Source organism: Microbacterium azadirachtae (assembly GCF_025583665.1).
Taxonomy (GTDB): domain Bacteria; phylum Actinomycetota; class Actinomycetes; order Actinomycetales; family Microbacteriaceae; genus Microbacterium; species Microbacterium azadirachtae.
The window spans coordinates 2257338-2313775 of sequence record NZ_CP099706.1; the positions used below are offsets into that span (position 1 = coordinate 2257338).

General features: G+C 70.5%; 51 protein-coding genes, 1 tRNA gene and 1 pseudogene (2 of these 53 cut by a window edge). 14 read left to right on the top strand and 39 right to left on the bottom strand.

The window, feature by feature from the left end; all coding sequences use genetic code 11:
- From NFX31_RS10780 to prmC, 17 genes are all read right to left on the bottom strand, one after another.
- Nucleotides 1-2392, bottom strand: partial view of an FtsK/SpoIIIE domain-containing protein gene (locus NFX31_RS10780; protein WP_262955694.1) — the 5' portion only. 428 nt of this gene lie to the left of the window's left edge; 2392 of the gene's 2820 nt are visible here — the first part of the coding sequence; the start codon lies at nt 2390-2392; the stop codon falls past the left edge of the window.
- 57 nt (nt 2393-2449) lie between these two features.
- A complete protein-coding gene (locus tag NFX31_RS10785) occupies nt 2450-3268 on the bottom strand; it encodes a PP2C family protein-serine/threonine phosphatase (protein ID WP_045251720.1) in 819 nt (272 codons plus the stop codon).
- Between the two features lie 83 nt (nt 3269-3351).
- Entirely contained in the window at nt 3352-4323 is a 972-nt protein-coding gene (locus NFX31_RS10790) for an aldo/keto reductase (RefSeq protein WP_045251719.1), read from the bottom strand.
- A 93-nt stretch (nt 4324-4416) separates the two neighbouring features.
- Nucleotides 4417-5172: a large exoprotein gene (locus NFX31_RS10795; RefSeq protein ID WP_220387416.1), complete on the bottom strand. Its 756-nt coding sequence runs from the start codon at nt 5170-5172 to the stop codon at nt 4417-4419.
- 113 nt (nt 5173-5285) lie between these two features.
- The gene (locus NFX31_RS10800) at nt 5286-6050 is read right to left on the bottom strand and encodes a YaaA family protein (RefSeq protein WP_045251717.1); all 765 of its coding nucleotides are present in this window, start codon (nt 6048-6050) and stop codon (nt 5286-5288) included.
- Nucleotides 6051-6132: 82 nt separating this feature from the next.
- Nucleotides 6133-6408: a F0F1 ATP synthase subunit epsilon gene (locus NFX31_RS10805; RefSeq protein ID WP_045251716.1), complete on the bottom strand. Its 276-nt coding sequence runs from the start codon at nt 6406-6408 to the stop codon at nt 6133-6135.
- Nucleotides 6409-6410: 2 nt separating this feature from the next.
- Complete coding sequence (gene atpD / locus NFX31_RS10810) at nt 6411-7847, bottom strand: F0F1 ATP synthase subunit beta (RefSeq protein WP_045251715.1); 1437 nt, start codon at nt 7845-7847, stop codon at nt 6411-6413.
- Between the two features lie 23 nt (nt 7848-7870).
- Nucleotides 7871-8770, bottom strand: a complete 900-nt coding sequence (locus NFX31_RS10815) for a F0F1 ATP synthase subunit gamma (protein WP_045251714.1) — start codon at nt 8768-8770, stop codon at nt 7871-7873.
- A gap of 20 nt (nt 8771-8790) precedes the next feature.
- Nucleotides 8791-10434, bottom strand: coding sequence for a F0F1 ATP synthase subunit alpha (atpA, locus tag NFX31_RS10820; protein ID WP_045251713.1), 1644 nt, complete (start codon nt 10432-10434; stop codon nt 8791-8793).
- Between the two features lie 51 nt (nt 10435-10485).
- Entirely contained in the window at nt 10486-11274 is a 789-nt protein-coding gene (locus NFX31_RS10825; RefSeq protein ID WP_045251712.1) for a F0F1 ATP synthase subunit delta, read from the bottom strand.
- Entirely contained in the window at nt 11274-11825 is a 552-nt protein-coding gene (locus tag NFX31_RS10830) for a F0F1 ATP synthase subunit B (RefSeq protein ID WP_045251711.1), read from the bottom strand. Before NFX31_RS10830 ends, NFX31_RS10825 begins: the two co-directional genes overlap by 1 nt.
- Before the next feature lie 28 nt (nt 11826-11853).
- On the bottom strand, nt 11854-12090 hold the full coding sequence (gene atpE / locus NFX31_RS10835) for an ATP synthase F0 subunit C (RefSeq protein WP_045251710.1): 237 nt from the start codon (nt 12088-12090) through the stop codon (nt 11854-11856).
- Between the two features lie 49 nt (nt 12091-12139).
- Nucleotides 12140-12925, bottom strand: coding sequence for a F0F1 ATP synthase subunit A (gene atpB / locus NFX31_RS10840; RefSeq protein ID WP_045251709.1), 786 nt, complete (start codon nt 12923-12925; stop codon nt 12140-12142).
- Nucleotides 12926-13046: 121 nt separating this feature from the next.
- Nucleotides 13047-13580, bottom strand: coding sequence for a Cg1360 family ATP-synthase-associated protein (locus tag NFX31_RS10845; protein WP_045251708.1), 534 nt, complete (start codon nt 13578-13580; stop codon nt 13047-13049).
- On the bottom strand, nt 13577-14722 hold the full coding sequence (locus tag NFX31_RS10850) for an MraY family glycosyltransferase (RefSeq protein WP_045251707.1): 1146 nt from the start codon (nt 14720-14722) through the stop codon (nt 13577-13579). Before NFX31_RS10850 ends, NFX31_RS10845 begins: the two co-directional genes overlap by 4 nt.
- Before the next feature lie 24 nt (nt 14723-14746).
- Complete coding sequence (locus NFX31_RS10855) at nt 14747-15421, bottom strand: L-threonylcarbamoyladenylate synthase (protein ID WP_262955696.1); 675 nt, start codon at nt 15419-15421, stop codon at nt 14747-14749.
- An 80-nt stretch (nt 15422-15501) separates the two neighbouring features.
- Nucleotides 15502-16359, bottom strand: coding sequence for a peptide chain release factor N(5)-glutamine methyltransferase (gene prmC, locus NFX31_RS10860; RefSeq protein WP_262955697.1), 858 nt, complete (start codon nt 16357-16359; stop codon nt 15502-15504).
- 140 nt (nt 16360-16499) lie between these two features.
- Between prmC and cysK the strand changes: the two genes are divergently transcribed.
- Together cysK and epsC are read left to right on the top strand one after the other, a co-directional pair.
- On the top strand, nt 16500-17438 hold the full coding sequence (gene cysK, locus NFX31_RS10865; protein ID WP_045251704.1) for a cysteine synthase A: 939 nt from the start codon (nt 16500-16502) through the stop codon (nt 17436-17438).
- Nucleotides 17438-18022, top strand: coding sequence for a serine O-acetyltransferase EpsC (epsC, locus tag NFX31_RS10870; protein ID WP_045251703.1), 585 nt, complete (start codon nt 17438-17440; stop codon nt 18020-18022). The genes cysK and epsC overlap by 1 nt, the downstream gene beginning before the upstream one ends.
- Before the next feature lie 91 nt (nt 18023-18113).
- Here epsC and NFX31_RS10875 read toward each other — a convergent pair whose 3' ends face one another.
- Both NFX31_RS10875 and NFX31_RS10880 read right to left on the bottom strand, forming a co-directional pair.
- Nucleotides 18114-19073 carry a PDDEXK family nuclease gene (locus NFX31_RS10875; RefSeq protein ID WP_262955698.1) on the bottom strand — a complete coding sequence of 320 codons (960 nt, stop codon included), beginning with the start codon at nt 19071-19073 and terminating at the stop codon, nt 18114-18116.
- Nucleotides 19074-19253: 180 nt separating this feature from the next.
- Complete coding sequence (locus NFX31_RS10880; RefSeq protein ID WP_045251702.1) at nt 19254-19676, bottom strand: membrane protein; 423 nt, start codon at nt 19674-19676, stop codon at nt 19254-19256.
- 60 nt (nt 19677-19736) lie between these two features.
- Between NFX31_RS10880 and NFX31_RS10885 the strand changes: the two genes are divergently transcribed.
- Nucleotides 19737-20801 (top strand): DNA polymerase IV, encoded by a 1065-nt coding sequence (locus NFX31_RS10885; RefSeq protein ID WP_262955699.1) that lies wholly within the window; start codon nt 19737-19739, stop codon nt 20799-20801.
- A 12-nt stretch (nt 20802-20813) separates the two neighbouring features.
- Here NFX31_RS10885 and NFX31_RS10890 read toward each other — a convergent pair whose 3' ends face one another.
- Complete coding sequence (locus NFX31_RS10890) at nt 20814-21830, bottom strand: NAD(P)-dependent alcohol dehydrogenase (RefSeq protein ID WP_045251701.1); 1017 nt, start codon at nt 21828-21830, stop codon at nt 20814-20816.
- 87 nt (nt 21831-21917) lie between these two features.
- On the opposite strand from NFX31_RS10890, the gene NFX31_RS10895 reads away from it, so the two are divergent.
- The gene (locus NFX31_RS10895; protein ID WP_262955701.1) at nt 21918-22583 is read left to right on the top strand and encodes a TetR/AcrR family transcriptional regulator; all 666 of its coding nucleotides are present in this window, start codon (nt 21918-21920) and stop codon (nt 22581-22583) included.
- Between the two features lie 12 nt (nt 22584-22595).
- Here NFX31_RS10895 and prfA read toward each other — a convergent pair whose 3' ends face one another.
- From prfA to lysA, 5 genes are all read right to left on the bottom strand, one after another.
- Nucleotides 22596-23675 (bottom strand): peptide chain release factor 1, encoded by a 1080-nt coding sequence (gene prfA / locus NFX31_RS10900; protein ID WP_045251699.1) that lies wholly within the window; start codon nt 23673-23675, stop codon nt 22596-22598.
- A gap of 41 nt (nt 23676-23716) precedes the next feature.
- The gene (gene rho / locus NFX31_RS10905) at nt 23717-25651 is read right to left on the bottom strand and encodes a transcription termination factor Rho (RefSeq protein WP_045251698.1); all 1935 of its coding nucleotides are present in this window, start codon (nt 25649-25651) and stop codon (nt 23717-23719) included.
- Nucleotides 25652-25848: 197 nt separating this feature from the next.
- On the bottom strand, nt 25849-26784 hold the full coding sequence (thrB, locus tag NFX31_RS10910; RefSeq protein WP_045251697.1) for a homoserine kinase: 936 nt from the start codon (nt 26782-26784) through the stop codon (nt 25849-25851).
- Nucleotides 26785-26803: 19 nt separating this feature from the next.
- Nucleotides 26804-28123, bottom strand: a complete 1320-nt coding sequence (locus NFX31_RS10915) for a homoserine dehydrogenase (protein WP_045251696.1) — start codon at nt 28121-28123, stop codon at nt 26804-26806.
- A complete protein-coding gene (gene lysA, locus NFX31_RS10920; protein WP_045251695.1) occupies nt 28120-29568 on the bottom strand; it encodes a diaminopimelate decarboxylase in 1449 nt (482 codons plus the stop codon). The genes NFX31_RS10915 and lysA overlap by 4 nt, the downstream gene beginning before the upstream one ends.
- A 139-nt stretch (nt 29569-29707) precedes the next feature.
- On the opposite strand from lysA, the pseudogene NFX31_RS10925 reads away from it, so the two are divergent.
- Nucleotides 29708-30101 (top strand): annotated as a pseudogene (locus NFX31_RS10925) (VOC family protein).
- Nucleotides 30102-30175: 74 nt separating this feature from the next.
- Here the strand turns inward: NFX31_RS10925 and NFX31_RS10930 are convergent.
- Nucleotides 30176-31528 carry an HNH endonuclease signature motif containing protein gene (locus tag NFX31_RS10930; protein WP_262955703.1) on the bottom strand — a complete coding sequence of 451 codons (1353 nt, stop codon included), beginning with the start codon at nt 31526-31528 and terminating at the stop codon, nt 30176-30178.
- A 205-nt stretch (nt 31529-31733) separates the two neighbouring features.
- On the opposite strand from NFX31_RS10930, the gene NFX31_RS10935 reads away from it, so the two are divergent.
- On the top strand, nt 31734-32777 hold the full coding sequence (locus NFX31_RS10935; protein WP_082072437.1) for a YhjD/YihY/BrkB family envelope integrity protein: 1044 nt from the start codon (nt 31734-31736) through the stop codon (nt 32775-32777).
- A 1-nt stretch (nt 32778) separates the two neighbouring features.
- Here NFX31_RS10935 and NFX31_RS10940 read toward each other — a convergent pair whose 3' ends face one another.
- Genes NFX31_RS10940 through NFX31_RS10950 form a run of 3 tightly spaced genes read right to left on the bottom strand, consistent with a single transcriptional unit; the run spans nt 32779 to nt 36385 of the window.
- Entirely contained in the window at nt 32779-33696 is a 918-nt protein-coding gene (locus NFX31_RS10940; RefSeq protein ID WP_091481829.1) for an LmeA family phospholipid-binding protein, read from the bottom strand.
- Between the two features lies 1 nt (nt 33697).
- Nucleotides 33698-35365: an arginine--tRNA ligase gene (argS, locus tag NFX31_RS10945; RefSeq protein ID WP_091481833.1), complete on the bottom strand. Its 1668-nt coding sequence runs from the start codon at nt 35363-35365 to the stop codon at nt 33698-33700.
- 42 nt (nt 35366-35407) lie between these two features.
- The gene (locus tag NFX31_RS10950) at nt 35408-36385 is read right to left on the bottom strand and encodes an N-acetylglucosamine kinase (protein WP_052674115.1); all 978 of its coding nucleotides are present in this window, start codon (nt 36383-36385) and stop codon (nt 35408-35410) included.
- A gap of 120 nt (nt 36386-36505) precedes the next feature.
- On the opposite strand from NFX31_RS10950, the gene NFX31_RS10955 reads away from it, so the two are divergent.
- Genes NFX31_RS10955 through NFX31_RS10975 form a run of 5 tightly spaced genes read left to right on the top strand, consistent with a single transcriptional unit; the run spans nt 36506 to nt 41584 of the window.
- Nucleotides 36506-37441, top strand: a complete 936-nt coding sequence (locus NFX31_RS10955; RefSeq protein ID WP_169748192.1) for a MurR/RpiR family transcriptional regulator — start codon at nt 36506-36508, stop codon at nt 37439-37441.
- On the top strand, nt 37438-38190 hold the full coding sequence (locus NFX31_RS10960) for a sugar isomerase domain-containing protein (protein WP_045249081.1): 753 nt from the start codon (nt 37438-37440) through the stop codon (nt 38188-38190). Before NFX31_RS10955 ends, NFX31_RS10960 begins: the two co-directional genes overlap by 4 nt.
- A 57-nt stretch (nt 38191-38247) precedes the next feature.
- Nucleotides 38248-39666 (top strand): N-acetylglucosamine/diacetylchitobiose ABC transporter substrate-binding protein, encoded by a 1419-nt coding sequence (gene ngcE / locus NFX31_RS10965; protein ID WP_045249082.1) that lies wholly within the window; start codon nt 38248-38250, stop codon nt 39664-39666.
- Nucleotides 39663-40685, top strand: a complete 1023-nt coding sequence (locus NFX31_RS10970) for a carbohydrate ABC transporter permease (RefSeq protein ID WP_052674116.1) — start codon at nt 39663-39665, stop codon at nt 40683-40685. The genes ngcE and NFX31_RS10970 overlap by 4 nt, the downstream gene beginning before the upstream one ends.
- Nucleotides 40682-41584 (top strand): carbohydrate ABC transporter permease, encoded by a 903-nt coding sequence (locus tag NFX31_RS10975; protein ID WP_045249083.1) that lies wholly within the window; start codon nt 40682-40684, stop codon nt 41582-41584. Before NFX31_RS10970 ends, NFX31_RS10975 begins: the two co-directional genes overlap by 4 nt.
- A 66-nt stretch (nt 41585-41650) precedes the next feature.
- Here NFX31_RS10975 and NFX31_RS10980 read toward each other — a convergent pair whose 3' ends face one another.
- The 7 genes from NFX31_RS10980 to NFX31_RS11010 form a co-directional block, all read right to left on the bottom strand.
- The gene (locus tag NFX31_RS10980) at nt 41651-42856 is read right to left on the bottom strand and encodes a Gfo/Idh/MocA family protein (RefSeq protein ID WP_262955710.1); all 1206 of its coding nucleotides are present in this window, start codon (nt 42854-42856) and stop codon (nt 41651-41653) included.
- Between the two features lie 67 nt (nt 42857-42923).
- Nucleotides 42924-45086, bottom strand: a complete 2163-nt coding sequence (locus NFX31_RS10985) for a hypothetical protein (RefSeq protein ID WP_262955711.1) — start codon at nt 45084-45086, stop codon at nt 42924-42926.
- Nucleotides 45087-45188: 102 nt separating this feature from the next.
- Nucleotides 45189-46598, bottom strand: a complete 1410-nt coding sequence (locus NFX31_RS10990) for an alpha-L-fucosidase (RefSeq protein WP_262955712.1) — start codon at nt 46596-46598, stop codon at nt 45189-45191.
- Entirely contained in the window at nt 46595-48613 is a 2019-nt protein-coding gene (locus NFX31_RS10995) for a DUF2264 domain-containing protein (protein ID WP_262955713.1), read from the bottom strand. The genes NFX31_RS10990 and NFX31_RS10995 overlap by 4 nt, the downstream gene beginning before the upstream one ends.
- 14 nt (nt 48614-48627) lie before the next feature.
- The gene (locus tag NFX31_RS11000; RefSeq protein WP_169748193.1) at nt 48628-50289 is read right to left on the bottom strand and encodes an extracellular solute-binding protein; all 1662 of its coding nucleotides are present in this window, start codon (nt 50287-50289) and stop codon (nt 48628-48630) included.
- 49 nt (nt 50290-50338) lie between these two features.
- Nucleotides 50339-51289 (bottom strand): carbohydrate ABC transporter permease, encoded by a 951-nt coding sequence (locus tag NFX31_RS11005; protein ID WP_248700335.1) that lies wholly within the window; start codon nt 51287-51289, stop codon nt 50339-50341.
- Nucleotides 51279-52328, bottom strand: a complete 1050-nt coding sequence (locus tag NFX31_RS11010) for an ABC transporter permease (protein ID WP_220387474.1) — start codon at nt 52326-52328, stop codon at nt 51279-51281. Before NFX31_RS11010 ends, NFX31_RS11005 begins: the two co-directional genes overlap by 11 nt.
- Nucleotides 52329-52552: 224 nt before the next feature.
- Here NFX31_RS11010 and NFX31_RS11015 point away from each other — a divergent pair, with 224 nt between their 5' ends.
- Both NFX31_RS11015 and NFX31_RS11020 read left to right on the top strand, forming a co-directional pair.
- Nucleotides 52553-53575 carry a hydroxyacid dehydrogenase gene (locus tag NFX31_RS11015; RefSeq protein ID WP_248700336.1) on the top strand — a complete coding sequence of 341 codons (1023 nt, stop codon included), beginning with the start codon at nt 52553-52555 and terminating at the stop codon, nt 53573-53575.
- Nucleotides 53576-53631: 56 nt separating this feature from the next.
- Complete coding sequence (locus tag NFX31_RS11020; RefSeq protein ID WP_045249090.1) at nt 53632-54735, top strand: LacI family DNA-binding transcriptional regulator; 1104 nt, start codon at nt 53632-53634, stop codon at nt 54733-54735.
- 69 nt (nt 54736-54804) lie between these two features.
- On the opposite strand, the gene NFX31_RS11025 is transcribed toward NFX31_RS11020, so the two are convergent.
- A tRNA-Arg gene (locus tag NFX31_RS11025) sits at nt 54805-54877 on the bottom strand.
- Nucleotides 54878-54970: 93 nt separating this feature from the next.
- Here NFX31_RS11025 and NFX31_RS11030 point away from each other — a divergent pair.
- Nucleotides 54971-55564 carry a hypothetical protein gene (locus NFX31_RS11030; protein ID WP_262955715.1) on the top strand — a complete coding sequence of 198 codons (594 nt, stop codon included), beginning with the start codon at nt 54971-54973 and terminating at the stop codon, nt 55562-55564.
- Between the two features lies 1 nt (nt 55565).
- Here NFX31_RS11030 and NFX31_RS11035 read toward each other — a convergent pair whose 3' ends face one another.
- Both NFX31_RS11035 and NFX31_RS11040 read right to left on the bottom strand, forming a co-directional pair.
- On the bottom strand, nt 55566-55952 hold the full coding sequence (locus tag NFX31_RS11035) for a DUF1304 domain-containing protein (RefSeq protein ID WP_262955716.1): 387 nt from the start codon (nt 55950-55952) through the stop codon (nt 55566-55568).
- A gap of 45 nt (nt 55953-55997) precedes the next feature.
- Nucleotides 55998-56438: the 3' portion of a helix-turn-helix transcriptional regulator gene (locus NFX31_RS11040; RefSeq protein ID WP_262955717.1), read on the bottom strand. The gene runs 258 nt beyond the window's last position; only the last 441 of its 699 coding nucleotides appear in the window; its start codon lies beyond the right edge, outside the window — the gene reads right to left on this strand; it ends in the stop codon at nt 55998-56000.

The following is a 56438-nucleotide window of genomic DNA, read 5'->3' on the forward strand; positions in this document are numbered from 1 at the left end:
CCGCGTGTGCACGACCGTCCGCGTCGGCTCGATCCGGCACGGCGACCTGCACCTCGACGCCGTCGAGCACACCCCGTCCCGGCGTGCGGCCGGGATCGTAGGTGCGCGGATCGCCTCCGGCGGTGAGGTGCTCGGTGCGGCTCGCGGCGCGCAGCAGCATCCGCGCCGGCAGCAGATCGGCCGCGGACGAGACCTGCGCCGAGCACCGGGACGCGCTGAGCAGCACCGTGCCTCCGCATTCCGCGGCGATCCGCAGCACGCGCTGCAGCTTCTCCGCCCAGGCCGCCGCGTACTCGTGCGGGAACGCCGCGAGGTGCCGGTCCAGGTCGTCGACCGCCAGCAGCGCGGGCAGGGGACGTCGTCCGTCCGACAGCTCGTCGAGAAGCGCCCACGCGCGTTCCGGATCCCCCGGCAGCAGCAGGGAGTCCGTCACCTGCTCGACGGCGTTCCGCAGCGCAGTGCTCTTGCCGGAGCCCGGACCGCCGAACACCGTGAGACCGCGATCGTGACCGATCCGCAGGGTGCGCGGTTCCTGGCGCTGTCGATCCGGCTCGTCCGCGAGGCCGATCACGAGCTCCCCGGCCGGACATCCGGGCAGGTCCGCGCGGCGCAGCCGCGTCGGCAGGGCCGGCAGCCAGGGACTGCGCGCACGGAGCGCCCCCGGCCATCGCACGGCGATCTCCGCGATCTCCTCCGGACCGGTGCGTGCGACGCGGAACGCCGCCGGGGCGGTGTCCTGGGCGCGCCGGATGCAGGCGAGCCCGCGCCCGGCCAGATCGCCCGGCAGTCCCGCCGCCTGGTCGGTGCCGATCATCACCCGGCTGTCGGCGGCGTCCGTCACCCGCAGGGCGATCCTCAACGGGCAGTTGGCCGCCAGGGCGTCGCGGATCACCCCGGTCGCGCGCTGCGTGCCGAGGACGAGGTGCATGCCCAGAGCGCGTCCGCGTGCGGCGATGTCGGTGAACACCGCCGCGAGATCCGGATGCTCCTGCAGCAGCGCGGCGAACTCGTCGACGACGATCACGAGCCTTCCGAGGTCTCCGCGTGCCTCGGCGATGCTCCTCACGCCGCTTGCGGCCAGGAGCGCCTCCCTGCGGCGCAGCTCGGCGCGGAGGCTGCGGACTCCGCGCGCGGCGCCGTCGGCATCGAGGTCGGTGATGATCGCCGCGACGTGGGGCAGCGACCGCAGCGGCTCGAACGCGGCGCCGCCCTTGAAGTCGGCGAGCACGAACGACACCCGCTCGACGGGGTGCGCTGCGGCCAGCGCCGCCACCCAGCTCACCAGCAGCTCGCTCTTGCCTGCGCCCGTGACGCCCGTCACGAGGGCGTGCGGTCCGTCGGCGACGAGGTCGACGACCACTGCGGCGTCCGCGTCCCTCCCCAGTACGGCCGGGAGCCCGTGCGGACCGCCCGGCGTGCCCCCGGCGTCGCCGTGGCCGTCCGCTGATGCCAGCACCTCCCGCAGGGCGACCGCACCCGGGATGCCCGCCGCCGCACCGCGCTCCCGGACCAGGTCGCGGACGATCACCTCCGCCTGCTCGCGCGAGACCCCCTCGGCCGCGCACACCCGGGCACCCTCGGCGATGCGCAGGCACGCGAGGCCGGGGTCGGCCACGTCGAGCACCGCGTGGTAGCCCGCGGGCGGCGGATCCCCCGGTGCGACCACGCAGATGCGGGGGCCGGAGGATGCAGTCCGACGTCTGCCGACGTGCACCCCCGCCGCGACGGCGGGCAGCCCTCCGTGGCCCGCCAGGTCGTCCATTCCGAGCCACGCGACGCCGTCTCCCTCGAGACGGATCGCACCGGCGGCGTGCCGCAGGCACAGCTGCAGCAGCAGGGCGCGTGCGACCGCGGCGGCCACCGGCGCAGGGCCGCGTACGCACAGCCCTTCCGCGAGCGGCGCGGTCACGGGCACGCCGGACACGTTCCGATGCTGCGCACGGAAGTCCTCGGCCCGCTCCCCCGTCCCGCTGAACCGCAGCGGTGAAGGGCCGTCGCCACGGCCGACGGACACCTCGATTCCCGGTGCCAGAGCGACGGCCCGGGTCGGCGGTTCCTCGAGGCAGCCGGCGAGATCGGGAGCCATGCGCACGCGTCGCCCTCGCTCCTCCGTCTCGCGCCTGGCCACCGTCTCCTCCACGCGCTCCCACGACTGCGCCTCCTCGCCGCGAGCAGCGCGGAGGGCGCGCCTGCGCTGACGCACGCCGTCCAGGAAGGACCCCAGGATCATGACGGGGCCCAGCGCGGCGAAGCACAGCGTGAGCGGCGACCCGGTCACGGCGAACAGCACGGCCCCTGACACGACGGGGACGATCGCCGCGATCAGCGGCAGAGCACCCCGCGCAGGCGGGGTGGGTGCGGCGGGAAGGACGATCGTGTCGACGGGCTCCATGCCGTCATCCCATCGCGTGCGACGGGTCAGCGGGGCTCCGCCCGCGCGACCGGTGCGCTACTCGACCGGGATCGGCGCTGTGGAGGACGAGTCGGAGCTGGCCGGAAGCCGCCGCGCGTCCACCACGATGACGGTGACGTTGTCACGGCCGCCGTTCTCCAGCGCAGCGCTGAGCATCGCGTCCACCGCGGCGTCCGGCGTCGGGTTGAGCCCGAGGAAGTGCTGGATGCCGTAGTCCGTGAGCTCCTTCGTCAGGCCGTCGGAGCAGATCACGAACCGATCACCGTCCTGCACGGCGAACTCGCGGTAGTCCGGCGGCAGGGCTTCGCTGACGCCGACCGCACGGGTGATCACGTTGCTGTACGGATGTCCCTCGGCCTCCTCCGGGCTGAGGCGCCCGGCCGTGATGAGCTCCTGCACGACGGAATGGTCCGTCGTCACCTGGCTGAGCGCACCGTCGCGCAGCAGATACACCCGGGAGTCGCCGATATTGAGGGAGACCCAGTGCGCATCGCCGTCGATCAGGGTGAAGAAGACACCCGTGAGAGTGGTCCCCGTGCCCTCATCGGTGGTGTCGGGATGCGCCGTGATGTCCTGCACGGCGGCGATCAGCGCCGTCTCGATGGTCGCCGCCGAGACCTCTCCTGCACCGACCGCCTCCTGCAAGCGCGCGACCGTGCGCTGGCTCGCGATCTCTCCCCCGGCGTGCCCGCCCATGCCGTCGGCGACGACGAAGAGCGGGAACTCGGCGAGCAGCGAATCCTGGTTGCTCTCGCGTCGGCGACCGGTGTCGGTCGCCCCCGCCCAGCTCAGGACGACCGTGTCGCCGGAGGCCAGTGCGATCTCGCGGGTGTGCGCTGTGGAACCCTGGCTCATCGCGATCCTCCCTCGGCTCGGGCGATCGGAACGACCGCTGAAATCTCACACATCGTAATGGATCCCCACCGTCGACACGCGGCTCAGGCCGCCGGATCCGCGGGCAGCGGAAGAAGCGCGTCGATCGCAGCGACCTCGTCGGCGCTCGGCGTCCACGCTCCGCCGGCGCGCGCGTTCGCCTCGATCTGCGCCGCGGACGTCGCACCGGCGATCACGGAGGCCACGCCCGGCTGCGCCAGCAGCCATCCGAAGGTCGCCTCCAGCATCGTGATACCCCGCTCGTCGCAGAACGCCCGGTAGGCGTCGAGCGCATCCCAGGGCGCGTCCTCCCAGAGGTGAGCCCTGGTGCGCATGATGCGGCTCTGCGCCGGTCCGCCCTCGCGCGTGAACTTGCCCGTGAGCAGGCCGTTGTGCAGCGGGAAGAAGGGGAAGAACCCGAGCCCGAAACGGTTCACCGCGGGCAGGACCTCGCGCTCCGAGGCGCGCGACAGCAGGGAGTACTGATTCTGCGACGAGATGAAGCGGGCGCTGCGCGCAGCACGCAGCTCCGCTTCGGCGATCTGCCAGCCGGCGAAGTTGGAGTGGCCGAAGTAGCGGATCTTCCCCTCGCGCACGAGCTCGTCGAGCGCGTCGAGGGTCTCCTCGATCGGTGTGAGCGGATCGGGCCAGTGCAGCTGGTACAGGTCGATCCAGTCGGTCCGCAGACGGCGCAGCGACTCCGTCACCGCTTTGCGGATGTAGCGCCGGGAGCCTCGCGCGGCCGGGAAGTCGTAGCCCATGTCGACGCCGGGGTAGCCGAACTTGGTGGCGAGCACCACCCGGTCGCGGCGACCGTCGAGAGCCTCGCCCATCAAGGTCTCGCTGAGCCCGGGGTCCTTGCCGTAGATGTCCGCCGTGTCGAGGAACGTCACGCCGTGGTCGATCGCAGCATCCAGGACTTCGCGCGTCCCCTGCAGCGTCTCCGTCGCGGTTCCCGCCCGTCCGAAGTTGTTGCATCCGAGCCCCACGGCGGAGACCAGGAGCCCGGACGATCCGACACGACGTTCAGCGCTCATGCCTTCCAAACTACAGGTCGTGATCGACGGCCGCGGTCCGCCGTGGGAACGACGAAGGCCCCGGTCCGAGGACCGGGGCCTTCGTGATCAGCATCAGGCCGGGGGCTGCTCGCCCGTCTGCGGAGCATCCGGGTCTGCCGACGGCGCGGCCGGCGGGGCCGGAGGCGCGGGCGGGGTCACCGGCGGCTGCGGAGCTGCCGGAGCCGGCGGAGCGGCCGGCGGCTGGAAGGTCGGCGCCTGCGGGGCAGCGGGTGCCTGCGGCGCAGCCGGCTGACCGTAGCCCGGCTGCGGCGGGGCGTAGCCCTGGGCCGCCGGAGGCTGGTAGCCCTGCGGAGCACCATAGCCCGGAGCCGCCTGCGCGGACGGCTGCACCGGGATGCCCTGCCAGACCGTGCGGTCGGCGAGGAAGCCGTTGCCGGCCCAGGACGCGGGGACGATGTTCGGGTTCCAGCGCGACTTGTCGAACGCGTTGATGCCGAGCCACACGATGCTGAGGAAGATGTACAGCACGACCCAGGCACCGCTCTTCTGCAGCTTGAGGCCGACACGCCACGCGGCGAGCACCATCAGCACCGCCATGGCGATGCCGACGAGCCACCCGAGGAACGGCACCCACGTGAGCAGGAAGCCGAATGCGAGCCACGGGCTCAGGTCACCGAGCTTCAGGAAGATCATCACGTTGTAGAACGGCACCCACGCGCGCCACTTGCCCTCGACGCCGGCCTTCTCGAAGATCTTCATCAGGAAGAGCGAGCCGAGCACGTAGAAGACGACGGCGAAGATGAACCAGGTCAGGGCCGCGATCAGATAGGCAGCCGCAAGAGCGGTGCTGTCTCCGTAAGAGTCCATGTTTCCCTCCGGGATCGGTTGATGATGCGTACGCATCGAGGAGCCCCAGCTGAGAATCTGCTGGGTGCTTCGACGCGAAACACCATACCGCGTCCGAGCGTCGCACTCACGAACTATTTGCGGACCGGCGCCTGATCCGTGACCAGCTCCAGTATTCCGGTTTCATCCGTGACGCGGAGTTCGACCCCGGCTCGCGAGGCCCAGTTCCGCAGCGTGCGCAGCGACGAGATGTTCGGCCGGTCCTGGGCGAGGCGACGGACGAGCTCGCCCTTCGCGTACTTGTTGAAGTGGTTAAGCGCCTTGCCCTCTGCCGTCACGACGCGCACATACGCCGAGGGAACGCCCTCCGGCACGGGGCCCAGTCCCACGTAGGCCTCCGAGCGCAGATCCAGCACGAACCGCGGAGACACGTTCGCCAGCTCGTCCGACACCGCCTCGGACCACAGCCGGCGCAATGCCGGGAGGCCCGGGACGGACGCGGCGGCGCCCAGCCGGTAGGACGGGATCGGATCCAGCGCTCCGACCGGGCCGAACGGCGCCGAATGGATCCGGACGTGTGCGCCGAGCCACCGGCGTGCATAACCGTCGAGCGAGGCCGCATCCAGCGCGTCGTACAGCACCCCGGTGTAGCGGTCGACGGCCGGCATCACCGGTCCGTCACCGAGGGAGGCGTTGTCGTGCACCGCTTCGGAGAGCTGCTTGTCGCTGAGCTTGAGCACCCGGCGTGTCGCCTCGGCGTCGGCCGCGAGCGCCCCGAGCGCATCGCGCACGAGGATCCGCTGCGGCAGCAGGCCGGGCAGGGCCCATGCGGACGGATCCGCAGGGCCGCTCTTGCCGCCGGGACGCTTGGTCTCGCTCGGCGGCAGCAGGATCATCATGGGCAAAGGCTCCTCGAGGTCGTGCGGAGACACGCAAACGCCGGACCCCCGAAGGGATCCGGCGCGTGCGTGAAGTGGTCGATCAGGCGACGAGCGCCGCGTTGCCCGCCACGATGGTCAGGGTGTCGCCCTCCATCGAGACGAAGCCGTCACGGGCGCTGGCGAGCACCTTCGTGCCATCCAGCTGCGTGATGCGGACCTGCCCCTCGGCGAGGATGGCCAGCACGGGCTCGTGACCGGCCATGAAGCCCAGCTCGCCCTCGACGGTCTTCGCGACGACGAGGCTCGCCTCGCCGGTCCAGACCTCCGCGTCGGCGGAGACGAGGCTGACATGCAGTGATGCAGCACCGGCCGCCATGATCAGGCGTTCTCCTTCTGGATCCGCGCCCAGTTCTCCTCGACGTCCGAGATCGGGCCGACGTTGAAGAAGGCCTGCTCGGCGACGTGGTCGAAGTCACCGCGGCAGATCGCGTCGAACGACTCGATCGTGTCCTTGAGCGGAACCGTGGAGCCCTCGACACCGGTGAACTTCTTCGCCATGTAGGTGTTCTGGGAGAGGAACTGCTGGATCCGGCGCGCGCGGGCGACGACGATCTTGTCCTCTTCCGAGAGCTCGTCGACACCGAGGATCGCGATGATCTCCTGCAGCTCCTTGTTCTTCTGGAGGATCTGCTTGACCGTGGTGGCCACGCGGTAGTGGTCCTCGCCCAGGTAGCGGGGGTCCATGATCCGCGAGGTCGAGGTCAGCGGGTCGATCGCCGGGTACAGACCCTTCGAGGCGATCTCACGCGAGAGCTCGGTGGTCGCGTCGAGGTGGGCGAACGTCGTGGCCGGTGCCGGGTCGGTGTAGTCGTCGGCCGGCACGTAGATCGCCTGCAGCGAGGTGATCGAGTGGCCGCGGGTCGAGGTGATGCGCTCCTGGAGCACACCCATCTCGTCGGCGAGGTTCGGCTGGTAGCCCACCGCGGACGGCATGCGGCCGAGCAGCGTGGAGACCTCGGAACCCGCCTGCGTGAAGCGGAAGATGTTGTCGATGAAGAGCAGCACGTCCTGCTTCTGCACATCGCGGAAGTACTCCGCCATGGTCAGGGCAGACAGCGCGACGCGCAGACGCGTCCCCGGCGGCTCGTCCATCTGGCCGAACACGAGCGCGGTCTTGTCGAAGACGCCCGCCTCCTCCATCTCGGCGATGAGGTCGTTGCCCTCACGGGTGCGCTCGCCGACACCGGCGAACACCGACACACCACCGTGGTCCTGCGCGACGCGCTGGATCATCTCCTGGATGAGGACCGTCTTGCCGACGCCCGCGCCGCCGAACAGGCCGATCTTTCCACCCTGCACGTACGGCGTGAGGAGGTCGATCGACTTGATGCCGGTCTCGAACATGGTGGTCTTCGACTCGAGCTGGTCGAAGTTCGGCGCCTTGCGGTGGATCGGCCAGCGCTCGGTGATCTCGATCTGCTCGCCGGGCTCGGCGTTGAGGACCTCGCCGATCACGTTGAAGACCTTGCCCTTGGTGACATCGCCGACGGGAACCGAGATCGGCTCGCCGGTGTCGCGCACCTCCTGGCCGCGGACGATGCCGTCGGTCGGCTTCAGCGCGATGGCGCGGACGAGGTCGTCGCCGAGGTGCTGGGCGACCTCGAGGGTGATCTCGGTCGACTCGTCGCCGATCGTGATCGTCGTCTTCAGCGCGTTGTAGATGTCGGGGATCGCGTCGTGCGGGAACTCGATGTCGACGACCGGGCCGGTGACGCGAGCAACGCGCCCGACGACCGTCGTAGCGGTGGCAGTCATATTTCGTCTCTCTCCTGAGGGTCTTACTTGCTCGACGCCAGGGCGTCGGCGCCGCCGACGATCTCGGCGATCTGCTGCGTGATCTCCGCCTGGCGCGCGTTGTTGCGCAGGCGGGTGTAGTCGGTGATGAGCTTGTCGGCGTTGTCGCTGGCCGACTTCATCGCCTTCTGCGTCGCGGCCTGCTTGGCAGCGGACGACTGCAGGAGTGCGTTGAAGACGCGGCTCTGGATGTACACCGGCAGGATCGCGTCGAGCACCGTCGCCGCATCCGGCTCGAACTCGTACAGCGGGTAGACCGCGGTCGAGGTGTCGTTCGCGTCGGCCTCCGCGATCTCCAGCGGAAGCAGGCGGACCGTCTCCGGCGACTGCGTCATCATGCTGACGAAGCGGTTATAGACGAGGTGGATCTCGTCCACGCCGCCCTGCTCGCCGCCGCGCTCGAACGCCTCCAGCAGGGTGGCCGAGATGGCCTCTGCCGTGTGGAAGGACGGCGTGTCGGTGTCGCCGGTCCACTCGGCCGCGGCCTCGAGGCCGCGGAACTGGAAGTAGCCCACGGCCTTGCGGCCCACCAGGTAGAACACGGGCTCGCGCCCCTCGGAGCGCAGCAGCTCGGCGAGCTCCATGCCCTCACGGAGGATCTGCGAGTTGAAGGCGCCCGCGAGACCGCGATCCGAGGAGAAGATCACGACCGCGGAGCGGCGGATGTTCTCGGGCTCACGGGTGAGCGGGTGGTCGACGTTGGAGTGGGTGGCCACGGCGGAGACGGCCCGGGTCACGGCTCGCGCGAAGGGCGAGGACGCGTTGACGCGCGCCATCGCCTTCTGGATGCGCGAAGCCGCGATGAGTTCCATCGCCTTCGTGATCTTCTTGGTCGTCTGAGCAGAAGAGATCTTCTGCTTGTAGACCCGGAGTTGTGCGCCCATATCGGAAGACTCCCCCGCGCTTACGCGCGGCGACCCTTGACGATCTTCTCCTGGTTCACGTCGTCGACGTCCGCAGCGCTGTGCTCCTCGTGACCGGGAGCGCCGATGCCGTGGCCCTTGCCGCCCTGGAACTCGAGGATGAAGGCGTCGGTGGCCTTCTCCAGCTCGGCGACGGTGTCGTCGTCGAGGACGTTCGTCTCACGCAGGCGGTCCAGGACCGTGGTGTGACGACGCAGGTGGTCGAGCAGCTCGCTCTCGAAGCGCAGCACGTCCTCGACCTCGATGGTGTCGAGCTTGCCGTTGGTGCCGGCCCAGATCGAGACGACCTGGTCCTCCACGGGGTACGGCGAGTACTGCGGCTGCTTGAGCAGCTCGGTGAGGCGCGCACCACGGGCCAGCTGGCGCCGCGACGCCTGGTCGAGGTCGGAGGCGAACATCGCGAACGCCTCGAGCGAGCGGTACTGCGCGAGCTCGAGCTTCAGCGTTCCGGAGACCTTCTTGATCGACTTGACCTGGGCGTCACCGCCGACGCGGGACACCGAGATGCCCACGTCGACCGCGGGACGCTGGTTCGCGTTGAACAGGTCGGACTGCAGGAAGATCTGGCCGTCGGTGATCGAGATCACGTTGGTCGGGATGTACGCCGAGACGTCGTTCGCCTTGGTCTCGATGATGGGCAGACCCGTCATCGACCCGGCGCCGAGCTCGTCGGACAGCTTCGCGCAACGCTCCAGCAGACGGGAGTGCAGGTAGAAGACGTCACCCGGGTAGGCCTCGCGGCCCGGCGGACGGCGCAGCAGCAGCGACACGGCGCGGTAGGCCTCGGCCTGCTTCGACAGGTCGTCGAAGATGATCAGGACGTGCTTGCCGCCGTACATCCAGTGCTGGCCGATGGCCGAGCCGGTGTACGGAGCGAGGTACTTGAAGCCGGCCGGGTCGGACGCGGGCGCCGCGACGATGGTCGTGTACTCCAGGGCGCCGGCCTCTTCCAGCGCACCCTTGACGGAGGCGATGGTCGAGCCCTTCTGGCCGATGGCGACGTAGATGCAGCGGACCTGCTTGTTGACGTCGCCGGACTCCCAGTTGGCCTTCTGGTTGATGATCGTGTCGATCGCGATCGCGGTCTTGCCGGTCTGGCGGTCGCCGATGATGAGCTGGCGCTGGCCGCGGCCGACGGGGATCATGGCGTCGATCGCCTTGATGCCGGTCTGCATCGGCTCGTGGACCGACTTGCGCTGCATGACGCCGGGCGCCTGCAGCTCGAGCGCACGGACGCCCTCCACCGGGGTGATCTCGCCGAGGCCGTCGATCGGGTTGCCGAGCGGGTCCACGACGCGGCCGAGGTAGCCGTCGCCGACCGGCACGGAGAGCACCTCGCCGGTGCGGGTGACCTCCTGGCCGGCCTCGATGCCGGCGAAGTCGCCGAGGACGACCACACCGATCTCGTGCTCGTCCAGGTTCAGCGCGAGACCCTTGGTGCCGTCGGCGAAGGTCACGAGCTCGTTCGCCATGACGCCGGGCAGTCCCTCGACGTGCGCGATGCCGTCCGCGGCGTCGATGACGGTGCCGACCTCGGTCGCCGTGCCGGCCGTCGGCTCGTACGCGGCGACGAAGTCCTTCAGCGCGTCACGGATGACGTCGGGGCTGATCGAAAGTTCTGCCATTGTCTTCCCTTTGTATACAGGTGCGCGGCCGTACCGCGCGAAGTTCGTTTGTCAGCCCGCGAGCTTCTGCCGGAGATCGGCGAGGCGGGCGGCGATGCTGCCGTCGATGACGTCGTCCGCGACCTGCACGCGCAGGCCTCCGACGACGGAGGAGTCGAGCACTTCGTTCAGCGCGACCTGACGGCCGTAGCGGCCGGCCAGCACCGTGCGGAGACGGTCGCGCTGCGATGCGCTGAGCGGGGCCGCCGTGCGCACGGTCGCGACGATCCGGTCACGCTGCTCCGACACGACCCGCATGGCACGGCTCAGCAGGCGGCGCACGCGGCGTCCGCGCGGCTCGCGCACCAGCGAGGTGACGATCAGCGAGGTCGCCGGGTGGACGCTCGGACCGACCAGCTTCTGGACCAGCGCGGCCTTTCCCTCGCCGCCGCCGAGGCGGCTGCCCAGAGCGAGCTCGAGGTCGGCGTTGTCGGCGACCAGGCGCGAGACCGAGAACAGCTCGCCCTCGATGTCGGCATCCGGGGAGGCGATCGCCGCGGCGCGCACCGCGAGCTCCTCCACGCCGTCGACGAGGTCGGCGGCCGAGGACCACCGCTGCGAGACGGCCGTGGTGAGCACGCTCAGCGTGGCTGCGGAAGCACCGGAGAACACCCGCGACACCAGGGCGGCGCGGGCCTCGACCGGGGCGGACGGATCGGCGAGCGCGCCGCTCAGCGCGGTGGACTCACCGATCAGGCGCGTGGCGGAGAAGAGCTCCCCGGCGACGTCGAGGGTGATCCCCTGCGCGGCGGTCAGAGCGTTGCTCGACGCCGTGAGGGCCTGAGCGGTCGCGCTGCCCATTACTTCGCCGCCTCGGAGGCCTCGAGGTCCGCGAGGAAGCGGTCCACGACGGCCGTCGCGCGGGCGTCGTCGGACAGGGTCTCGCCGACCACGCCACCGGCGAGGTCGAGGGCCAGGCCGCCGACCTCGTTGCGCAGCGAGACGAACGCCGTCTGACGCTCGGCCTCGATCTGCGAGTGCGCGGCGGCGGTCAGACGCGCCGCCTCGGCGGCAGCGGTCTCCTTCGCCTCGGCGACGATCTTCTTGCCGTCCTCACGGGCGGTCTCGCGGATCGCGCCGGCCTCGGTACGGGCCTCGGCGAGCTGGCGGGTGTACTCCTCCAGCGCGGCCTCGGCCTGCTTCTGCGCCTCGTCCGCCTTCGCGATGTTGCCCTCGATGGCCGCGGAGCGCTCGTCGAGCATCTTCGTGAAGCGGGGAAGAGCGAACTTCCACACCACGAGGAGGATCACGACGAACCACAGCGCCGACCAGACCAGGTCGTACCACGCGGGCAGGAGCGGGTTGTGCGCCTCACCCTCGGCCGCGAGGTTCGTGACAAGAGCGTTCAGCATCCTGTCTCCTTCGGGATTCGGGTGCGGATTACGGGAAGGGGATGAAGCCGACGGCGATGCCGACGAACGCGAGCGCCTCGGTGAAGGCGATACCGATCCACATCAGAACCTGCAGGCGACCGGCCAGCTCGGGCTGACGGGCGACACCCTCGATCGTCTTGCCGACGACGATGCCCACGCCGATGGCCGGGCCGATGGCGGCGAGACCGTAGCCGATCGCCGCGAGGTTGCCGTTGACTGCTGCGAGAACCGTAGTAGCGTCCACGGATTTTTCCTTTCGTTGTGGGCGGCGCTTTCACCGCCCGCAGGGGTTGTCAGTGCTCTTCTGCGACCGCGAGCTGGATGTAGACCGCGGTGAGGACGGTGAAGACGTAGGCCTGGAGGACCGCCACGAGGATCTCGAAGACCGAGAAGGCGCCGCCGAAGGCGAGGGTTCCCACACCGAGCGCGGCCCAGCCGCCGCCCGCCGTGAAGAAGAAGAACGCGGTGGCCGAGTAGCACAGCACGAGGAGCATGTGCCCGACGACCATGTTCATCAGAAGACGCAGGGTGAGGGTCACCGGGCGGATGATGAACGTCGAGATGAACTCGATCGGCGTCACGATGATGTACACCGGCCACGGCACACCGGCCGGGAACAGGGCGTTCTTGAAGAAGTTCTTCGGGCTCTTCTTGATGCCGGCGTAGATGAAGGTGACGTAGCTGATCACGGCGAGCAGCAGGGGCACGCCGATGATGCTCGTACCGGCGATGTTGAGGCCGGGGATGATGCCCGTGATGTTCATGAACAGCGTCATGAAGAAGATCGTGGTGAGGATCGGCAGGAACCGGTCGCCGTCCTTGCGGCCGAGCAGGTCGTGCGCGATGCCGCCGCGGACGAAGCCGAGGCCCATCTCGACGACGCTCTGGAAGCGACCGGGGACGACCTTCATGCGGCGCGTGCCGATCACGAGGACCAGGACCACGGCGACGACCGAGATGAACTGCACCAGGTGGATCCGGTGGATCGGGACGCCGAAGACGTTGAACAGGATCTCGGGGAAGAACTCGTCCATCGACGGGCCGTGGAAACCGCTGTCGTCGGCCAGTCGAGGAATCATGGTCGCAGCAAGATTAAACAGCGCGGGCTCCAACTTCGGGGCACCGGGGGCTACCGGGGCGTCGGTCGATGTGCTTCACAGCGCAGCGCTCGCGGGACGAGCGGGCTCGGGTTCCAGCCTATCAGACGTGTGAGTTCCCTGAATCCGCGTCATGATCCCGCTCGGAGGCGCTACGCTCCCCTGCCGACGGCGCCACGTCCTCGGGTGCGACGGTGGGAAGAGAGGTGTCGCTGACGTGCGGCAGGCGCATCCGCAGGAACACCACGCCGTCGATCGCGAGGGACACCAGGACACCGGCCAGGAGCGACCAGAAGAACACCACGGGCTCCAGCCACGGCTGTCCGCGCAGCACCAGGATCAGCACCACGAACAGCCCGAGCTTGAGGAACCAGCCGCCCATCACGATCGCGAAGAACAGCTGCACGTAGAGCTCCTGGCCGAACCAGCGGTTCGCGATCAGGATGCTGCCCGCCGTGATCGCCCCGAAGACCACGGCGATGAGCGCGCCGATGAGGCCGCTCCACACTCCGGGAGCACCCTTGAGGGCTCCCCCGACGACCGCCGCGATGACGCCGAGCACGACCGCGGCGATGCCGGAGGCGACCAGGGCCGTGCGCAGGATCGGGGTGCTGGTGACGGGGCTCGCGGAGCTCATTTCGATTCCTTCTGGGGGGCGCGCGGGCGCGACGGGATGAGGGTGACGACGAGGCAGGCCCCCGCGCCGACGACGCCGAAGATCACGCCGGCGGCGTATTCGCCGTACCAGCCCTCTCGCGAGCCGATGTACATCAGCAGCACGGCGAGCGAGATGATCGCGGTCCAGGCGTAGAAGATGAGCACGGCGTCCCGGCCGCGGTGGCCGAGATCGAGCATGCGGTGGTGCAGGTGCTTGCGGTCCGGGGAGAACGGCGACTTGCCGGCGCCCATGCGGCGCAGCACGGCCAGTCCGAAGTCGAGCAGCGGCAGCAGCACGACCACGACGGGCAGCAGGATCGGGATGAACGCGCCGAGCAGCTGGGAGCGGCCGATCTGCGCGTTCGGGAGGGCGGCAGGGTTCAGCTGGCCGGTGATGGCCACGGCGCTCGTGGCCATGAGCAGGCCGATCACGAGCGCCCCGGAGTCGCCCATGAAGAGCTTGGCGGGGCTCCAGTTCATCGGCAGGAAGCCGATGCAGGCGCCGATCAGCACCGCGGCGATGAACGGTGCGAGGCTGAAGTAGCTGGACTGTCCGATGTCCCGCGCGATGATGTAGGAGTACGCGAAGAACACGCCGTTCGCGATGAGGCACACCCCCGCGACGAGGCCGTCCAGGCCGTCGATGAAGTTGACGGCGTTCATCACGATGACGATCGCGAACATCGTGATGACGATGCTGAGCCAGTTGGATCCGATCACCGGCTCCGCGAGCGGCAGCGAAGCGATCTGCAGTCCGCCGACGATCGTGACCAGGCCCGCGGCGATGAACTGCGCGCCGAGCTTGATCATCCAGTCGAGATCCCAGAGGTCGTCGACGACGCCCACGATCGCGATGAGCAGCACGGCGCCGAGCACCGACCACATCGTCTGCGGCTGCGCCCAGATGATGTGGAAGAACGGGCTCGCCGCGCTCGCGGCGAACGCCGCCAGGATCCCCAGCAGCATCGCCACTCCCCCGAGCCGCGGCGTCGGCGTGGTGTGCACGTCGCGCTCGCGGATGCCGGGGTACAGCTTGTACCGCAGGCCGAGCTGCCAGACCGCCCACGAGCAGGCCAGGGTCACGGCGGCCGTGAGGATCACGGTGAACAAGTACTGCTTCACGTCGTCGCTCTCATCCGAGGACCGTCAGGACGGGTCTTCGAGCAGATCCCCGAGCACACCGACGAGCTCTTCGCGCGAGATGGCACCCTCGCGGAGGACCCGGACCTTCGCGTCGTCCCCGCCGGGGCGCACGAGAGAGGTGGCGTCGACGATCGTGGAGGCCACGCCGCCGGTCGCCGGTCCGGCGTCCAGGTAGACCGCCACGCTGTCGCCCAGCATGCCTTGCGCCGCCTCGGCCTCGACCGCGGCGGGCTGTCCGGTGAGGTTCGCGCTCGAGACCGCGAGAGGGCCCGTCTCCTCGAGGAGCGCCAGGGCAACCTTGTGATCGGGCATTCGCACGGCGACCGTGCCGTGGGTGTCGCCGAGGTCCCAGACGAGCGACGGCTGCGACGGCAGCACGATCGTGAGGCCCCCGGGCCAGAACGCGTCGACGAGACGCTGCACGGGCTCGGGCACGGCCTCGACCAGGGCGGCGAGCGTCGCGGTGCTGCCGACGAGCACGGGAGGCGGCTGCTGGCGTCCCCTCCCCTTCGCGTCGAGCAGGCGCTGCACGGCGGCGGGGCTGAACGCATCGGCGCCCACGCCGTAGACGGTGTCGGTGGGGAGCACGACCAGCTCGCCCCGGCCGATCGCCAGGCGGGCCTGGCGCATACCGGTGAGGATCTGATCCGCGTCGCGGCTATCGAAGAGGGAGGACATGGCCGACCCAGTCTACGGGGCGCAGGGCGCGGTCCTGCTGAGCGCCGCCCCGATCCCCGGCGCCGCGGGGCCACGCAGGGTCAGGCGCGGATCGCGGTCGTGGCGCGGTCACGACGGGTGAGGTCCTGATGCGTCGCGGTCGCCCGCCATCCGTCCGCGGCGAGCAGCTCGCGGATGGCCGCACCCTGCACCTCGGCGTGCTCGAGCACGAGCGTGCCGCCCGGGTGCAGCAGCGCCCACGCGCGCCGGCTGATCGCGCGGACGACGTCGAGTCCGTCCGGGCCCCCGTAGAGCGCGAGCGCCGGGTCGAACAGGCGCACCTCGGGGTCGCGCGGGATCGCGTCGTCCGGCACGTACGGAGGGTTGGAGATCACCACGTCGACGGTGCCGTCGAGCTCGCCGAGCACGTCGCGCAGATCGCCCAGCACGAGCGCGAGGTTCTGCTGCCCCTCGGTGTTGCGCCGCGCCCAGGCGTGCGCCTCCGGCGAGAGCTCGACCGCGTGCACCCGGGCATGGGGCACCTCGGTCGCCATCGCGAGGGCGATCGCGCCGGATCCGGTGCAGAGGTCGACGCCGACGGGCTCGGATGAGGGGGAAGCCAGCAGGGCGTCGATCGCGAACTGGGCCACGATCTCCGTCTCCGGCCGCGGGACGAAGACGCCGGGGCCGACCGCGAGCTCGAGGTGGCGGAAAGGCGCCGTCCCGGTGAGGTGCTGCAGCGGCTCCCGGGCCGCCCGCCGGGCCACCAGCTCCTCGAACGTCGCCGCCTGCGCGTCATCGAGCACGTCGCCGCGGATCGTGGCGGCCTGCACGGCGCCGCGCCCCTGACCCAGCACATGGCCCGCCAGCAGCTCGGCGTCCACCGCGGGGTCGGGGACTCCGGCCTCGCCGAGGGCGGACGCGGCGCGGCGAAGGGCATCGGAGAGGGACTCGGGCATAGAGGTACAGCGTAATGCGGCCGTCACATTCACCGTGCGCACACGACCCCGTCCTAGGCTGTGCACGAGCGTGTCCTCGTCGACTCCGGTGGCGGGACCCGTCGCTCCACCGACGCAGTGCGCCCATCGAAAGGTCCGTCATGGCAGGCATCCACTCCGACATCACCAGCACGTTCGGCAACACCCCGCTGGTCCGCCTGAACCACGTCACCGATGGCCTCGGCGCCACGGTGCTCGTCAAGCTCGAATCGTTCAACCCGGCCTCGAGCGTGAAGGACCGCATCGGGATCGCCATCGTCGACGCCGCAGAGGCCTCCGGCGAGCTGAAGCCCGGCGGCACGATCGTCGAGGCCACGAGCGGCAACACCGGCATCGCGCTGGCGATGGTCGGCGCGGCCCGCGGCTACCGCGTGATCCTGACCATGCCCGCGTCCATGTCGAAGGAGCGCCGCGTCCTGCTCAAGGCGTTCGGCGCCGAGCTGGTGCTGACCGACCCGACGCTGGGCATGAAGGGCGCGATCGAGAAGCTGCAGGAGATCATCGCGGAGACCCCGGGCGCGGTCTGGGCCCGTCAGTTCGAGAACGCCGCGAACCCGCAGATCCACCGCGAGACCACCGCGCAGGAGATCCTGCGCGACACCGACGGCGACGTCGACGTGTTCGTCGCCGGCATCGGCACCGGCGGCACCATCACCGGTACCGGTCAGGCGCTCAAGGCGGCCAACCCCGCGCTCACGGTGATCGCCGTCGAGCCGACCGACTCCCCGCTGCTCAGCGAGGGTCACCCCGGACCGGCCAAGATCCAGGGCATCGGCCCGAACTTCGTCCCGCCGATCCTCGACCGCGACGTGATCGACGAGATCATCACGGCCGGCTTCGAGGAGTCGCTCACCACCGCCCGCGACCTGGCCGCGAAGGAGGGGCTGCTGGTCGGCATCTCCGCCGGCGCCGCCGTCGCCCAGGCGCTGAAGGTCGCCGCGCGTCCCGAGAACGCCGGCAAGACGATCGTCGTGATCGCCCCCGACACCGGCGAGCGCTACCTGTCCACCGCGCTGTTCGAGGACCTGCGCGAAGACTGATGCCGAACTCCGGCATGTCGTGGGCCGGGCGGATCCGCGAGGACATCGCATCCGCCCGGCTTCGCGACCCCGCCGCACGCGGCGGACTCGAGATCGCCCTGCTCTACCCCGGACTGCACGCCATCTGGGCGCACCGGCTGAACCATGCGCTGTGGACGCGCGGGCTGCGGTTCCCGGCGCGGATGGGCTCGCAGATCGCGCGCTGGCTGACCGGCGTCGAGATCCATCCCGGGGCGCAGATCGGGCGACGGTTCTTCATCGACCACGGCATGGGAGTCGTGATCGGCGAGACCGCCGAGGTCGGCGACGACGTCATGCTCTACCACGGGGTCACGCTCGGCGGACGCACCCGCGACGCGGGCAAGCGCCACCCCACGCTCGAGGACGGCGTGGTGGTCGGCGCCGGCGCCAAGATCCTGGGACCGGTCGTGATCGGAGCCCGCTCGGCGATCGGCGCCAACGCGGTCGTGACGAAGGACGCCCCGCCCGACTCGGTGCTCACCGGCGTCCCCGCACGAGCGCGCCCCCGTGTCGAGGGCGAGAGCACGGCCCGGATCCTCTCCGTGCCCGACTACTCGATCTGACCGCCCGCCGCCTCCGTCTATTTGCGCCGATCCGTGGGGTTCAGGGCCCGAAACCCACCGTTTGACGCAAACAGACGGAGGGACGGAAGGGTCAGGCGGCGAGACCGGCACGTACGCGGCGCACGACCTCCCGCGGGGCACGGTAGACGTGCTCGGACGTCAGCCGGACGACGCGCCATCCGGCCTCCGCGTAGGCCTGGTACTTGTCGATGTCGCGCTGGAGCTGCGCACGGGTGAGGTGGCCGTCGCTCTCGTACTCGATCGCGAGCCTGCTCTCGGGGTACGCCAGCTCGCTGCAGCCGAGGAACCGCCCGAGATCGTCGTAGACATCCCAGTCCAGCGTCGGCTCGGGCATCCGCGCATCATGCAGGATCAGGCGGATCTGCGTCTCGGGCGGTGATGCAGAACCGGTGCGGGCGAGCGCGAGCGCGCGACGCAGGGCGGGAGCCCCGGGGCGTCCCTTCCGTTCGGCGAAGGCCGCCAGCTCGGCGCGGGTCGCGAGCGCCGTGTCCGCCACCGGTGCGAATCCCCCGGGATGGCGCGGGATGTGCAGGACGAAGTCGGCGGCCGCCACCAGCTCGTCGTCGGTGAGCAGTCCTCCGAGGCTGGCCCAGGTGCTCGCCGGATCCGTGACCCTGACACCCCTCGACGCCACGGTGCGGACGAATCCCGTCGAGAACTGATGGCCGCGGATCCCCGGTCGCACCGGCGCGGTCCGAGGACGCCAGACGCCGACATGCAGGGCGGGGTCGAGACGGCGCGGAAGAGGAACGCCCCAGTGCAGCGCCGCGGTCGGTCCGCAGAAGAAGGCGTGCGCGGGCATCACGGGGAGGTAGTCCCGCAGGATCTGCTCGGCATTCTCGGCTCGCGTCTGCCACCACGGCCCCGGGTCGAGGGCGTCGTCGACGGCCGTGCCGAGGCTGCGCACGCCATGGAACGAGCGCCGCAGAGCCGGATCCCGCAGCCGCCACTCGCTGAGTCCGTGGAGCAGTCCTTCGCGCACGGTGAAGGACGACGGCAGATCCGGCGGGTGCGAGGAGGGAGATCCCATCCCCCGACTCTGACGCAGACCAGGCATCCCCCGCGCCGGTTCTCCACAGGCCCCGTCTGTTTGCGCCGATCCGTGGCGTTAGGCGCCTGGAACCCACGGTTTGACGCAAATAGAGGGAAGGGACGGGGACCGGGGCCGGCGCGGAGCCGGGCCGGCGCGGAGCCGGGCCGGCGCGGAGGGTCAGCGCTTCTTCGCGGCGGCCTTGAGCGCGGCCGCCTCGCGCACCTCGCGCTTGATCAGCAGCAGCGGCAGCACGACCGTGCACAGCGCCGTGATGATCCAGACGACGACGGGACCCAGGATCCAGCCCAGGGCGTCGGTGATCCGCAGGCCGCCGATCGGCAGCAGCACGACGATGAGCAGCGCCGCGAACGTCGAGATGATGCCGATCCCGCCCAGGAGCGCCGGCGCGTAACGGTTCGCCATGGACGTGATCCAGGGCGCGAGGAGGCTCTGCAGCACGGTGAAGATCAGCACGCACAGCACGAAGCCCCACCACTTGCTCCACTCGATCGTGAACCCGGTCAGCAGCAGGTCGGCCACGATGAGGCCGATCGCGGACGAAGCCAGGAAGATCAGGGTGCGCGTGAGGAAGAGGCCCATAGCCGGAGCATAGCGCGGGGCGGGTGCCGTTCCGCGGCCGCCCCGCGTACTGTCGGGGACATGCACTGGGTGCTCCATGTGGACCTCGACCAGTTCATCGCGGCGGTCGAGGTGCTGCGCCGTCCCGAGCTCGCCGGCCTCCCGTTGATCGTCGGCGGTCGTGGCGATCCCACCGAGCGCGCGGTCGTGTCGACCGCGTCCTACGAAGCACGGGAGTTCGGTGTGGGCTCCGGCATGCCGCTGCGCATCGCGGCGCGGAAGGTGCCGGACGCCGTGATCCTGCCTGTCGACGCGCCCGCCTACCTCGCCGCGTCCGCGGAGGTGATGGACGAGCTGCGCGCGCAGCCCGGCGCGGTCGTGCAGGTGCTGGGCTGGGACGAGGCGTTCGTCGGCGTCGAGACGGATGATCCCGAGGCGTATGCGCGCCGTCTGCAGCAGGCCGTCCTGGATCGCACACGGCTGCACTGCAGCGTCGGCATCGGCGATACGCTCGTGCGCGCGAAGATCGCGACGGGATTCGGCAAGCCGCGAGGGGTCTTCCGCCTCACGGCGCAGAACTGGGACGAGGTGATGGGCGACCGCGGGGTGATCGAGCTGTGGGGAGTCGGCTCGAAGGTGTCGAAGCGACTGCTCTCGCGCGGTATCCGGACGGTCGCCGAGCTCGCCGACGCGCCCGAGGACGAGCTCGTCGCTGAGTTCGGCCCGCGGATGGGGCTCTGGTACCGGGAGCTCGGGCAGGGCGGACGGTCGGCCGTCGTCGACGACACGCCCTGGGTCCCCCGCGGGCACAGCCGCGAGACGACCTATCAGGCCGATCTCACCGATCCCGCGGAGATCGAGCGGGCCGCGCTGGCTCTGCTGGATCAGGTCCTCGACGACGTCGCCGAGGACGGGCGGGGCGTCATCGGGCTGGCGCTCAAGGTGCGCTATGCGCCGTTCACGACGAAGACGTTCACGAAGCGGATCCCGGAGACCGCCGACCGGGCCGTCGTCGTCGACAGAGCCAGGGAGCTCATCGCCCGGATCGCCCCCGACCGGGCCGTGCGCCTTCTGGGCCTGCGCGCCGAGATGGCTCTTCCGGACGACGCGAGGGAAGGACGCACACCGACGCGCGGTGCATGGTGACGGCCTCGCGGATCAGAGGGGTTCGGCGGCGAGCTGCGGGTGCAGCACGAGGTTGCCGGTCTTGCGGCCCGAGTCGACGCGCGCGTGCGCCGCGGCGAGGCCGTCCAGCGGAAGGGCGTCGTCCACGACGACGCGCAGCGCACCGGATCCGACCAGGTCGAGCAGCGTCGTGAAGTCCTCGGGGCGCTGCGGGGCGGTGCCCGTCTTGACCGGACCGCGGGCCGCGATGATCTCGCCGAGGGTCGCTGCGGCGAGCAGCAGTCTCCCTCCCTCGGCGAGAAGCGGTCGTCCTGTCTTCGGGCTCAGCGCGCCGACCGTGTCGAACACGACGTCGAAGCGCTCGCCGTGCTCCGCGAGCGCACGGGTCGGCGTGACCCGGTAGTCGACGACCCGGTCGGCCCCGAGGGATCTGACGAGCTCGGCGTTCTGCGCGCTCGTCACCGCGGTGACCGTGGCTCCGAGGTGCTTCGCGAGCTGCACCGCGTTGGTTCCGACCGCCCCCGCCGCCCCGACGACCAGCACCCGTTCGCCCGGGCGCACCGCAGCTCTGTCGCGGAGGAAGGAGAGCGCGGTGGTGCCGCCGAACAGCACTCCCGCCGCATCGTCGAAGGAGATCCCGTCGTCGATGCGCACGAGCCGGGAGGCGGACACCGTGACGAGCTCGGCGTGCGCCCCCATCCGCGCCCCCGTCATGCCGCAGACGCGGTCGCCGACCGCGAGCCCGGACGCCGGCGAAGTGCCCCCGCGACGGCGCCGACCGACCTCGACCCCCTCGCCGACCGCCTCGACGACACCGGAGAAGACCACGCCGAGCACCGCGGCCCTGGGTCCCCGCAGTCCGAGCGCGAGCCTGCCCGGCAGGGCGAACCCGCGCGGGAAGCGCGCACCGCGGATGCGCGCGTCGCCGGAGTTGACCGTCGCCGCCATGACGCGCACGACCACCTCGCCACGGCCCGCGACCGGATCGGCCACGGTCGCGATCCGCACGACCGACGGCGGTCCGTACCGCTCCACCACTCCTGCACGCATCCTGCCCCCTTACGCCTGTAAGTCTGTGCTCGTCACGATAGCCTTACAGGTGTAAGGAGCGCAACCTGCGCCCGGAACGGAGTCGACATGCCCCCGCGCACCCCGCTCAGCCGTGAACGCATCGTCGCGGCCGCGACGCAGGTCGCGGACGAGGGCGGTCTGGGGGCGGTGAGCATGCGGAGCGTCGGCAGGGCGCTGGGCGCCGAGGCGATGTCGCTCTACCACCACGTGTCCGGCAAGGAGGAGCTGCTCGACCTGCTCGCCGACGCGGCGTTCGCCCAGATCCCTCTGCTCGAGCTCGGCACGCCCTGGCGTGCGGCGATGACCTCGCGCGCCCACGCCATGCGCGCCGTGCTCAAGAGGCACCCCTGGGCGCTGTCCCTGCTCGAGTCGCGATCGCACCCGGGCGAGGCGGTGATGCGCCACCACGACCGCGTGCTCGGGCTGCTGCGCAGCGACGGCTTCGAGCTCGTGCTGGCCGCCCACGCCTACTCGGTGCTCGATGCGTACATCTACGGCTTCGTGCTCACCGAGCTCAGCCTGCCGTTCACCCCCGAGACGGGTCCCGACGCCTACGCCGAGGGGCTGGAGCTTCCCGCCGCAGACTATCCGCACCTCGCCGAGATGCTCGAGCAGATGGTCGTCGGGCACGACTACGCGTTCGGCGACGAGTTCGACTACGGCCTGGATCTCGTGCTCGACCAGCTGGAGGTGCGGCGGGCGGCTCAGGGCGGACGCCGCCGCGACCAGTGATGAGGAGCGCGGTCAGTCCTCGCTGCCGAGGGCGGCGAGGCGCGCCTCCTCGTCCGCGTGGATCGCGGACTCGATGATCGGCTCGAGCGCGCCGTCCATCACCTGGTCGAGGTTGTAGGCCTTGAAGCCGGTGCGGTGATCCGCGATGCGGTTCTCCGGGAAGTTGTAGGTGCGGATCCGCTCCGAGCGGTCCATGCCGCGGATCTGCGAGCGCCGGGCGTCGCTCGCGGCGGCGTCGAGCACCTCCTGCTGCTTCGCGAGCAGACGGGCGCGCAGCACGCGCATCGCCGCCTCGCGGTTCTGCAGCTGCGACTTCTCGTTCTGCATCGACACCACGATCCCGCTCGGGACGTGCGTGATGCGCACGGCGGAGTCGGTCGTGTTGACCGACTGACCGCCCGGTCCCGAGGAGCGGAACACGTCGATCTTGAGGTCGTTCTGGTTGATCGCGATCTCGTCGGGCTCGTCCACCTCGGGGAACACCAGCACCCCGGTCGTGGACGTGTGGATCCGCCCCTGCGACTCCGTCGCCGGCACGCGCTGCACGCGGTGGACGCCGCCCTCGTACTTGAGGTGCGCCCAGACGCCCTGGGACGGATCCGTGGAGGAACCCTTGATCGCGACCTGGACGTCCTTGTAGCCGCCGAGGTCGGACTCGGTGCGCTCCAGGAGCTCGGTCTTCCACCCCTTCGACGCGGCGTACTGCACGTACATGCGCAGCAGATCGGCTGCGAAGAGCGCGGACTCGGCGCCGCCCTCCCCCGCCTTGATCTCCATGATCACGTCACGGGCGTCGTCGGGGTCGCGGGGGATCAGCAGGCGCCGCAGTCGTTCCTGCGCCTGCTGCAGGTGATCCTCCATGCCGGGGATCTCCGCCGCGATCGACTCGTCCTCGCGGGCGAACTCGCGCGCCGTCTCGAGATCCTCGCCGGCGGCGATCCAGTCGTCATGCGCCTTCACGATGCGGCTGAGCTCGGCGTAGCGCCGGTTGACGCGCTTCGCCCGCGCCGCGTCGGCGTGCACCTCAGGGTCGGAGAGCTCCTTCTCCACCCTGCGGTGCTCGTCGCGCAGCGCCTCGACCTGTTCGAACATGACGACCGGATCCCGGACGATGACTGATCCGCGGACGCGGGTCAGCGGATGCTGTTCTCGGACGCGTGGCTGTGGCCCGTGCCGGAGGCCGGCTTGCCCAGCTGCGCGTTCTGCATCTGCAGCAGGAACTCGACGTTCGACTCGGTCTCCTTGAGCTTGCCGAGGACGACCTCGAGGGCCTGCTGCGGGTCGAGCCCGGCGAGGGCGCGGCGCAGCTTCCAGGTGATCTTGACCTCGTCGGGGCTCAGCAGCATCTCCTCGCGGCGGGTCGAGGACGCGTTGACGTCGACGGCCGGGAAGATCCGCTTGTCGGCGAGGGCGCGCGACAGGCGCAGCTCGCTGTTGCCGGTGCCCTTGAACTCCTCGAAGATGACCTCGTCCATCTTGGATCCGGTCTCGACGAGAGCGGTGGCGAGGATCGTGAGGGATCCGCCGTTCTCGATGTTGCGCGCCGCGCCGAAGAAGCGCTTGGGCGGATACAGCGCCGAGGCGTCCACACCGCCGGTGAGCACACGGCCCGAGGCCGGCGCCGCGATGTTGTACGCACGCCCCAGACGGGTGATCGAGTCGAGCAGCACGACCACGTCGCGGCCCAGCTCGACGAGGCGCTTGGCGCGCTCGATCGCGAGCTCGGCGACCGTGGTGTGGTCCTCCGCCGGGCGGTCGAAGGTCGAGGCGATGACCTCGCCCTTCACGGTGCGCTGCATGTCGGTGACCTCTTCGGGGCGCTCGTCGACGAGCACGACCATGAGGTGCACCTCGGGGTTGTTCTGCGCGATCGCGTTGGCGATCTGCTGCAGGACGATCGTCTTGCCGGCCTTCGGGGGCGCGACGATGAGACCGCGCTGGCCCTTGCCGATCGGGGCGACCAGGTCGATGATGCGCTGCGTGAGCTTCTCCGGCGCCGTCTCCAGGCGCAGGCGCTCCTGCGGGTACAGCGGGGTGAGGGCGGAGAACTCGACGCGGGCGGCCGCGTCCTCCGTGCTCAGGCCGTTGATCGAGTCGACCTTGACCAGGGCGTTGTACTTCTGGCGGCCCTGCTGCTCTCCCTCGCGGGGCTGCTTGATTGCGCCGACGACCGCGTCGCCCTTGCGCAGGTTGTACTTCTTCACCTGGCCGAGCGACACGTACACGTCGCTGGGGCCGGAGAGGTATCCGGTGGTGCGCACGAACGCGTAGTTGTCGAGCACGTCCAGGATGCCTGCGATCGGGATCAGGACGTCGTCCTCGCCGATCTCGGTCTCGAACTCGTCGACGTTCTGGTTGCCGCCGCCCCGGCGCTTGTTGCGCTGCCGGCTGCGGCTGCTGCCGCCGTCCTCGTCGGCGTCGGCGGGAGCACCGCCGCGACCGTTCTGGTTCTGGTTCTGGTTCTGGCCGCCGTTGTTCTGGCCGCCGTTGCCCTGGCCGTCCTGACCGCCGTTGCGGTTGCGGCTGCGCGAGCGCGAGCGGCTGCGGCTGCGGCCGGTCTGCTCCTCGCCGGTCTCGGCGGGCGCCTCGGACGCCTGGTCGGACGCCGCGGCGTCAGCCGGCGCGTCCTTCGGGGCGGACTCGGCCAGCGCCTCGGCGGGAGCGGCGTCGGCCGTCTCTGCCGGAGCGTCCTCGGTCTTCTTCGCACGGCTGCGACGCGGGGCCTTGGCCTTCGGCGCGTCCTCGGAGGGAGCAGCCTCGGCGGCAGGGGCGTCCGCGGCGGGAGCGTCGGCGGACGCGGTCTCGGCCGGAGCCTCCTCGATCTTCTTCGCACGGCTGCGACGCGGGGCCTTGGCCTTCGGCGCCTCCTCGGCCGGAGCGGCCTCAGCGGCGGGGGCCTCGGCGGCGGGGGCTGCGACGACGGTGTCGCCGGCCTCGGCCGCCTTGGCCGCGCTCGCGGTGGTCGCTCGGCGCGGGGCGCGCTTGCGCGGCGCCTTCGGGGCGTCCTCGGCGGACGCGTCGCCGGCCGGAGCCGAGCTGTCGATCTGGGTCTCGGAGATGGTCTCCACGAGTACTCCTCTTGTAAGACGTGGGTGTTCGACGCGCACACGGCAGATTGCCGGGGCGCGACCGCACGATCATGCCGAGAACAGGCTGTCCCCTGCATGCCACCCGGAGAACACGCTCTCGACGAGCTCGGTGACCGGCTCGCGGTGCGGTTTCGGATGCTGTGCGGCTGACGCAGGAAGTGCGTCGCGGGCCGGGATCACGATTGTGACGAAGAACCCTCCGCTCGTTCCCTCACTGTACCACCTCGCACATCGACGGCGACCATCTGCGGGATCCACGGAGTGTCCGTCGCCGTCTCCGCGATGCGGACCGCGTCGAGACGGCTTCCCGGGCCGTCGCAGAGCACGAGGACGCTCGGCCCGGCGCCCGAGACGACGGCCGCGAAGCCCTCCGCCCGCAGTGCGCGCACGAGGCGGTTCGTCTCGGGCATGGCGGGTGCACGGTAGTCCTGATGCAGCCGGTCGTCCGTGGCGTCCAGCAGCACGTCGGGGCTCTGCGTGAGCGCGGCGATCAACAGCGCCGACCGCGAGACGTTGAACACCGCGTCCTCGCTCGGCACGTGCTGCGGCTGCAGGCTGCGCGCCGCCTTGGTCGACATCGTGTATCCGGGCACGAGCACGAGGGGCGAGACTCCGCGGTGCACCAGCAGCTTCTTGTGCTGCGGGCCGCGCTCCCCCGTCCAGGCGATCGTGAGTCCGCCGAACAGTGCGGGCGCGACGTTGTCGGGATGCCCCTCGAGCTCGGTCGCCAGGCGCAGCAGCGCCTCGTCGTCGAGCTCGACGATCCCCTCGAGCAGCCCCTTGGCCGCGAGGACGCCCGCGGCCACGGCGGCTCCGGAGGAGCCGAGCCCCCGGCCATGCGGCACCCCGTTGCGCGCGACGAGGCGGATGCCCGGCATCGCGATGCCGGCGTCGGCGAACACGTGGGCGATGGAGCGGACGACGAGGTTCGACGGGTCGCGCGCGATCTCCTCGGCACCGGATCCGGAGACCTCGATCTCATAGGTCCCCGGCTCGAGCGCGGTGACCTCCAGCTCGTCGTACATGCTCAGGGCCAGGCCGAGGGTGTCGAACCCGGGGCCGAGGTTGGCGCTGGTGGCGGGGACGCGCACCTCGACGGTGCGCCCCGGCATCGGTGCGGCAGCGCTCACGTCACTCCCCCTCGACGCGCAGGACCGACACCACGCGGGTGACGGCCGCGCTGTCGGCCAGGCGGGCGACGGTGTCGCTGAGGGCCTGCTCGGTCGCGCGGTGCGTGCCGATGACGAGGCGGGCGGTCTTGCTGTCCTCGCCGCCCTCCACCGTCTGCAGGGCGGTGGCGATCGAGACGCCGTGGTCGCTGAGGATCCCGGCGACGGTCGCGAGCACGCCCGTGACGTCGGCGACCTCGATCGTGATCTGGTAGCGGGTCGTGATGTGCCCGAACGGCGCGATCGGCAGGCTCTGCCGCGCGGACTCCCCCACGCCGACGCCGCCGGCGATGTGGCGACGCGCGGCGGAGACGACGTCGCCGAGCACGGCCGACGCCGTCTGCACTCCGCCGGCGCCCGCGCCGTAGAACATCAGCGGCCCGGCCGCCTCGGCCTCCACGAACACGGCGTTGTTGCCGCCGTGCACGCTGGCCAGGGGGTGGTCGCGGTCGATCAGCGCCGGGTACACGCGCACCGAGACGGCGTCGCCGGCGGGCTCGGAGAGGCGCTCGCACACGGCGAGCAGCTTGATCACGTAGCCCGCGCGACGGGCGTCCTCGATCATGTCAGCGGTGACCGACGAGATGCCCTCGCGGTGCACGTCGTCGATCGAGACCTGGGTGTGGAAGGCCAGGCTCGCGAGGATCGCGGCCTTCTGCGCCGCGTCGAAGCCCTCGAGGTCCAGGGTCGGATCCGCCTCGAGGTAGCCCAGGTCGGTGGCGATCCGCTGCGCCTCCTCGGCGCTCAGCCCCTGACGGTCCATGGAGTCGAGGATGAAGTTCGTGCTGCCGTTGACGATGCCGAAGATCCGCTCGATCCGGTCGCCGGCGAGCGAGTCGCGCAGCGGCCGGATGATCGGGATCGCGGCGGCGACGGCGGCCTCGTACGACACGGAGGCGCCCACCTGATCGGCGGCCTCGAAGATCTCCGCGCCGTGCGTCGCGAGCAGCGCCTTGTTGCCGGTGACGACGTCGGCGCCGCTGCGCAGCGCCTGCAGCACGTAGCCGCGCGCCGGCTCGATGCCGCCCATGAGCTCGATCACGATGTCGGCGCCGAGGATCAGCGCCTCGGCGTCGGTGGTGAGCAGTTCGCGCGGCAGCTCCGCGTCGCGCGGCGCGTTCACGTCGCGGACCAGGATCCCCGCGAGCTCGAGCGTCGCGCCGCTGCGCTCGGAGAGGTCGGCGCCGTGCGCGAGCAGCAGGCGCGCGACCTGCGACCCCACGGATCCGGCCCCGAGCAGGGCGACGCGGAGGGTGCGGCGGTGGCCGTCGAGTTCCGTCATGCTTCTCCTTCTCCGGTGCGGGCACCGGTGCGCTCCGAGGTCCCGGGGGCGGCGATGCCGGCGTCCCGGGAGAGGAGGTCGGCGAGGGTCTCCCCCCGCACGATCACCCGCGCCTGGCCGTCGCGGACGGCGACGACCGCGGGGCGCGGGGTGTGGTTGTAGTTGCTGGACAGCGCGTGGCAGTAGGCGCCGGTCGCCGGCACCGCGAGCAGGTCGCCCGGGGTGACGTCGGAGGGGAGGTACTCGTGGTCGACGACGACATCCCCGGATTCGCAGTGCGAGCCCACGACGCGCGCCAGCACGGGGGCGCCCGTGCCCTCGCGCGACGCGATGCGCGCCGAGTACTGGGATCCGTACAGGGCGGGACGGGCGTTGTCGCTCATCCCGCCGTCGACGCTCACGTAGAGGCGCTCACCCCGATCACCGAGGGACACCTCCTTGGTGGTGCCGACCTCGTACAGGGTGACGCCGGCCTGGCCCACGACCGCACGGCCGGGCTCGAAGGCGAGGATCGGGATCGGGATGCCCCGCACCTCGCACTCGCGCGCGACGGCGTCGACGATCGAGTCCGCGAGCTCCTCGATGGGCGTCGGGTCATCGGCGGACGTGTAAGCGATGCCGAAGCCGCCGCCGAGGTTGAGCATCGGGAGCTCACCGCCCTCGCGCAGCGCCGCGTGCAGTTCGATCATGCGAGAGGCCGACTCGGCGAAGCCGCGGGATCCGAAGATCTGCGAGCCGATGTGGCAGTGCAGACCCCGCAGCTTCAGGCTGGGGATCTCGCGGATCCGCTCGACGAGCGCGGGCGCGGCCTCCAGCGGCGTCCCGAACTTCTGGTCCTCGTGCGCGGTGGCGAGGAAGTCGTGGGTCTCGGCGTGCACGCCGCTGTTCACGCGCAGCAGCACGCGCTGCACCGCGCCACGGCGCTCGGCGATCGCGCCGAGGCGCTCGATCTCGATCGCCGAGTCGAGGATGATCGTGCCGACGCCGACCGCGACAGCGCGCTCGAGCTCTGCGACGCTCTTGTTGTTGCCGTGGAAGCCGATCCGCGACGGCTTGACGCCGGCCGCGAGCGCGATCTCGAGCTCGCCACCGCTGCAGACGTCGACGCGGAGCCCCTCCTGCGTCACCCACCGGGCGACCTCGGTGCTGAGGAACGCCTTGCCGGCGTAGTAGACACGCGCCTTGGTTCCGTGCGCGGCGGCCGCGTCGTGGAAGGCGCTCCGGATGCGGGCCGCATGGGCGCGCACCTCCGCCTCGTCGAGCACGTACAGCGGCGTGCCGAATCGTGCACGCAGTTCGGCGACGCCCACGCCGCCGAGCTCGAGCTCTCCGTCTGCGTCGCGGCGCGCGGACGCGGGCCACACCCCCGGGGCGAGTCCGTTCGGATCGGCCGGGATTTCCAGCCAGGCCGGAGCGAGCGCGTCGTCGGGCGATGCGGAAAGCACAGGGCACCAATCGTCGTGTGGGACTCGGGTTTCGAGCGCGGCCCAGAGCGGGCCGGGTTCTGAGAATTCTAGAGCACCGCACTGCCCCGACCCGACGGGTGTGACGGCCGCGCGGCACCCGACCTGCTTGGATGTGATCGTGCGCGGATTCCATCATGTCGAGCTGTGGGTCGCGGATCTGGATCGCGCGCGGTCCGAGTGGTCCTGGCTCCTGGACCGCCTGGGCTTCACGCTCGACGCCGCCTGGGAGGACGGAAGCTCCTGGCGGGCGGATGACTCCTATCTCACCGTCTGCGTGCCCCCCGGACTGCGCGGCGAAAGGCATGACCGCAGGCTTCCCGGCCTCAACCACCTCGCCTTCCACGGCGGGTCGAGGAGCGACGTCGACCGCCTGATGGCCGAGGCGCCGGAGCACGGCTGGAACGCGCTGTACGACGATCGGTACCCCCCACGCGGGCGGACCCGACCACTACGCGGGCTGGCTGGAGAACAGCGAGGGGTTCAAGGCCGAGGTCGTCGCGACGGAGACGTGAGCATGCACCGAACGTGACGGTCCGCCGCCGTCGGCGCCGACCGGGTCACGACGATCAGGTCGGCCGTCCCTGGTTCAGAAGGGCGGGCGGTGTTCGGGTGGTGGGTAGGGGTCTGTGGTGGTGAAGGTGACGGGTGCGGGTGGGGTGTCGATGTAGGTGCGCCCGGTGGGGCTGGTCCATTCGAGGATCCCGGCGCCGCGTTGTGTGACGGTCCAGGAGGTGTGGTGTTTGAGGACGTGGTGTCGTCGGCAGAGGCCGCCGAGGTTGCCCGCGTCGGTCGGCCCGCCGTGTGCCGCGTCGATGGTGTGGTCGAGGTCGTGTGCGCTCGGGGGGAGCCCGCAGGTCGGGAACCGGCAGCGGGCGTCCCGGGCGTGCAGCAGGCGGCGCAGATCTGCGCCGGGCCGGTACCGATCCACCGCGAGGACCCCGCCGGTGACGGGGTGGGTCAGTACCCGTTCCCAGGAGGTGACGTCGCCGGCGAGGATCCGTGCCGTGTCCGTGTCGATCGGGGATCGGCCGGTGAGTTCCCCGGGTTGTTCGGGAGCGTGTGGTGCGTCGGATCCGGTGGTCGCGTTGATCAGGGTGAGCACGGGGACGGTGACCTCCACCCGTGCCTGGATCGCGGACAACAGTCCGTCTGCGGTGTCGTGCCCGGACGGGGTGCCGGTGAGCAGCACATCCGCGCACAGGTCCGCGCGCAGCTGGTCGACGGTGCGCGCATCGGCCGGGTCGCCGAACGGATCCCGCATCGGCTCGCCCTTCACGGCCCGGGCGTTCGCGGTCGTGACCGCGTGGGCCTGCTGACTCAACCGGTCGTAGATCCCGTCCACGATCGCGGCGGAATGGATGAGCCCCAGCAGTTTCTGCCCGTCGCCGAGATCCTCCCGCCACACCCGACGCTTCTCCTGCGCCTGCCGGTGTCGCTCGGTCAGCGACCGCGGCGCGAGGCGTTCCGCGACCCGCTCCACCACGGCCTTCGCCCGGTGCGGGGTCTCGCCCTCCGACGCGGCGACCGCGACCGCCTCGAACTCCGCCCGGACGGCGTCACTCAACCGTGCCCCCGCGTCCTGGATCTGCCGCACATGCGGCAGCCCGATCCGCGCCTCCGCGAACGCCCGCATCGTCTCGGGGAACCGGTGCACGAGCTGCGCCGCCTGCGACATCCGCCCCTGCACGACCCGATCCGACATGTGCAGCACGCCCGCGAGCTCCGCCGCCACCGACCGATGCGCCAGCTCCGCCGACGGCCCGTGCTCCAGGGAGCCGGCGAGATCGTCGGCGATCCGCTGCGCGACGGCGAGGAAGCCCTCCTTCACCGCCTGCAGGCGGATGATCGACGCCTCCGTCGCCGCCAGACCGCTCACCACGGCGTCCAGCAGCCTGGCCGGGTCGACACCCGGATCCGCCATCGCCATGGAGCTCGTCATGACCCCATTCAACCCGGGGGCACCGACATTCCCTCGCGGAGAACTCCAGATCAGCGCACGGAAAGTTCACATCGAATCACTACTCTTCCCCACATGAAGGGCGTCGCGTCTGCCCCCTGCGACGCGGCGCCGCTCACTACCCCATCCCCCCTACCCCGCGTCAAGGGGCGCCGACCTCACCCACCCCTCTCGCTACGCTCGACGCATGGGCACCCGCACCGACTCCGAGCACGCACCGGCAGAGAAGACGCGGATCCAGAAGCGGATCGACGCGATGCTGGCACGCGTGCTGCGCTGGCGGGCGGTGCGCACCTGGCTGCTGTACGCGGAGAAGCACGGCCCCGCCCTGGCGGACGGCATCACCTACCGCGCGCTGTTCAGCGTCTTCGCCGCGGTGCTGCTGGGCTTCTCCGTCGCGGGGCTCTGGCTGTCCGGCAACAGGCAGGCGCTCGCCGCGCTCATCCGGGCCGTCGACGCCGCCGTGCCCGGGCTGATCGGATCCGACGGGCTCATCGACCCCACGACCATCGCGGCGCCGACGGGCCTCTCGATCGCGGGCGCCGCCTCGCTCGTCGGCCTCATCGGGGCGGCTCTCGGCGCGATCGGGTCGCTGCGCATCGCGCTGCGCACCCTCGCCGGCCGCCTGGCCGACGACGTGCAGTGGTACTGGGTGATCCTGCGCAACCTCGGACTCGCCGCCGGGATCGGCGTCGGCTTCGCGCTCTCGGCCGCGGCGACGGTGATCGGCTCGTTCGGCATCGACCGGATCGCCGTCCTCCTGGGCGCCGAGCATGCGGTCGCCGCGGCATGGACGGAGCGGATCGTGTCGCTGGTCGTCGTCTTCGCCCTCGACACCGCGCTCGTGGCGTCGGTCTTCGCCGTGCTCTCCGGGGTGCGCGCCGATGCGAGGACCCTGTGGGCGGGCGCCGCGATCGGCGGCGCGGGCCTGCTCGTGCTGCAGCAGCTGTCGACGCTGTTCGTCCGCAGCGCCTCCGCGAATCCGCTGCTCGCCTCCTTCGCCGCGCTCATCGCGCTGCTGCTGTGGCTCAACCTCTCCTCGCAGGTCGTCCTGCTGGCGGGCGCCTGGATCATCACCGGTGTGGAGGACGGCGAGGATCGCACCTCGGGACAGCCGCGCTCGTTCGCGGAGCGTCGACTGGACCGGGCAGAGCGTCTGCTGGCCGCGACCACGGCCGAACGCGACGCCGCGCGCGAGGCCCTGAAGGCGGAGCGGGGCGGGACTCGCTGACTCAGGACGCCGGGCAGGTGCCGTTCTCGAGCAGCGCAGGATCCGTCGTGATCGCGCTGTCCGCGGTGAAGGTGGCGATCAGCTCCCCGTCCTTCACCCGCAGCCCGCCCAGGTGCACGCCGGCGGGGAGCCGGTCTGCGATGCAGACCTTCTGCGTCGCGAAGAGCGGCTTGAGCGCCGCGCCGAACGGCGACGAGGCGACCGTGTCGGGGTCGACGGTGAGCGCTCCGATCGACGCCGAGGTCGGCGTGAAGGTGAGCTCGCCGTTCTCCGCCCCCGGAGTGAGCGCGAGGGCGAGGGGCACGCTCGCACCGAACAGCGACACCGTGCCCGCGGCCTTCACCCCGGCGCCGTCGATGGTCACCGACTCGATCGGCGTCGACGCGCCCGCAGCAGCCTTGACCGCCGCCTCGAGCTGATCGGCCGTGATGCGGAAGGTGCCGGTGGCGCTGCCGAGGGCGCCGCCACGGATCGGCACGCCCGTCGCGTCGACGTCGACCGCGCTCGTGATCGGCCCGATCGCGACGCTCTTCGTCGACAGATGGACGTCGTCCAGGCGTCCGGCGACGAGCTGCGGCAGCACGATCCCGCCGACGGCGACGTCGAGCTGCTGGTCCGCCGGGAGCTTCAGGGCCGTGATCACCTGGGAGCGGATCTGCTGGGCGACCACGGCGCGCGCGACGAACTCGCCGCCGACCACGATCCCGGCGAGCACGACCAGCACGACGCCGAGCACCCACGGCCAGCGCGCCCGGCGGCGCGGCGGAGCGACCGCCACGGGCGCCGACGGCAGCGGGGGCCGCGGCGGCACGCCGTCACCGGGCGCGGCGCCGCGCGGCAGCGGCACCGTCGGGTGCTCCTGGCCGAGATCCTGCGGATACGGCTCGGTCGGGTGGGTGCCCTCGTCCGCGCCGCTCATGTCACATCCGCTCCGGCGCCGAGACCCCCAGCAGCGAGAGACCGTTGCGGAGCACCTGGCCGGTGGCGTCGTTGAGCCACAGGCGGGTGCGGTGCACGTCCTCGACCGGGTCGTCGCCCTGCGGGATCACCCGGCAGTTGTCGTACCAGCGGTGGTAGAGCCCGGCGAGCTCCTCCAGGTAGCGCGCCACACGGTGCGGCTCGCGCACCTCCGCGGCGAACGCCACGATCCGCGGGAACTCCTGCAGTGCGCCCAGCAGCGCCGACTCGGTCTCGTGCGTGAGCAGCTCGGGGGCGAACACTGAGCGATCGACACCGGAGTCGGCGGCGTTGCGTGCCACGTTGTGGGTGCGCGCGTGCGCGTACTGCACGTAGAACACCGGATTGTCGTTCGTGCGCTTCTGCAGCAGCTCCGGATCCAGCGACAGCGGCGAGTCGGCGGGAGAGCGCTCCAGCGAGTACCGGAGCGCATCGGTGCCGAGCCACTCGCGCAGGTCGTCCATCTCGATGATGTTGCCCGCGCGCTTGCTGAGGCGCGCCCCACCCACCGACACGAGCTGCCCGATGAGCACCTCGACATCCTTCTCGGGATCGTCGCCGGCCGCGCCCGCGAGCGCCTTCAGACGGTGCACGTAGCCGTGGTGGTCGGCGCCGAGCAGGTAGATCTTGTGCTCGAAGCCCCGGTCGCCCTTGTTCAGGTAGTAGGCCGCGTCCGCAGCGAAGTAGGTGTACTCGCCGTTCGAGCGGCGGATCACGCGGTCCTTGTCGTCCCCGAAATCGGTGGTGCGCACCCACACCGCGTCGTCCTGGTCGAAGACGTGGCCCTGGGCGCGCAGGCGGTCGACCGCCTGGTCGACGAGGCTCGGACCGCCGTCCTCCCCCTTCGCGTGCAGGATCCGCTCCGAGAACCACACGTCGAAGACGACGTTGAACTTCGCGAGCGACTCCTTCTGCTCGGCGAGCTGGTACCGGTAGCCGAGCTCGCGCGCGACGAGCAGCTGTTCGGCATCGTCGAGGGTCAGGAAATCGGGCCGGTCTGCGAGCACGCGCTGCGCGATGTCGGCGATGTAGCTCCCCGCATAGCCGCCCTCCGGGGTCGGCTCGCCCTTCGCGGCCGCGACGATGGAACCCGCGAAGCGCTCCATCTGCGCGCCGGCGTCGTTGATGTAGAACTCGCGGGCGACGGTCGCACCGCTCGCGTCGAGCAGGCGCGCGATCGCGTCTCCGAGAGCCGCCCAGCGGGTGTGCCCGATGTGCAGCGGCCCGGTCGGGTTGGCCGACACGAACTCGACGTTGATCGAGCGCCCGGCCTGCGAGTCGTTCCGCCCGTAGGCCTCGCCCGCATCGACGATCACCTTCGCGAGCGCGCCGGCAGCGCCGGCCTCGAGGCGCACGTTGAGGAAGCCGGGTCCCGCGACCTCGGCCGAGGCGATCCCGTCCACCGTCGCGAGCCCGTCGGCGATCTGCTGCGCGAGCTCCCGCGGATTCGTGCCGAGCTGCTTGGCGAGGCGCATGGCGACGTTGGTCGCCCAGTCGCCGTGGTCGCGGTTGCGCGGACGCTCCAGCACGATGTCGGCGGCGTCGAGCGCGAGCGGCTCCCCGGGTCGTCGCTCGTCCGCGATCGGGACGAGGACGGACAGGATCGCTGCGGCGAGGGCTTCGGGATTCATAGGGTTCCGATTCTACGGCGTGCCGCCCGGCGGACCGTCGCGTCAGACCGGGATCCCGGTGCGCACGCGCGCGAGCGTTCCCTCGTCCACGGCGACGCCGGCGTGCCGCAGGGCGAGCATGGTCGCCCCGGCGGCGCCGCTGTCCACCAGCACGAACGGCTGGTCGCCGAACGCGTTCGCGAGATGATCGCGCAGCAGCCGCTGCGGGACGCCGTCCCGGGACACGATGCTGCCGCCCGCGACGACGGGCCCCGGCCGCGCGCTGACCAGCTCGAGCGTGCGGACGAGCTGCTCGCCGGCATCGGTCAGGATCCGGACCGCGACGGGATCCTGCGCGTCCGCCGCATCGAACACGAGCGGCGCGAACTCGGCAAGCTGCACCGGTCGCCGGGTGTAGAGCGCCCGGACCAGCTGCTCGAGGGCTGCGGGGCGCCCCTCGGCGCTCCGCCCCTCCCCCACGGCCCCGGTCGCCCGCAGCACCAGGGACGTCAGGACCGTGGACGGCCCGATCCCCTCGAGCTCGTCCACCGCGGCCGCGGCCGCACCGCGCCCGATCCAGAAGCCGCTGCCGCGGTCGCCGAGCAGCCAGCCCAGACCGTCCGCGGTGGCGACGATGCGTCCGCCCTCCACGCGCACCGCGCTCGCCCCGGTCCCGCACACCACGCCGTACCCCACCGGGGCGACCGCGCCGCTCGAATACATCGCGAGCAGATCGGACTCGAACGTCAGCGTGCCGGCGAAGCCGTCCTGAGCGAGCGGATCCAGGATCCAGTCCGACGCGCCGCCGCGCGCATCGTGACCGGCCATCGCGATGACGATCCCCGCCACGTCGGCGAGGGTGGCGCCGGTGCCGTCAAGGGCCCCGGAGATCGCGCCGCGGACGCCGGCGAGCGCGGTAGGAATCCCCGATGAGGTGGGGTTTCCACTGCCACCGCGACCGTATCCGATGCACTCGCCCTCTGCGGTCGCGAGCACCGCCCTGGTGGACGTCCCACCCGCGTCGACACCCATCACGAGCATGTTGAACCCCAATTTGTTATCTGCCCTACTTGATTTTTCCGCCGGGAGCCGATGAGAATGTTTTTCACCCGAACCCCGTCGTAGCACGACGCGTTTTCACCGGAGGCTATGGTGCCACTCATGCAGGACGTCGGCAACGAGTTGTCGATCGCGCAGCGGATCTCGCTGCGGCGTCCCGCGATGCCCAAGGCCATGGCCAAGATCGCCGACGTGATCTCCGCCCACCCCACGGCCCCGGTCGAGCTCACGATCACCGAGCTCGCCGATCAGGCCGGCACCTCGGCCGCGACCGTCACCCGGTTCTGCCGCGCGATCGGCTTCGAGGGCTACACGCAGTTCCGCGTCGGCGTGGCCGCCGAGTCGGGCCGCGGCGACGCCGGCACGACCTGGCGCACCGACATCGCCGAGGACATCGGCCAGGACGACCCCGCGGACCGCGTGCTGCTGACGCTGCTCGGCCTGCACACGCGGAGCATGGAGATCACCACCGGCCTGCTCGACCTCGACGACGTCCAGCTCGTGGCCCGGGCGATCGCCGAGGCCCGGCACGTCGACATCTACGGCGTGGGCGGCAGCGGCGTCATCGCCGACGAGTTCCGCGGGCGCCTCTACCGCATCGGGGTGAACGCGCACTCGTGGTCCGACGTGCACGACGGTCTCACCAGCGCCGTGCTGCAGGACGCCTCATCGGTCGCCGTCGGGATCTCGAACACCGGCCGCACCGAGGAGACCATCGAGATGCTGTCGCACGCCCGCGCGGCCGGCGCCCTCACCGTCGCGATCACCACCGACGCCGACTCCTGGCTCGCCTCCAGCGCCGACGTCGCCCTGATCACCGCCTCCGAGAACCCGGCGCAGCGCCCGGACGACCTGTCCATCAAGCACGCGCAGCTGCTCGTCATCGACCTGCTCTACGTGCTCGTGGCGCAGCGCACCCTCGGCCAGGCAGCCACCCGACTCGCGGCCAGCGCCATGGCCGTGTCCGCCCACCGCCGCGGGCAGTCGTTCCCCGACGAACGCGGCACCAAACGCCAGAAGAAGGAGTCCACCCGATGAGCGCCTCCCCCCAGGATCTGCTGCGCGAAGCCGAGACACGCCTCGAGCGCCTCGCCGCCGACGCCGAGAACGGCGCGCTGGACCCCGCGATCGCCCTGCTCGTCGCGGCCCTCCGCGACGGCGGTGTCATCCAGGCGTTCGGCACCGGGCACTCCGAGGCGTTCGCGATGGAGATCGCGGGCCGCGCGGGCGGGCTCATCCCCACCAACCGCATCGCCCTGCGCGACATCGTCCTACACGGCGAGCGCACCGCCGATGTGCTGACCGGATCGCTCGAGCGCGAGCCGTGGGTCGTCGATGAGCTCATGGCCGTCTCCCCGGTGACCGAGAACGACGTGTTCGTGATCGCTTCGAACTCGGGCGTCAACGGCTCGATCGTCGGCGTGGCGCTCTGGGCCAAGGAGCACGGCCACAAGGTGATCGCGGTGACGAGCCTCGAGCACACCGCGCGCGTCGAGCCGAAGCACCCGAGCGGCAAGCGGCTCAGCGAGATCGCCGACGTCGTCATCGACAACCTCGCCCCGTACGGTGACTCCACCCTCCAGGTCACCGACACGATCTCCGCCGGCGCGATCTCCTCGATCACCGCCGCGTTCATCGCCCAGCTCCTCACCCTGGGCGTCGCCCGCACCCTCGCGGACGCCGGCGAGGTGCCTCCGATGTACATCTCGGCGAACATCCCCGGCGGCGACGAGCACAACTCCGCGCTCGAGGCGCGCTACCTCGACCGGCTCCGTCGCGGCGCCTGAGCCCCCCAGACCCATCCTCCCCTCTCCCTCACCACCCACTAGGAAGGCAAGAATCACATGGAAACCAGAGACGCTTCCATCAGCCGTCGCTCACTGCTGCGCGGCGCGGCCCTCGCTGCCGTCATGGTGCCCCTCGGCGTCAGCCTGGCGTCGTGCGCGGCTCCGGGCGGCGGTGGCGGCGGCGGCGCCGCCGGCGGCACGAAGTCTGCCGACAACCCGTTCGGCATCGCGGCCAACTCGAAGGTCGACGCGGTCATCTTCAACGGCGGTTACGGCGTGGACTACGTCGAGAACGCGGCGAAGGTCATGGAGGGCAACAAGAAGCTCGGCGGCGTGACCGTCAAGGTCTCGTCCTCGACGAAGATCGCCCAGGAGCTGCAGCCGCGCTTCGTCGGCGGCAACCCGCCGGACCTCATCGACAACTCGGGCGCCAACCAGATCGGCTGGAACACGATCCTGGACCAGCTCGAGACGCTCGACGACGTCCTGGACGCGAACAACCTCGAGGGCACCAAGATCAGCGACACGCTCTACGGCGGCGTCAAGGATCCTGGCACCTTCGACGGCAAGTTCGTGGCCCTGAACTACGTCATGACGGTCTACGGCATCTGGTACTCCGAGAAGCTGTTCAAGGACAACGGCTTCACGGTGCCCACCAGCTGGCAGGACCTGAAGGCGCTGGGCGAGGCCGCCAAGGCCAAGGGCAAGTACCTCTTCGTCTGGGGCAAGGAGGCGGCGACGTACTACCAGACGCTCGTCGTCGACTCGGCGGTCATCCAGGGCGGCGACGACGTGCGCCTGCCGCTGGAGAACCTCAAGGCGGATGCGTGGTCGAACCCGATCATCCAGGACATCCTGAACATCTTCTACGAGCTGATCCAGGCCGGCTACATGAAGCCGGGCGGCGCGGGCACGCAGTTCACGCAGGCGCAGTCGCAGTGGAGCCTGGACCAGGCTGCTCTGCTCTACCCCTCGGGCTCGTGGATCGAGAACGAGATGAAGAAGCAGACCGCGGACGGCTTCACCATGAAGGGCATCGGCGAGCTCCCGCTCGACGGCAACCAGAAGACCCCCAAGGGCACCCTGCGCGCCGAGGCCGGCGAGCCGTTCATCGTCCCGTCCAAGGCGAAGAACCCCGCCGGCGGCAAGGAGCTGCTGCGCACGATGCTGTCCAAGGAGTCCGCGACCGCGTTCGCCAAGAGCAAGCTGGCCCCGACCATCGTCAAGGGCATCGTCCCCGACGACGGCTTCGGCTCGAGCGCCCTGGTGTCGCAGAAGGAGCTCCTCGACAAGGCGGGCGACAACGTCTTCACGATCAAGGCGTTCGGCCTCTACGGCATGAACTCCGACCAGCTGCCGATCTGGAACTCGTTCCTGGACGGCAAGATGACGGTCGCCGAGATCACCAAGGCGCTGCAGGACCTGACCGACAAGATCCGCAACGACAGCTCCATCAAGAAGATCGAGATCAAGTGAGCTATTCAACTCCCAGCGGGGGCCCGGGGCTGCAGACAGCCGCGGTCACTGCTGCTCGGGCGGGGGGCCGCAAGGCCCCCCGCCTGGGGCGGCGCCGGCTGACCTTCGACTACGTGTCGTTCCTGCTGGTGTTCCTCGTGCTGCCCGTGGCACTGTTCCTCGTGTTCGTCATCTCCCCGTTCATCCAGGCCGTCTACTACTCGATGACCAACTGGACGGGCTTCTCGCCGAACATGAGCTTCGTCGGGCTGAACAACTTCGTGAAGCTGTTCCAGGACTCGACCTTCCTGCAGGCGATGACCAACAACGCGCTGCTCGCCATCGTGGTGCCGCTCATCACCATCGTGATCGCGCTCGTCTTCGCGAGCATGATCACGGTCGGCGGCCCGAGCCACGGTCAGGTCCGCGGCCTCACCGGCTCCAGCTTCTACCGGGTGGTGTCGTTCTTCCCGTACGTCATCCCCGCGATCGTCATCGCGATCCTGTGGAGCATGATCTACGCCCCGAACGGCCTTCTGAACGGCGCGCTCGGTTTCCTGGGGATCGACACGAACAGCTTCGCGTGGCTCGGCGACCAGAGCACCGCCATGGGCGCCACCATCTTCGTGATCGTGTGGAGCATGGTCGGCTTCTACATGGTGCTGTTCATCGCAGCCATCAAGGGCATCCCGGCGGAGACGCTGGAGGCGGCGCGCATCGACGGCGCCGGACGGTATCGCACGGTGGTCTCGATCCTGCTGCCGCAGATCCGCGACAACGTGCAGACCGCCTACATCTACCTGGGGATCATGGCCCTGGACGCCTTCGTCTACATGGCCGGCCTCAACGCCTCCGGCGGCCCGAACAACAGCACCCTGGTGATGAGCCAGTACCTGTTCCGCACCGCATTCGAGAAGGGCCAGTTCGGCCTGGCCAGCGCCATGGGCGTGGTCCTCGCGATTCTGACGCTGGTGTTCGCCGGCCTCGTCATCGGCGTGTTCCGCCTCGTCGGCGGCAAGGACGAAGGAGGACGCGCATGAGTCTCGACACCCGCGCCGCCGTGACGGTCGACCCGAAGGCCGCCAAGCAGATCCGCGCGACGAAGTCCACGAACTCGGACAAGGTGGTCGGCGGCGTCTCGCACGTCGTGCTGGCGCTCTGGTCGCTCGTCGTGATCCTGCCGATGCTGTGGACCCTGCTCGGCTCGTTCAAGACGACGAAGGAGATCTTCAAGTCCCCGTTCGGCCTGCCGGCCAACTGGAACTTCGACAACTACGTCAACGCCTGGGTCAAGAACAACTTCGGCCCGATGTTCCTCAACACGGTCATCGTGGTCGGCTCGGCCCTGATCCTCGTGATGCTCCTCGGCGCCATGTGCGCCTACGTGCTCGCGCGGTTCTCCGTGCCGGGAAGCCGGGTGATCTACTACCTGATGCTCGCGGGACTCACCTTCCCCGTGTTCCTCGCGATCGTTCCCCTGTTCTTCGTCCTGCAGGGCATGGGGCTGCTGAACACGCTGCCGGGGCTGATCATCACGTACGTCGCGTTCGCGCTGCCGTTCACGGTGTTCTTCCTGTTCTCGTTCTTCAAGTCCCTGCCCTACGAGATCCAGGAGGCGGCCTACGTGGACGGCGCAAGCGAGTGGCGCACGTTCTTCCAGGTGATGCTGCCGATGGCCAAGCCCGGGCTCGCGGCCGTGGCCATCATGAACTTCCTCGGTCTGTGGAACCAGTTCCTGCTGCCCATCTCGTTGAACACGAACCAGGACAACTACGTGCTGTCCCAGGGCATGGCGGCCTTCGCGTCGTCCGCCGGCTACCAGGTGGACTTCGGCGCGATGTTCGCCGCGGTGATCATCACGATCGTCCCTGTGCTGCTGGTCTACATCCTGTTCCAGCGTCAGCTGCAGGGATCGGTGTCGCAGGGCACCTCGAAGTAACGCCTCCCCCGCGAAGGAGGGCCGCCCGCCAGGACGGCCCTCCTTCGTCGTTCCCGGCAGCGCGTCTCAGCCCCGTGCGGGCTGGTGGGCGGTGAAGTACTCGAGCATCTCGTCGGACAGGACGGGGATCTCCTGCGGCCGGGATCCGGAGCGGATCGAGATCGCGCCGGCCACCCCCGCGGCGACCGCGTCGCGCGCCGCGATCGGGTTGGTGTCGGTCGGGGTGCCGTGACGCACGAACTCGACGAATTCGGCGACGGTGAGCGGATCCGCTCCCCCGTGCCCGCCGTCGCCGCCGTCCTCGATCGGATAGCGCGCGTGCCCCTTCTCGAGGTAGTCGCTGCGCGCGTTCCAGAGGCGGATCTCGCCGCCGGTGCCGTCGTCGAAGTTCTCGATGCGCCCCTCGGTGCCGATCACCGTGTAGTTGCGCCAGTAGTCCGGCGTGAAGTGGCACTGCTGATAGCTCAGCAGCACGCCGGAGTCGGTGCGCATCATGATCATCGAGATGTCCTCGACGTCGATCACGGGATTCAGATCCTGCTGTGCGCGCGGAGGCCAGCTGTCCATCGAGAACCAGTCGCCCATGCGGCGGTCGGAGTTGTCGCGCCGCGACTCGACCGCGCCGTAGACCGCGAGGTCGCCGACGCCCACGACCGTCCGCGAGGACGTGCCCGCGAGCCAATGCATCACGTCGATGTCGTGCGCGCCCTTCTGCAGCAGCAGGCTCGTCGACTTGTCTCGCTCGGCGTGCCAGTCCTTGAAGTAGTAGTCGCCGCCGTGGCCGACGAAGTGACGGCACCAGATCGCCTTGACCTCGCCGATCTCCCCGCGATCGACGATGTCCTTCATCATGCGCACCACCTGCATGTGCCGCATGTTGTGCCCCACGTAGAGCTTGGACCCCGTGCGGTACGCGGTCTCCAGGATCCGATCCGCGTCCTCGATCGAGATGGCCAGGGGCTTCTCCAGGTAGACCGGGACACCGCCTTCGAGGAGCTCGACCGCGACCTCGGCGTGCGTGAAGTCCGGGGTCGTGACGAAGGCGCCGTCGAGCGTCACCTCCGACGCGAGCAGCTCGGCGACGGAGGCGAACACCGGCACGTCGCCGAACAGCTGCGCCGCACGGGCGCGGGACTGCGGCGCCGGGTCCACGGCCGCGACCACCCTGCCTCCCACCGACTCGACGTGCCGTGCCACGCCGGCACGGGCGCCGACGCCCACCACCGCCGCGCGGAACACCTCGGCGGTGGGGATCTGGTCGTCTTCTGTCATCTCTTTCCTTTCGGATCTGCGCGACGGGGCCGGACCGGGAGCGCCGCTCCGGCCCCGTCGCGACGGTCTATCGCACGGTCAGCGTCACGTACTGCGCGGCGTCGCCGGGAGTCTGCTGCTCCAGCCGCATGCGATCGTTCACGTACTGCAGGGCGAGCCCGCTGTTGCGGTTGACCAGGCGGTAGGTCGTGGCGCCGTCGAGGGAGGTGCCCTGGGTCGCCACCCGCTGCAGGTACCACTGATCGCTGCCGCCCGGTGTTCCGAGGCTCGCCGAGGTCAGCGGCGTGCCGTCGGCCTCCTGAGCGCCCACGCCGACCACGGCGTCCACCGCGCGCTTCTCGGCCGGCGTTGCTCCCGGAACCTGCAGGGTGCGGCCGGTCGAACCGTCGACGAGACGGTAGAACCCGCTGTTCTCGCCGTCGCCGCGGACGTCCTTCACCGGCTGGAGTCGCCAGGTGGTCACCCCCGTCGCCGCGCCGTTCCCGCCGTCCAGCCCGGGGCCCCGGTTCGCGGTCACGGCCTTGCCGCCGACGCGCAGCACATACGCCGAGTCGGCGTTCACCGCCTGCCCCGCCGTGTCGCGCGGCGTGTACTCCGTGCTCACCGCCGCAGATCCGGTCCCTGCCGTCTGCGCGATGTCGACGACCTTGCCGTTCAGATCCGAGATCGTCAGGAAGGAGCGCCCTGTGACGTTCTGGTTCGTCAGGCTGCCGTTGTCGAGCGAGGTGAGGTAGCCGCCGTTGGACCCGGCGGGCATGAGGCCGACGACCTTCCAGGAGTTCGGGTCGCCGAGGTCCGCGGTCTCGTAGACGTTTCCGTCGTAGCCGACGATGCGGTACAGGCCCGAGAACGCGTTGTACGAGATGGCCGACTCGTTGTTCGCCGACGGCAGGTACAGATGCTTCGAGACCGGATCCTTGTAGTACGCGCTGTTCGTGATGAGGTCGACGGTCTGCGCGGCACCGGAGGACGGATCCGTCTGGGTGACGTAGATGCCGCCCGTCACGACCTTGACGCCGTTCTCGTACTTGTCGTCGACGGCCTTGAGCGTCATGTCCTGCCCGGTCACGGGATCACGGTACGAGACCGTGCGGTCCGGAGCGGACTGCCCGGTCGCATCGTCCACGATCGTGTGCGCCAGCGTGTTCGCCGTGTACGTCGCCCCGGAGGCGTCCGCGAAGGCGATCAGGTGGTCGGCGCCGACCTTGGCCGCCTGGTACGAGGCGTCGGCGTGGTCGCCGGAGCCGTGCCAGGCGATGAGATCGGTCGCGGGGTCGTACGAGACGTTCAGCCCGCCGATGGAGTTCACGTTGCCGTCGATGCCGCCGACCCCCGGCTGCGACCACGCGCCGTCGTACCACTTCTGCCAGGTGCCGCTGGCCATACCGCCGCTGATCGGCGCGCGCGCCATCTCGGTCCAGCTGGCCAGGGTCGAGGACGCCGGCTTCTTGTAGATCTTCACGTTGTACGTGATGTAGAAGTAGCCGGTGGAGTAGTCGATGAACAGTCGGCAGCCGGAGTTCCCGAACGGGTAGGACTGGCCCGGCGAGGCCGCGGAGTCGATGACCTGGTCGTCGTCCCACGCCGACGTGAGCGCCGGCCCCGCGTACTGCCAGGAGCCGCCCTCGTCCTTCGACGTGGCGAGCAGGATCCGGTTGTTGTGATGGCCGGTGGAGACCTTGTCCGCGATCGAGGCGTTCGCCCCCTTGGTCTGCCAGGGATCGAACTGGTACTCGTCATTGAGCAGCGCGTGCCAGGTGCCCTGCGGATCCACCCAGACGCCGATGACGTCGCAGTGGTCGTCCTGCTGCGGCGAGGGGATGGGGAAGGTCGGATCCTTGTCGAGCTGGTAGCAGATGGTGCCGGCGTCGGCGTAGTAGGCCGGTGCCTGCACCCGCTGGGTCGTCGTGCCCATGCCGTCCGACACGGCGCCCATGTCGGTGTTCGTGAAGGTGCGCGCCCATGCGCTCCCGGGGTTGGTGCTGTAGGCCGTGAGGGCATTGGTCCAGTGGAACCGGCCGTCCTTGCCGAGGTAGGCGGAGCCTGCGATGTCACTCGTCAGGCCGCCCTTCATGGTCGTGCTGCCCGCCGCCGCGTACTGCGGCGGCGTCGGGGTCGTGTCGGCCTGCGCGGTGGCGGGCAGGCCGAGGGCGAGGACGGCGCCCGCGGCGAGAGCCGGGGTCATCCGCCGCCAGCGGGCTTTGCGATGTGCGGTGCGGTGCGGTTTCATGGTGGTGCCCTTTCCTTTTCCTCTTCGAAGCGGAGGGTGGGGGTGTGTCCTTCCCGTTCCCCACGTCGCAAGCGCGGAACGGGAAGGCGCCCGCTCATGCGATCACACGAGCGCGACGTCCGGGTTGGGCTCGCTCAGGCCGTCCGCCGGGCCGGCAGGGCCGGTCTCGAGCACGAGGACGGCCGGCATGCCCGTCGGGGCGGGTGCCGCCAGCTGCACGGTGTGCGCGTCCAGCGGGGTGAAGGTCAGCTCGGTGCCGTCGGCCAGCGCGCGCACGGCGCGCAGCGCGACACCGGCGGGCAGCGCGATGGTGAGGAGCCCGGAGACCGGGATCCGGACGACGATCGCATGCACGATGCCCGTCGGATCCTCGTCGGGCGTCTCCGGTCCCTGAGGCGCCGTGTGCTCGAGCGGCGCCGTGTAGAAGCCCCAGCCGGGGTAGTCCCACCCGGCCGCGGGACCGCTGCCGTGCACGGCCGGCCCGTTCACGGCCATCCACGCGCCGACCTCCTCGGCCAGGGCGACCTCGACCGGGGCGAGGGAGCCGTCGCCGCGCGGCCCGAAGTTCAGCAGCAGGTTCCCCCCGAGACTCACGGTCTGCGCGAGCTGCTCCACGATCTGCGCCGGCGTCTTGCGCCCGCGCTCGGCCCAGACCGAGTCGTGGAAGCCCCAGCTCGCCTGCGTGAGCGTGGCGCAGGCCTCCCAGTCGTGCGCGGTCACCGACAGGTCCCAGGGGGCGGGGAGACGCCGCTCGTAGCCGCTCTCGTAGTCGCCCATGAGGGCGCCGTTCGAGTCGAAATGCCGCGCGCCGTGATCGTCGGCGCGCAGTCGGCTGTTCACGATCGCCCCGGGGATCCGCTCCTTGAGCAGTCGCTCGATCTCATGCGTCCAGCGGCCGTTGGCCTTGACGGAGGCGTCCCACGTGCCGTCGAACCAGAAGCCGCGCACCTGCGGGTACCTCTCCGCGAGCTCGAGCAGCTGGTCCGTCGCGAAGCGGAGATAGCGCTCGAAGGCCTCGCGGTCGGCGTCGGAGTCGACCGTGGCGCGCCAGTCGGGATGATGCCAGTCCAGCACCGAGTAGTACAGATGGGTCGCGAGGCCCTCGGCGCGATAGGCCTCGAGGATCTCGCCGAGCACGTCCCGGCCCGAGGGCGTGGCGGCGACGGAGAAGTCGGTGTACGCGCTCGGCCACAGGCAGAAGCCGTCGTGGTGCTTGGTCGTGACGGTCACGTAGCGCGCCCCCATGCGCTTCGCCGTGCGCGCCCATGCGGCGGGATCGAAGCCGTCGAGGGTGAAGTCGGCCGCGAGGGCGCTCCACTCCTCGCGACTCACGCCGGCGGACTGCATGAGGAACTCCGCCGCGAACTCGATCGTGCGCCCCTTCCACGTCCCCGCGGGGAGCGCGTACAGGCCCCAGTGCACGAACTGTCCGAACCGGTCGGCACGGAACGCGCGCATGGTCGGATCCTCGCGGCGCCCGGTGCCGTCCGCGCCGTAGCGCAGCGGGATCACAGCGCCTCCCCTCTCGGACCGGTGAGCCCGGGATGACCGTCCCACGGCACGAAGGTCGCGAGGTCGAACTCCGCGCTCCGGCCCGACGCCCAGTCGACCCGCACGGAGGTGCCGTCGACGTGCACGCGGACGCGGCCGCGCCACTGCTGCGGATCCACGGCCCCACCGCCGTCGAGCACGTGCAGGGCGACCGCCACGGTGCGCCCCGTGCCGGTGCGCCCTTCCAGCGCGGGGGTCGCCGAATGGGCGCCCATCGCGTTCGCGTCGCGGTACCGGTGCACACCCGCGCGGGCCGGATCCCAGCCGTGCAGCCCGACGACGGCGGCGACCAGGCCGTCGCGTCCGCGCACCCACGCGCCGTCGTCGAACACGCCCGTCTCGAGCTCGGCGTCGTCGGCGACCGCCCAGCCGCCCTCGCGCATGGGCCACGGCCGATCGGTCTGCACCAGGTGCGCGCGCACCTCTGCGGTGCCGTCGCCCGCCGTCACCGTCGTCACCGCCGTCCCGGGAAGGGCACGGCGGTGCAGCTGGGGGACGTGCACGGACCCGGCGAGCTCGCCCTCGACGCGCGTGGCGCGCAGGGTGCTGCGCCGGCTGCCCGCGCCTTCGTCGTCGAGCAGGGCGAAGTGCGAGTCGATCGCGTCGATCCACGCGGGGCCGGTGCCGGGCGCGGTGTGCGTGGAGTAGGCGAACTTCGCGTAGTGGGGGTCGTCGCGGTCCTCGTCCTCGCCGACGGGAAGAGTGGCGTGGTCCGAACCGTGGTTCGCCATCCGCACCACGCCGTCCTCCGCGCCGCGCAGCACCCAGCCGACCGGCTCGAGGGGCAGCGTGAAGGATCCGCGATCGGCCGGCAGCGCCTCCTCTTCCGCCGTCCAGACGGGAGCGGTCGCCGGCTGAGCGAGTCCGAGGAACCCGATGCCCGCGAGGTACGGGGATCCGAAGCCGCTGTAGTCCTGGCACATCGGCTCGAACGCCTCGTACCAGCCGAGCGTCAGGGGCGCCCCGACACCCACCCCTTGTGCGGTGAAGCGCGAGAGCACGCCCGAGGCGAGCCTGCGGGTCTGGCCGGGGGTGAGCGCGCTGGCGCCGGACGCGTCCGCGCACCAGAAGGCGGCGAGCGCGGCGGTGCGATAGGTCAGGGAGCGCCCCTGGTGAAGGAGCGATCCGTCGGCGGCGACCATGTGCGCCTGCGAGGCGGTGAAGTCGTGCAGGCGCTCGAGGTGGCGCTGACCCTCCGGTGTGTGCACGGCGTCGGTCATGCGGTACCACGCCCACAGGTAGGGGTGGATCGCCCAGGCGTTGTAGTAGTCGATCGCGTGCTCGGGCCCGTCGGTGTACCAGCCGTCGCCGAGGTACCAGCTCTCCACGCGCGCCACGTTGCGCTGCGCGTGCAGACCGCGCACGTCCTCGTCCATCGAGCGCAGGAAGCCCTCGGCCATGGCGGGGAACAGCTGCCAGTTGTTCTGCCACACCTCGCAGCGCGCGTGATGGCGCAGCCATCCGGCGATCTGGAGCTGCTCGGGCCGGGTCAGCCCGGACCACAGCCGGTCCCTGCTGACATACAGGGAGAACGCGACGTTCGCCGCCTCGACGATCGAGTTCGTGATCCCGGTCAGCGGCAGCCGGCAGCTGACGCCCCGGGGCCACTCCTCGGCGCCGCCCTGCCTGGTGCCGGCCAGGAGCGCCCGCGAGTAGTACGCGAGGTGCTCCTGAACGGCCGGCTCCCCCGGGTCGGCGGCACCCGCGATGCGTGGCGCGGCGAGCAGGAACGACCGGCCCACGGCCTCCATCCCCTCCCGTCGCACCCCGTCGCCGGTGATGCGTCCCGGCAGTCGGGGCAGAGCGCCCTCTGGACTCGCGTGACGACGCACCTGGCCCAGCCAGTCGTCCGCCACCGCCTCCCACTGCGCCCTGCCCCAGCCCGTGAACGGGGAGAGGACCGGGTCCATCGCGATCGTCGTCGTGACGTCCTCCTGCACGGTTCCCTCTCCCCCGTCGCCCTCTCCCGCGTTCACGGATCCGCTGCGTCTCAGGCGCTCGGGGATGGACTCGCCGTCGCCCCGCTCAGCGCCTTCTGGAACTCGGCGCGGATGGTATCGCCGCCCGCGCTCTTCCAGGTCGAGATCGCGCTCTTCACGTCGCCGAGCGAGCCGCGCCCGGCGATGAAATTGGTCACGGCGTCGGAGACCGGCTTGGCGATCGTCAGCCCCTGCTTCGCGTTGGTCGGGCTGAACAGGCCGACGGTCGGATCCGCCACGCCGATCGGCACCAGCTTCGAGTATGCGTCGTGCAGCACCCTGATGGCGTCGGGGAACTGCGGCGAGTACAGCGTGTTCGGGCCTGCAGCCAGGTACTTCCACGGCACGGCGGTGTTCAGGGGCGCGGCGGACGTGGGGATCGGGTTGCCCTTGCCGTCGCGCGTGTAGTCGGTGCCCTCCGCGCCGTAGTTCATGAGGAGATACTCCTCGCTGCCGAACGGCGCCGCGAGGAAGTTCGCGACCTGCAGCACCTGCTTGATGTGATCGGCGCTGCCCTTCTTCACCATCGTCCAGGCGAAATCGATGTTGTCGAGCCACACCGTGGCCGTGCCGCCCGTGGCGCTGAACGGGATGAACGGCGCGACCTTGTTCGCGGGGTTGGCCGCGGGCACGGTCTGCTGGTAGCCGCCCGGCTTGCCGAACGCCGGCAGCCCGTCGTAGATCTGCGCGACCTGGCCGGAGATGAACGCGTTCGACATCTGCGACTTCGTCCAGCCCTCGCTGCCGGGGGCGAAGCAGCCCGCCGCGTAGAGCTTCTGCACGAAGGACACCATCTCGAGGTACTCGGGCGTCTCGATGTCCTTGACGAGCGTGCCGTTCTTGAGCCTCCAGTTGAACGGCACGTGGAAGATGTGCTCGAACGGGATGAGGCCGAACTTGGTGCTGCCGAGCGCCCAGCGGTTGGCTCCGGTGAGCTGCTTGGCGAGCGCCAGGTAGTCGTCGGCGTTCTTGATCGTCGAGGTGTCCGTGACGCCGGCGGCCTCGAAGAACGTCTGGTTGATGAACCCGGATCCGCCCGTCATGCCGCGCGGGATCGGGATGCCGTAGAGCTTGCCGTTCTGCACGGCCGGCTTCCAGAACGCCTGGGGGATGTTCGCGAGGTTCGGGTAGTCCTTCGCCTTGTCCCCCGCCAGGAACGGCGTCAGATCCTGGCACGCCGACTCCAGGAAGCCGATGATGTCGGCGATGGCGGCGCCGTCGTTGAGCATCAGGTCGGGCATGTCGCCGCCGGCGATCACCGTGTTGAGCTTGGTGTCGTAGTCGTCGCTGGAGACGGCCGTGATCTCGACCGTGCCGCCGATGCGCTTGTTGATCTCCTGCCACGCGGGGTTGGATGCCGCAGGAGTGGGCGGCGGACCGAAGATGTTCGTGATCGCCGTGATCTTCTGCCCCTTGAGGAAGGGCGCGGGAACGGATCGGAACGGCGTGGCCGGGTAGTTGAAGAACGCCGCAGGGACCCCCTCCGCGGTGCCCGCGAGATCGGGCGTGATGCCCTTCAGCGGGATGTGCTTCGGCAGCACCGAGGCCGAGGCGGCGGAGGCGTTGAGCGAGCCCTTGGTGCCGCAGCCGGCGAGCGAGCCCGCGGTGACGACGCCGAGGACGCTGAGGGCGGCGAAGGACAGGAAGGTCCGCCGGTTCGTTTCGAGAGCCACGATGGGCACCTTTCTTTACAGGGGGTGGATCGATCGGGTGGAGCGGGCCTCAGCCCTTGACGGCGCCGGTCAGGACGCCCTTGGTGAAGTACTTCTGCAGGAACGGGTAGACGAGCAGGATCGGGATGACGCTGATCACGACCACGGCCATCTGGATGGCCTGGGACGGAGCGGAGATCTCCCCCGCCGAGGCCGTGTCCAGCGGCGATCCCAGCAGCACGTACTGACGCAGGATCATCGACAGGGGCCACATGTCGCTGTTGAGGTAGAGCATCGCGTTGAAGAACGCGTTCCAGTAGGCGACGGCGTAGAACAGGCCGACCACGGCGAGCACGCCCTTGGACAGCGGCAGCACGATCTTCACGAGGATCCGGAAGTCGCCGGCCCCGTCGATCCTGGCCGCCTCGAACAGCTCCTGCGGCAACCCCATGAAGAACGAGCGGACCACCACCAGGTTGAACGCGGAGATGAGGGTGGGCAGCACCAGCGCCGCGTAGCTGCCGAGCAGGCCGAGCTGCTTGACCATGAGGAAGCTCGGGATGATGCCCGGCGTGAACAGCATCGTGAACAGCGCCGTGAGCAGGATGAACCGGCCGAAGGCGAGGTCGCGGCGGGAGAGCCCGTAGGCCATGCCCACGGTCGCGGCCAGCGAGCAGAGGGTGCCGATCACCGTGATGAGCATGCTCCGCACGAGCGCCGCCGTGACGATGCCTCCCGAGAAGATCGTCTCGTATGCGGCGAACGTCGGATGCAGCGGGAACAGCACGAGCCCGTTGGCGTTCGCGATGTCGGTGCTGTCCGAGAGGCTCGTGGAGATGACCGTGAGGAACGGGTAGATCGTCGCGATGCAGATCAGCGTGACCACCACCGCCTTGCCTGCGGTGCCCAGGCGGCTCGGCTTCTCCATCCACGCCGGCCGCACCGACGCGGTCCGCCGTCCCCCGCGTCGGGTGCGGGGCATCACGACCGCCCTGGTCGTCAGCTGAACGTCACTTGCCACGGGAGTACACACCTTCCTGACCGAACAGATGGGCGACCTTGTTGGCGCCGAGCACGAGGGCCAGGCCCACGACGCCCTTCACCAGGCCGACGGCCGCCGCCGGGCCCCATTGCCCGTTCTGGATGCCGTGGTAGTAGACCCAGGTGTCGAGCACTTCACCGGCTCCTGCGCCGACGTTGTCGCGCTGCAGCACGATCTGCTCGAAGCCGACCGAGAGGATGCTCCCCAGGTTCAGGATCAGCAGCAGGATGATCACCGGCATGATCCCCGGGATCGTGATCGTCTTCATGCGCTGCCAGGGCCCTGCGCCGTCGACGGCCGCGGCCTCGTACAGCTCCTGGTCGATGTTCATGAGCGCCGCGAGGAAGATGATCGTCCCCCATCCGGCGTCCTTCCAGGCGGACTGGATCGAGACGAGGAACGGGAAGAACCAGGGCGTGGTCATCGCCTCGAACGGCTGCAGGCCCATCGCCTGCATGAGGTGCGGCACGACACCGGTCGCACCGAGCACCTGCCCGAAGATCGACACGATGATCACCCAGCCGAGGAAGTGCGGCAGGTAGACGACGCTCTGCACGAACTTGCGGATCCGATCGGACATGATGCTGTTCAGGAGCAGCGCCAGCACGATCGGGATCGGGAAGAACAGCACGAGCTGGAGTCCGGTGATCACCAGGGTGTTGCGCAGCGCCTGCCAGAACGTGGGATCTCCGAAGATCTTCACGAAGTTGTCGAGACCGACCCACGCACTGTCGATGAAGCCGAGGTAGGGCTGGTAGTCCTCGAAGGCGACGATGTTGCCGGGCAGCGGAAGCCAGTGGAAGACCACGAAGTACAGGAACCCCGGCGCGATCAGCAGGAGCATGACCCTGTCCCGCTTGATCCGCTGACCGAGGGTGCGCTTGCGATGCGCGGGGACGCTGCCGGCCGCCGCGGCGCGACGGCGCCCCCTCGACGCGGGACGCACGGGACGCACGTCCGCGGCGCCCTCGCCCGGAGTCGTCGTGCTCTGCACGAGCGGCTCGCTGTAACTGCTCATCTTCGACCTCGACCTGCGACGGGAAACTTCATCGTTGTCCGCAAGAGCCAGAAAGCGCTTGCTGTGCTGCGAACGTACCCGACGGAATCGACACTGTCAACGATCGCGCGGGAAATCTCTGCTTCCTTGATTTCTCAAGCCTCAAACCGACGCAGACGCACGATCGCGGTGGACGCACGGCATAGTATGCGCTTACTATCTGGATGCAGAAAGAAAGGATCGCCGTGGATCACACCGCCCCACCCTCCCGTCCTTCCGCCGTGATCGTCATGGCGGAGCAGTCGTTCCGGGAGGTGTTCTCCGAGACCGCGCTCGCCCGGCTGAGCACGGCCGTCGAGCTCGTGGGGCCGCTGCCGATCACCGATTTCGACTCCCCCGAGCGCAGGGACGCGCTGGCCGCCGCACGCATCATGCTGACGGGCTGGGGAGCACCCCGCGTCGATGCCGCCGTGCTCGACGCGGCCCCGCGGCTGGAGGCGGTCGTGCACACCGCCGGCACGGTCAAGACCTTCCTCGATGCCGAGGCGTTCGCGCGCGGCATCCGGGTGAGCACGGCCGCGGCGGCGAACGCCACGCCCGTCGCGGAGTTCACGTTCGCGGCCATCGTCTTCGGCCTCAAGCGCGCGAGCCGCTTCGCGCACCAGCTGCGCACCACGCGACGGCACCGCTCGGTGGACGGCGTGCCCCCGCTCGGCGCCAACGGCGTCACGATCGGGATCCTCGGCGCCTCCCGGGTGGGACGCGAGGTGATCCGCCTCGTCTCACGGCTGCAGGCGCGGATCCTGGTCTGCGATCCGTACCTCTCGACGGCCGACGCGGCCCGCCTCGGCGTCGAGGTCGTCCCGCTTGAGGAGCTGTGCCGGCGCAGCGACGTCCTCACCCTCCACGCCCCGAGCACTCCCGACACCCGCCGCATCATCGGAGCGGCCGAGCTGGCGCTGCTGCACGACGGCGCGCTCGTGGTGAACACCGCACGCGGCGCCCTCATCGACACCGAGGCGCTGACCGCGGAGCTGGTCAGCGGACGGCTGGACGCGTATCTGGACGTGACGGATCCCGAGCCGCTGCCGCAGGACTCCCCTCTCTACGCACTGCCGAACGTGGTGCTCACGCCCCACATCGCGGGCGCCCTCGGCAACGAGATCCACCGGCTGGGCGACTCGGCCGTGCGCGAGGTCGAGCAGTACGTTGGTCGAGGGATCCTCGCGCACGAGCTCCGTGCGGACGAGCTGGCGTACACCGCCTGACCGGTGGAGCGCGCGATGAGACGGAGCGGACCTCGGGTCCAAGAACGGAGGATGGGATGAGGGCGCAGGAGGATCGCGCGGGAGCCGGCGCGGGGCACACCGTGACGATGTCCGACGTCGCCGAGCGGGCCGGCGTGTCCTCGGCGACGGTCTCCCGGGTGCTCAACGGCAACTACCCCGTGGCGCAGGCCACTCGCGACGCCGTGAACCGGGCCATCGACGACCTCGGCTACACCGCGAACGCGCACGCGAGGGCGCTCGCCAGCTCGGCGACGCACAGTGTCGGCATCATCGTCAACGATCTCGTGGATCCGTTCTTCTCCTACATCGTGCGCGGCGTGGAGCAGGAGGCCTCGACCACCGGCCGGCTCTGCATCGTGGCGGCCTCGCAGGGCGACGTCGATCGGGAGATCGAGCTCATCGACCGGATGATCAGCCAGCGCACCGATGCGGTCATCGTCGTCGGCGGCGGCTACGACGATCCGCGCGCCCGCCGGCGCATGGCCGAGCGCGCCCGCACGCTCGCCGGCATCGGCTCCACCCTCGTGCTGTGCGGCCGCCCGTCCGTGGGCGAGCAGGCGCCGACGAAGATCGTGGGCTATGACAACGAGGGCGGGGCCTTCGCGGTCACCCAGCACCTCATCGCCCAGGGGCACCGCAGGATCCTGTATCTCGGCGGACCGGTGGGACTGTCCACGAGCGTCGCCCGGCTCGCCGGGTTCCTGCACGCGATGCAGTCCCACGGCTTCGACGTGCCGCCCGAGCTCGTGCACCAGGGCGCCTTCGGACGCCGGTTCGGGCACGCGGCGATGGGCGAGATCCTGGACGGAAGCCCCGACATCACCGCCGTGTTCGCCGCGAACGACCTGGTCGCCGCCGGTGCCCTGGACGCGATGACCGCGCGCGGCATCCGCGTCCCCGAGGACATGTCGCTCGTGGGCTACGACGACATCCCGCAGTCGAGCGAGCTCACCCCGAAGCTCACCACCGTGCACGTCCCCCTGGAGGACATGGGCCGGGAGAGCGTCCGCCTGGCGCTCAGCCGCACCGACGACGCGTTCGGGCGTCACGCCGAGGGCGAGATCATCGTCGGCACCCGCCTCATCGTGCGGGACTCGGTCGCCGCTCCCCCGGTCACGCCGTGGCGACCGGTGCGCTGAGGAGCGGGGGCCGCAGACACGCGCCGGACAACGAAGAAGGCCGCCCGGATGGGCGGCCTTTCCTCTTCGTGCCCCCGACAGGAATCGAACCTGCGACCTACGGTACCGGAAACCGGCGCTCTATCCGCTGAGCTACGGAGGCGTACCGAACGAGCCTAGCATCGGATCCGCCTCCTCTCCGACCGCGCCGGGTCCCGGTAGTGTCGCGGGGAGCCGACCGATCGATGAGGACCCGATGAGCGCTTCCGTGCCCCCGCCTTCCTGGCCGCACACTGCCGCGGAGGAGCCGCGCGTCCCCCGCGGAACGCCGGTCTACACCGCCTGGGGATGGGTCAACGCCTGGACGACCGTCGCGGCGGTCGCCGTCTCGGCGATCTCGATGTGGCTGATGACCGGCCCCATGCTCACCTACCTGCGGCGCCTCGTGGAGCTGAGCAGCGGGCCCGCCTCGGGGACGAGACTGCCGCCCGGCACGGTGTTCGCGGTCATGTCCGAAACGATGCCGTCGATCATGATGGCCTCGACGGTCGGAACGCTCCTGGGCTGGGCGATCTACGCTCTCGCCGTCGTCGCCGGCTACCGAGACTACGTGCAGCTCGGCCGGCTCGGATATCCCCGGCGCTTCCACTGGGCGTGGAGCTTCCTCTCCCCGGTGTATCCGATCGGCCGCGCCGTCTTCGTGCGCCGGCAGGCGGGAGCGGGCTCGGCCACGATGTGGATCGCCCTCGCGGCGACCGCCGCGAGCCTCCTGCTCAGCTTCGGATGGTCGTTCTGGCTGATCTTCGCGGTGTTCGACGTCATGCGCGCCGGGCTGGGCAGGATCGCCTGAGTCAGAACGCGGCCACCACCAGCAGCACCACCGCAATCAGAGGGAACAGTCCCTGGACGCTCGCCGCGCGGGCCTTGGACCGATCGGACAGGATCAGCACGAGGGCGGCCGCGAGCATCGACCCCGTGCCGGCGAGCATGAGGGCGAGGCCGACGGGCACCGAGGCGGTCACGGCGATCACGACGCCGATCACGGTCACGATCGCGAGGAACAGGTTGTAGAACCCCTGATTGAACGCCAGCGGCCGCGTGGTCTCGGCGTCCTCGGCGGAGGTCCCGAAGACGCGTCGCGTGGACGGGTGCGTCCAGCGGACGGACTCCAGCACGAAGATGTAGACGTGGATCAGGGCGGCGAGCCCGGCGAAGACGCATCCGAGGATCAAGAGCATGCGCCGATTCTGCCGCGCGTCGCACGCCGATGCGAGAGGCGCGCGCTACCGGTGGTGCGTGTGCACCGGGGCGGCGGTCGCGGGAGGCTCCCCGACCTCGTCGACGGTGTGCCCGGTGCACGGCATCGCGGTCACCGCGGCCCGCTCGATGCGCGAGACCGTGAACCACCGCATCGCGTCGCGCAGCCGGCACCATCCGACGAGGTACCACTGTCCCTCGCGGGACGCGAACAGGACGGGTTCGACATCCCGGGTCGTCGTCGCCCCGCCTCGCGCGGTGTAGCGGATGCGCACGACGCGCTGATCGGCCATCGCAGCCTCCAGCGCCGACCGGGTCGCCCGCGACGGTGCCGGCGGCGCGTCGACCCAGACGCGATCGGCCAGCGCCTCCGCCCGCGCGCGGGTCCGGGGGTCGAGCACATCCATGATCTTGCGGATCCCGGCAGTCGCCAGATCCCCGAAGGGCGCATCGGATCCCGCCGACAC

Coding starts and splice junctions, on each gene's coding strand:
- NFX31_RS10785 (WP_045251720.1), bottom strand. CDS start 3,268: ATGAGCCAGGGTTCCACAGCGCACACCCGCGAGATCGCACTGGCCTCC.
- NFX31_RS10790 (WP_045251719.1), bottom strand. CDS start 4,323: ATGAGCGCTGAACGTCGTGTCGGATCGTCCGGGCTCCTGGTCTCCGCC.
- NFX31_RS10795 (WP_220387416.1), bottom strand. CDS start 5,172: ATGGACTCTTACGGAGACAGCACCGCTCTTGCGGCTGCCTATCTGATC.
- NFX31_RS10800 (WP_045251717.1), bottom strand. CDS start 6,050: ATGATGATCCTGCTGCCGCCGAGCGAGACCAAGCGTCCCGGCGGCAAG.
- NFX31_RS10805 (WP_045251716.1), bottom strand. CDS start 6,408: ATGGCGGCCGGTGCTGCATCACTGCATGTCAGCCTCGTCTCCGCCGAC.
- atpD (WP_045251715.1), bottom strand. CDS start 7,847: ATGACTGCCACCGCTACGACGGTCGTCGGGCGCGTTGCTCGCGTCACC.
- NFX31_RS10815 (WP_045251714.1), bottom strand. CDS start 8,770: ATGGGCGCACAACTCCGGGTCTACAAGCAGAAGATCTCTTCTGCTCAG.
- atpA (WP_045251713.1), bottom strand. CDS start 10,434: ATGGCAGAACTTTCGATCAGCCCCGACGTCATCCGTGACGCGCTGAAG.
- NFX31_RS10825 (WP_045251712.1), bottom strand. CDS start 11,274: ATGGGCAGCGCGACCGCTCAGGCCCTCACGGCGTCGAGCAACGCTCTG.
- NFX31_RS10830 (WP_045251711.1), bottom strand. CDS start 11,825: ATGCTGAACGCTCTTGTCACGAACCTCGCGGCCGAGGGTGAGGCGCAC.
- atpB (WP_045251709.1), bottom strand. CDS start 12,925: ATGATTCCTCGACTGGCCGACGACAGCGGTTTCCACGGCCCGTCGATG.
- NFX31_RS10845 (WP_045251708.1), bottom strand. CDS start 13,580: ATGAGCTCCGCGAGCCCCGTCACCAGCACCCCGATCCTGCGCACGGCC.
- NFX31_RS10855 (WP_262955696.1), bottom strand. CDS start 15,421: ATGTCCTCCCTCTTCGATAGCCGCGACGCGGATCAGATCCTCACCGGT.
- prmC (WP_262955697.1), bottom strand. CDS start 16,359: ATGCCCGAGTCCCTCTCCGATGCCCTTCGCCGCGCCGCGTCCGCCCTC.
- cysK (WP_045251704.1), top strand. CDS start 16,500: ATGGCAGGCATCCACTCCGACATCACCAGCACGTTCGGCAACACCCCG.
- epsC (WP_045251703.1), top strand. CDS start 17,438: ATGCCGAACTCCGGCATGTCGTGGGCCGGGCGGATCCGCGAGGACATC.
- NFX31_RS10875 (WP_262955698.1), bottom strand. CDS start 19,073: ATGGGATCTCCCTCCTCGCACCCGCCGGATCTGCCGTCGTCCTTCACC.
- NFX31_RS10880 (WP_045251702.1), bottom strand. CDS start 19,676: ATGGGCCTCTTCCTCACGCGCACCCTGATCTTCCTGGCTTCGTCCGCG.
- NFX31_RS10885 (WP_262955699.1), top strand. CDS start 19,737: ATGCACTGGGTGCTCCATGTGGACCTCGACCAGTTCATCGCGGCGGTC.
- NFX31_RS10890 (WP_045251701.1), bottom strand. CDS start 21,830: ATGCGTGCAGGAGTGGTGGAGCGGTACGGACCGCCGTCGGTCGTGCGG.
- NFX31_RS10895 (WP_262955701.1), top strand. CDS start 21,918: ATGCCCCCGCGCACCCCGCTCAGCCGTGAACGCATCGTCGCGGCCGCG.
- prfA (WP_045251699.1), bottom strand. CDS start 23,675: ATGTTCGAACAGGTCGAGGCGCTGCGCGACGAGCACCGCAGGGTGGAG.
- thrB (WP_045251697.1), bottom strand. CDS start 26,784: ATGCCGGGGCGCACCGTCGAGGTGCGCGTCCCCGCCACCAGCGCCAAC.
- NFX31_RS10915 (WP_045251696.1), bottom strand. CDS start 28,123: ATGACGGAACTCGACGGCCACCGCCGCACCCTCCGCGTCGCCCTGCTC.
- NFX31_RS10930 (WP_262955703.1), bottom strand. CDS start 31,528: ATGACGAGCTCCATGGCGATGGCGGATCCGGGTGTCGACCCGGCCAGG.
- NFX31_RS10935 (WP_082072437.1), top strand. CDS start 31,734: ATGGGCACCCGCACCGACTCCGAGCACGCACCGGCAGAGAAGACGCGG.
- NFX31_RS10940 (WP_091481829.1), bottom strand. CDS start 33,696: ATGAGCGGCGCGGACGAGGGCACCCACCCGACCGAGCCGTATCCGCAG.
- argS (WP_091481833.1), bottom strand. CDS start 35,365: ATGAATCCCGAAGCCCTCGCCGCAGCGATCCTGTCCGTCCTCGTCCCG.
- NFX31_RS10950 (WP_052674115.1), bottom strand. CDS start 36,385: ATGCTCGTGATGGGTGTCGACGCGGGTGGGACGTCCACCAGGGCGGTG.
- NFX31_RS10955 (WP_169748192.1), top strand. CDS start 36,506: ATGCAGGACGTCGGCAACGAGTTGTCGATCGCGCAGCGGATCTCGCTG.
- NFX31_RS10960 (WP_045249081.1), top strand. CDS start 37,438: ATGAGCGCCTCCCCCCAGGATCTGCTGCGCGAAGCCGAGACACGCCTC.
- ngcE (WP_045249082.1), top strand. CDS start 38,248: ATGGAAACCAGAGACGCTTCCATCAGCCGTCGCTCACTGCTGCGCGGC.
- NFX31_RS10975 (WP_045249083.1), top strand. CDS start 40,682: ATGAGTCTCGACACCCGCGCCGCCGTGACGGTCGACCCGAAGGCCGCC.
- NFX31_RS10980 (WP_262955710.1), bottom strand. CDS start 42,856: ATGACAGAAGACGACCAGATCCCCACCGCCGAGGTGTTCCGCGCGGCG.
- NFX31_RS10985 (WP_262955711.1), bottom strand. CDS start 45,086: ATGAAACCGCACCGCACCGCACATCGCAAAGCCCGCTGGCGGCGGATG.
- NFX31_RS11010 (WP_220387474.1), bottom strand. CDS start 52,328: ATGAGCAGTTACAGCGAGCCGCTCGTGCAGAGCACGACGACTCCGGGC.
- NFX31_RS11020 (WP_045249090.1), top strand. CDS start 53,632: ATGAGGGCGCAGGAGGATCGCGCGGGAGCCGGCGCGGGGCACACCGTG.
- NFX31_RS11030 (WP_262955715.1), top strand. CDS start 54,971: ATGAGCGCTTCCGTGCCCCCGCCTTCCTGGCCGCACACTGCCGCGGAG.
- NFX31_RS11035 (WP_262955716.1), bottom strand. CDS start 55,952: ATGCTCTTGATCCTCGGATGCGTCTTCGCCGGGCTCGCCGCCCTGATC.